The organism is Arthrobacter sp. Cr_A7, from assembly GCF_029222765.1.
Taxonomy (GTDB): Bacteria; Actinomycetota; Actinomycetes; order Actinomycetales; family Micrococcaceae; genus Arthrobacter.
This window is the reverse complement of the sequence record NZ_JARHXQ010000328.1, coordinates 1-48,969: the sequence shown is the minus strand read 5'-3', so window position 1 is coordinate 48,969 and position 48,969 is coordinate 1. Positions and strand designations below refer to the sequence as shown.

39 protein-coding genes and 4 tRNA genes are annotated in these 48,969 nt (G+C 65.4%); 32 read left to right on the top strand and 11 right to left on the bottom strand.

From position 1 onward, the window contains the following. From P2Q66_RS19910 to bcp, 5 genes are all read right to left on the bottom strand, one after another. Nucleotides 1–1,450, bottom strand: a 1,450-nt coding sequence (locus tag P2Q66_RS19910) for a malate:quinone oxidoreductase (protein ID WP_275730911.1), incomplete at its 3' end; no start/stop codon positions are given. 79 nt (nucleotides 1,451–1,529) lie between these two features. Continuing rightward, on the bottom strand, nucleotides 1,530–3,200 hold the full coding sequence (locus tag P2Q66_RS19905) for an ABC transporter substrate-binding protein (protein WP_275730909.1): 1,671 nt from the start codon (nucleotides 3,198–3,200) through the stop codon (nucleotides 1,530–1,532). A 154-nt stretch (nucleotides 3,201–3,354) separates the two neighbouring features. Beyond that, nucleotides 3,355–4,029 (bottom strand): fasciclin domain-containing protein, encoded by a 675-nt coding sequence (locus tag P2Q66_RS19900; protein WP_079597724.1) that lies wholly within the window; start codon nucleotides 4,027–4,029, stop codon nucleotides 3,355–3,357. 266 nt (nucleotides 4,030–4,295) lie between these two features. Beyond that, nucleotides 4,296–4,377 (bottom strand) — tRNA-Leu (locus tag P2Q66_RS19895). 97 nt (nucleotides 4,378–4,474) lie between these two features. Beyond that, the gene (gene bcp / locus P2Q66_RS19890) at nucleotides 4,475–4,948 is read right to left on the bottom strand and encodes a thioredoxin-dependent thiol peroxidase (protein ID WP_275730907.1); all 474 of its coding nucleotides are present in this window, start codon (nucleotides 4,946–4,948) and stop codon (nucleotides 4,475–4,477) included. Nucleotides 4,949–5,044: 96 nt separating this feature from the next. Between bcp and P2Q66_RS19885 the strand changes: the two genes are divergently transcribed. Next, on the top strand, nucleotides 5,045–5,500 hold the full coding sequence (locus P2Q66_RS19885) for a MarR family transcriptional regulator (RefSeq protein WP_079597727.1): 456 nt from the start codon (nucleotides 5,045–5,047) through the stop codon (nucleotides 5,498–5,500). Nucleotides 5,501–5,642: 142 nt separating this feature from the next. Here the strand turns inward: P2Q66_RS19885 and P2Q66_RS19880 are convergent. Both P2Q66_RS19880 and P2Q66_RS19875 read right to left on the bottom strand, forming a co-directional pair. Continuing rightward, a tRNA-Lys gene (locus tag P2Q66_RS19880) sits at nucleotides 5,643–5,718 on the bottom strand. A gap of 315 nt (nucleotides 5,719–6,033) precedes the next feature. Continuing rightward, nucleotides 6,034–7,131: a hypothetical protein gene (locus P2Q66_RS19875; RefSeq protein ID WP_275730905.1), complete on the bottom strand. Its 1,098-nt coding sequence runs from the start codon at nucleotides 7,129–7,131 to the stop codon at nucleotides 6,034–6,036. A gap of 322 nt (nucleotides 7,132–7,453) precedes the next feature. Between P2Q66_RS19875 and ilvD the strand changes: the two genes are divergently transcribed. The 12 genes from ilvD (at nucleotide 7,454) to P2Q66_RS19815 (ending at nucleotide 24,416) form a co-directional block, all read left to right on the top strand. Beyond that, nucleotides 7,454–9,172, top strand: a complete 1,719-nt coding sequence (gene ilvD / locus P2Q66_RS19870) for a dihydroxy-acid dehydratase (protein ID WP_079597730.1) — start codon at nucleotides 7,454–7,456, stop codon at nucleotides 9,170–9,172. Nucleotides 9,173–9,546: 374 nt separating this feature from the next. Continuing rightward, nucleotides 9,547–11,454 (top strand): acetolactate synthase large subunit, encoded by a 1,908-nt coding sequence (locus tag P2Q66_RS19865; protein WP_275730902.1) that lies wholly within the window; start codon nucleotides 9,547–9,549, stop codon nucleotides 11,452–11,454. A gap of 2 nt (nucleotides 11,455–11,456) precedes the next feature. After that, nucleotides 11,457–11,969 (top strand): acetolactate synthase small subunit, encoded by a 513-nt coding sequence (gene ilvN, locus P2Q66_RS19860; protein ID WP_079597732.1) that lies wholly within the window; start codon nucleotides 11,457–11,459, stop codon nucleotides 11,967–11,969. A gap of 82 nt (nucleotides 11,970–12,051) precedes the next feature. Beyond that, nucleotides 12,052–13,077 (top strand): ketol-acid reductoisomerase, encoded by a 1,026-nt coding sequence (gene ilvC / locus P2Q66_RS19855; RefSeq protein ID WP_079597733.1) that lies wholly within the window; start codon nucleotides 12,052–12,054, stop codon nucleotides 13,075–13,077. 126 nt (nucleotides 13,078–13,203) lie between these two features. Next, the gene (serA, locus tag P2Q66_RS19850) at nucleotides 13,204–14,793 is read left to right on the top strand and encodes a phosphoglycerate dehydrogenase (RefSeq protein ID WP_079597734.1); all 1,590 of its coding nucleotides are present in this window, start codon (nucleotides 13,204–13,206) and stop codon (nucleotides 14,791–14,793) included. A 215-nt stretch (nucleotides 14,794–15,008) separates the two neighbouring features. Further along, entirely contained in the window at nucleotides 15,009–17,804 is a 2,796-nt protein-coding gene (locus P2Q66_RS19845; protein ID WP_079597735.1) for an FtsX-like permease family protein, read from the top strand. Beyond that, nucleotides 17,801–18,556, top strand: coding sequence for an ATP-binding cassette domain-containing protein (locus tag P2Q66_RS19840; protein ID WP_079597736.1), 756 nt, complete (start codon nucleotides 17,801–17,803; stop codon nucleotides 18,554–18,556). The genes P2Q66_RS19845 and P2Q66_RS19840 overlap by 4 nt, the downstream gene beginning before the upstream one ends. Nucleotides 18,557–18,589: 33 nt before the next feature. Further along, entirely contained in the window at nucleotides 18,590–20,149 is a 1,560-nt protein-coding gene (metG, locus tag P2Q66_RS19835) for a methionine--tRNA ligase (RefSeq protein ID WP_275730900.1), read from the top strand. Nucleotides 20,150–20,411: 262 nt separating this feature from the next. Continuing rightward, nucleotides 20,412–21,251: a hypothetical protein gene (locus P2Q66_RS19830; protein WP_275730898.1), complete on the top strand. Its 840-nt coding sequence runs from the start codon at nucleotides 20,412–20,414 to the stop codon at nucleotides 21,249–21,251. A 117-nt stretch (nucleotides 21,252–21,368) separates the two neighbouring features. Next, a complete protein-coding gene (locus P2Q66_RS19825; RefSeq protein WP_345795652.1) occupies nucleotides 21,369–22,106 on the top strand; it encodes a class F sortase in 738 nt (245 codons plus the stop codon). 43 nt (nucleotides 22,107–22,149) lie between these two features. After that, on the top strand, nucleotides 22,150–23,202 hold the full coding sequence (locus P2Q66_RS19820) for a 3-isopropylmalate dehydrogenase (RefSeq protein ID WP_275730897.1): 1,053 nt from the start codon (nucleotides 22,150–22,152) through the stop codon (nucleotides 23,200–23,202). Between the two features lie 101 nt (nucleotides 23,203–23,303). After that, nucleotides 23,304–24,416 (top strand): branched-chain amino acid aminotransferase, encoded by a 1,113-nt coding sequence (locus P2Q66_RS19815; protein ID WP_115525577.1) that lies wholly within the window; start codon nucleotides 23,304–23,306, stop codon nucleotides 24,414–24,416. A 100-nt stretch (nucleotides 24,417–24,516) separates the two neighbouring features. Here P2Q66_RS19815 and P2Q66_RS19810 read toward each other — a convergent pair whose 3' ends face one another. Next, nucleotides 24,517–25,110, bottom strand: coding sequence for a hypothetical protein (locus P2Q66_RS19810; protein WP_115525576.1), 594 nt, complete (start codon nucleotides 25,108–25,110; stop codon nucleotides 24,517–24,519). 121 nt (nucleotides 25,111–25,231) lie between these two features. Between P2Q66_RS19810 and P2Q66_RS19805 the strand changes: the two genes are divergently transcribed. The 8 genes from P2Q66_RS19805 (at nucleotide 25,232) to P2Q66_RS19770 (ending at nucleotide 32,983) form a co-directional block, all read left to right on the top strand. After that, a complete protein-coding gene (locus tag P2Q66_RS19805; protein ID WP_275730896.1) occupies nucleotides 25,232–26,047 on the top strand; it encodes an MBL fold metallo-hydrolase in 816 nt (271 codons plus the stop codon). A gap of 5 nt (nucleotides 26,048–26,052) precedes the next feature. Beyond that, nucleotides 26,053–26,829, top strand: a complete 777-nt coding sequence (locus P2Q66_RS19800; protein ID WP_115525574.1) for a fumarylacetoacetate hydrolase family protein — start codon at nucleotides 26,053–26,055, stop codon at nucleotides 26,827–26,829. A 48-nt stretch (nucleotides 26,830–26,877) separates the two neighbouring features. After that, nucleotides 26,878–28,392, top strand: a complete 1,515-nt coding sequence (gene gltX / locus P2Q66_RS19795; protein ID WP_275730895.1) for a glutamate--tRNA ligase — start codon at nucleotides 26,878–26,880, stop codon at nucleotides 28,390–28,392. Beyond that, entirely contained in the window at nucleotides 28,392–29,129 is a 738-nt protein-coding gene (locus tag P2Q66_RS19790) for an HAD family hydrolase (protein WP_275730893.1), read from the top strand. Before gltX ends, P2Q66_RS19790 begins: the two co-directional genes overlap by 1 nt. 109 nt (nucleotides 29,130–29,238) lie before the next feature. After that, nucleotides 29,239–29,310 (top strand) — tRNA-Gln (locus P2Q66_RS19785). Between the two features lie 128 nt (nucleotides 29,311–29,438). Beyond that, a tRNA-Glu gene (locus P2Q66_RS19780) sits at nucleotides 29,439–29,514 on the top strand. An 86-nt stretch (nucleotides 29,515–29,600) separates the two neighbouring features. Then, nucleotides 29,601–31,370 carry a dynamin family protein gene (locus P2Q66_RS19775; protein ID WP_275730919.1) on the top strand — a complete coding sequence of 590 codons (1,770 nt, stop codon included), beginning with the start codon at nucleotides 29,601–29,603 and terminating at the stop codon, nucleotides 31,368–31,370. Next, nucleotides 31,367–32,983, top strand: a complete 1,617-nt coding sequence (locus tag P2Q66_RS19770; RefSeq protein WP_275730892.1) for a GTPase — start codon at nucleotides 31,367–31,369, stop codon at nucleotides 32,981–32,983. The genes P2Q66_RS19775 and P2Q66_RS19770 overlap by 4 nt, the downstream gene beginning before the upstream one ends. 27 nt (nucleotides 32,984–33,010) lie before the next feature. Here the strand turns inward: P2Q66_RS19770 and P2Q66_RS19765 are convergent, their stop codons facing one another. Then, nucleotides 33,011–33,556 carry a DUF1697 domain-containing protein gene (locus P2Q66_RS19765; protein ID WP_275730889.1) on the bottom strand — a complete coding sequence of 182 codons (546 nt, stop codon included), beginning with the start codon at nucleotides 33,554–33,556 and terminating at the stop codon, nucleotides 33,011–33,013. Nucleotides 33,557–33,593: 37 nt separating this feature from the next. Continuing rightward, nucleotides 33,594–34,313, bottom strand: a complete 720-nt coding sequence (locus P2Q66_RS19760; RefSeq protein ID WP_058266868.1) for an IclR family transcriptional regulator — start codon at nucleotides 34,311–34,313, stop codon at nucleotides 33,594–33,596. A 112-nt stretch (nucleotides 34,314–34,425) separates the two neighbouring features. Here P2Q66_RS19760 and leuC point away from each other — a divergent pair, with 112 nt between their 5' ends. The 6 genes from leuC (at nucleotide 34,426) to P2Q66_RS19730 (ending at nucleotide 40,942) form a co-directional block, all read left to right on the top strand. Then, nucleotides 34,426–35,880 carry a 3-isopropylmalate dehydratase large subunit gene (gene leuC / locus P2Q66_RS19755; RefSeq protein ID WP_079598976.1) on the top strand — a complete coding sequence of 485 codons (1,455 nt, stop codon included), beginning with the start codon at nucleotides 34,426–34,428 and terminating at the stop codon, nucleotides 35,878–35,880. An 8-nt stretch (nucleotides 35,881–35,888) separates the two neighbouring features. Next, nucleotides 35,889–36,500 (top strand): 3-isopropylmalate dehydratase small subunit, encoded by a 612-nt coding sequence (leuD, locus tag P2Q66_RS19750; protein ID WP_079598937.1) that lies wholly within the window; start codon nucleotides 35,889–35,891, stop codon nucleotides 36,498–36,500. A gap of 137 nt (nucleotides 36,501–36,637) precedes the next feature. Further along, entirely contained in the window at nucleotides 36,638–37,963 is a 1,326-nt protein-coding gene (gene murA / locus P2Q66_RS19745; RefSeq protein WP_079598938.1) for a UDP-N-acetylglucosamine 1-carboxyvinyltransferase, read from the top strand. 11 nt (nucleotides 37,964–37,974) lie between these two features. Next, nucleotides 37,975–38,754 (top strand): lysophospholipid acyltransferase family protein, encoded by a 780-nt coding sequence (locus P2Q66_RS19740; RefSeq protein ID WP_275730886.1) that lies wholly within the window; start codon nucleotides 37,975–37,977, stop codon nucleotides 38,752–38,754. An 11-nt stretch (nucleotides 38,755–38,765) separates the two neighbouring features. Continuing rightward, on the top strand, nucleotides 38,766–39,800 hold the full coding sequence (locus P2Q66_RS19735; protein WP_275730917.1) for an NAD(P)H-dependent glycerol-3-phosphate dehydrogenase: 1,035 nt from the start codon (nucleotides 38,766–38,768) through the stop codon (nucleotides 39,798–39,800). Nucleotides 39,801–39,802: 2 nt separating this feature from the next. Beyond that, nucleotides 39,803–40,942 (top strand): D-alanine--D-alanine ligase family protein, encoded by a 1,140-nt coding sequence (locus P2Q66_RS19730; protein WP_275730884.1) that lies wholly within the window; start codon nucleotides 39,803–39,805, stop codon nucleotides 40,940–40,942. A gap of 57 nt (nucleotides 40,943–40,999) precedes the next feature. Here P2Q66_RS19730 and P2Q66_RS19725 read toward each other — a convergent pair whose 3' ends face one another. Next, entirely contained in the window at nucleotides 41,000–41,467 is a 468-nt protein-coding gene (locus tag P2Q66_RS19725) for a DUF3515 domain-containing protein (RefSeq protein WP_275730915.1), read from the bottom strand. 340 nt (nucleotides 41,468–41,807) lie between these two features. On the opposite strand from P2Q66_RS19725, the gene P2Q66_RS19720 reads away from it, so the two are divergent. The 5 genes from P2Q66_RS19720 to P2Q66_RS19700 all read left to right on the top strand — a co-directional run bounded on the left by P2Q66_RS19720 (nucleotide 41,808) and on the right by P2Q66_RS19700 (nucleotide 48,917). Next, on the top strand, nucleotides 41,808–43,019 hold the full coding sequence (locus tag P2Q66_RS19720; protein WP_275730883.1) for a hypothetical protein: 1,212 nt from the start codon (nucleotides 41,808–41,810) through the stop codon (nucleotides 43,017–43,019). 191 nt (nucleotides 43,020–43,210) lie between these two features. Then, nucleotides 43,211–44,488, top strand: coding sequence for a hypothetical protein (locus P2Q66_RS19715; protein WP_275730881.1), 1,278 nt, complete (start codon nucleotides 43,211–43,213; stop codon nucleotides 44,486–44,488). Nucleotides 44,489–44,694: 206 nt separating this feature from the next. Continuing rightward, complete coding sequence (gene thiL, locus P2Q66_RS19710; RefSeq protein WP_275730913.1) at nucleotides 44,695–45,645, top strand: thiamine-phosphate kinase; 951 nt, start codon at nucleotides 44,695–44,697, stop codon at nucleotides 45,643–45,645. Nucleotides 45,646–45,667: 22 nt separating this feature from the next. Continuing rightward, entirely contained in the window at nucleotides 45,668–46,654 is a 987-nt protein-coding gene (locus tag P2Q66_RS19705) for a DAK2 domain-containing protein (protein WP_275730878.1), read from the top strand. Next, nucleotides 46,644–48,917 (top strand): ATP-dependent DNA helicase RecG, encoded by a 2,274-nt coding sequence (locus P2Q66_RS19700; protein WP_275730876.1) that lies wholly within the window; start codon nucleotides 46,644–46,646, stop codon nucleotides 48,915–48,917. The genes P2Q66_RS19705 and P2Q66_RS19700 overlap by 11 nt, the downstream gene beginning before the upstream one ends. The last annotated feature ends 52 nt before the right edge of the window (nucleotides 48,918–48,969 follow it).

Here is a 48,969-nt window from a genome sequence, read left to right as displayed (position 1 = left end):
CCAGCTCGACGGCGAGGTCCGGATTTTCATCCAGCTTCACCCCGTAGCCGGGCATCATGTCCTTCAGCTTCGACTGCCAGCCCTTGAAGTTCTTGGGGAACGTCTTCTGCAGCAGCTCGATCATGATGGGAACAGCTGTTGATGCTCCGGGGGAGGCGCCAAGGAGCGCACCGATGGAGCCGTCACGGCCGGCGATCACTTCAGTTCCGAACTGCAGGATGCCGCCCTTTTGCGGGTCTTTCTTGATGATCTGTACACGCTGGCCGGCGGTGATCAGTTCCCAGTCGCCGTCCTTGGCCTCCGGGTAGTACTCACGCAGCGCCTCGACCTTGTCCCCGTGGCGCTTCGCCACTTCCTTGATCAGGTACGCGGTGAGGTCCATGTTGTCCTTGGCCACGGCCAGCATGGGGATGATGTTGCCGGGGCGGATGGAGAGCGGCAGGTCCAGGTAGGAGCCGTTCTTCAGGAAGTTGGTGGAGAACCCGGCGTAGGGGCCGAACAGCAGCGACCGCTTGCCGTTGACGTACCGCGTGTCCAGGTGCGGGACGGACATGGGGGGAGCACCCACCGACGCCTGGCCGTAGACCTTGGCGCTGTGCTGGGCGGCGATGGTTTCGTCGGTGCAGCGGAAGAACTGGCCGGAAACGGGGAAGCCGCCATAGCCCTTGCTCTCCGGGATGCCGGAGGCCTGCAGCAGGTGGAGGGCCCCGCCGCCGGCGCCGACGAAGACGAACTTGGCGTGGATCTTGCCGTGTTCACCGGACTTCGGGTACTTCAGGGAGAGGTCCCAGCCGCCGCCGGACGCCCGGGAAATTCCGGTGACGTCATGGCCGTAATTGATTTCGACGCCGTTGTTCCCGAGGTAGGTGGTCAGCTCCCGGGTGAGTGCCCCGAAGTCGACGTCGGTCCCTTCGACGGCGCGCGTGGCGGCAATGCGCTGCTTCGGGTCGCGTCCCTTGACGATGAGCGGCGCCCACTTGGCGATCTGGCCGTGGTCCTCGGAGTACTCCATGCTCCGGAACAGGGTGTGGGGCTTCAGCGCCTCATACCGCGTCTTCAGGAACCGGGTGTGGTCCTCGCCGAGCACGAAGCTCATGTGCGGCACCGTGTTAATGAAGCCCTTGGGCGAGCCGATCAGGTTCCGGTCCACCAGGTGGGACCAGAACTGCCGGGAGAGCTGGAACTGCTCATTGATGAGCAGGGCTTTGGCAGGGTTCACTGAGCCGTCTTTGGCTGCAGGGGAATAGTTGAGTTCGCAGAGGGCAGCGTGGCCGGTTCCGGCGTTGTTCCAGGGGTCGGAGCTTTCCAGTCCGGGCTGGTCCAGCCGCTCGAACAGGGAAATGGTCCAGTTCGGCTCCAGCTGCTTGAGAAATGCCCCCAGCGTGGCGCTCATGATGCCGCCGCCAATCAGGACGACGTCGGCATGTGGGGTCTTGGAAATGAAGGTCACGATCAGTCTCCGATTGCAGCGGCTCTGGCTGTCACAGAATATCCCCGGGCAGCCGACATACTGAAATTGGACCAGTCCGTCAAGGCTTTAGTTGCACCTTCGTGAAAACTTCATTTAAGACCGGCGATGCGGGATAGCTCACCACGCGGTCGGACAGGGCCAGGGCCGAGATGGGAAAGGCGATGGGAACCGCCGGCACGGTGGCTGCGATCTGGGCGTTGATGGTGTGGTACTGCTCATCGCGTTCCTCGCCTTCCGGCAGGCCGCGTGCCCGGTTGATCTTGGAAAAGACCTGCGGGTCCTGGTAGCCGAACTCACCGTTTTTTTCACCGAAGAGGGGGCCCACGAAGTTGTCGGCGTCGGAATAGGATCCGTTCCAGCCAAGCAGGTGCAGCGCGTGGTCGCCGGGTGACTGGACCTTTTGGAGGTAGCCGTCCGACCAGTCCACGGGGACAGGCTGGATGTTGAACCCCACAGCCGTCAGTTGCCGGCTGATCTCGGCATAGACCTTCTCCGGAGTGGGCAGGTACGGCCGGGTGACGTTCAACGGATAGTAGAACTTCAGTTCCTCGCCCGCGTAGCCGCCTTCCTTGAGGTACTCCCTGGCCTTGGCCGGATCGTGGCCCAGTTCGGGGGCATCGTTGTTGAAGCCGCTGATCTTGGGAGGGACGAACTGGGTCGCCCTGGCGGTGTTGTCGATGAAGAACCTGCGGATCAGGGTGTCCTTATCGATGGCCATTTCGATTGCCTGCCGGACCTTCTGGTTCTGCAGCACCGGGATGTCCTGGTTGATGCCCACGTACATCACCGAGAACGGATCGCGCTGGACAATCTGCTTGCCGCGTTTGACCAGTTGGTCGAAGTTCCCCACCGTGACGGCGTCATACCCGTCGATCTTGCCGTCGAGCAGGGCCTGGAGCCTGGTCTGGGGGTGGTTGTATGCCATGAAGTTGATGGTGGCGATCTGGCCGCGGTCGCCCCAGTAGGTGTTGTTGGTCACCAGGGTGACGCTCTGCTCGTCCCATGACGCGAAGCTGAACGGGCCTGTGCCCACAGGGCGGGTGGCGAAGGCGGAGACTGGCCGCCCGCCGCGGCTTTGGTCAAGGACGTCCGCGGTGCCGGACGCCAGGGCCGCGGGAGACGCCATGGCGAAGGCCGGCAGCGTCAGGGCCTGAAGGAACGCCGTGAAGCGCTGGGTGAGGTCGATCCGCACAGTGTCTGCAGAGAGGGCGGTGCAGCTCTTGAAAATAGACAGGTCGGGCTCGTCCGAGTGGGCTTTGAACACTCCCTTGAAGGAACTGCCGGGTGCCTGCCGGCGCAGGTCTGCCGGGAAGGCGAACCAGCGGTTGAAGTTCGCGCAGACGGCGTCGGCGTTGAACGGCGTGCCGTCCTGGAAGGTGACGCCGGTGCGGAGCGTGAAAGTGTAGGAGCGGCCCTCGTTGGACTCGCTCCATTCAGTAGCAAGGAGGGGTGTCGGCTTGCCGGTGGTCTGGTCCACGCCCACCAGTCCTTCAAGGATCTGGCGGGTGATGCGCTGGGATTCCACGTCGCTGGAGAGGGCGGGGTCCAGTCCCAGGGGCTGTGCGGCGGTGCCGAAGTTGAAGGTGGCGGTGGGCTCGGCAGGGGTTGTGGCGCTGGGTGATTCCGACGACGGTGAGGGGGACGGTACTGCCGTGCACGAGGTTGCCCCCAACGCCAGGAGGACGGTGCCGGCCTTAAGGACCGCGCGCCGCGATGTACTGCTGGGCACTCGTTTATCACCTCTGGATCTTGCCGGCTCCGCCGCTTGCGGGCCGCGGGACCCAGTCTAGTTGACCGGGTCCCGGCTCCCGGGGAGGCCGGTCAGCACTGAAGCCGTACCCGCTTGTGCGGGCACGGCTTCAGAAGGCGTGGGTTGCCGGGGGCTACTTGGGCATCAGCACCGAGTCGATCAGGTAAACGGTGGCGTTCTTGGTCTGGACGCCGCCGCATATGACGCTGGCATCGTCAACCTTGAGTGCGTCGCCGCTGCCCGTAACCGTCACCGAACCACCCTGGACGGTTGCGTGCGTGCCGGCGATCTTGTCAGGAGTGATCTGGCCCGGAACAACGTGGTAGGTCAGGATCTTGCTCAGCAGGGCATCATCGGTCTTCAGTGTTTCGATGGTGGCTGCATCGATCTTGGCGAAGGCCTCATCCACCGGGGCGAAGACGGTGAACTCGCCGCCGTTGAGCGTGTCCACCAGGTCCACCTTGGGGTTCAGCTTGCCGGATACAGCGGCGGTGAGGGTGGTCAGGATCGGGTTGTTGGAGGCGGCAACTGCCACCGGGTCAAGGGCCATGCCCTCAACGGAACCGGCTCCCGTGGGGACCTGCTCGGCGTAGCCGGCGCAGCCGGGGCCCACCAGGTTGGCGGCCGGGTCCATGGCCGCGGCCGAGGAGCTGGCCGACGGGGACGGGGCCATGCTGGAAGGTGCGGGGGACTCGGCCGGTGCCGAGGAGCTTGACGAGCCGGCGGATCCGCCACACGCGGTCAGGCTCAGCAGAGCTGCAGCTGCAACGCCTGCGACGGTGAAAGTTGTGCGCTTGATTGTCTGCATGTGAGTTCTCCTTGGATTATGGCGTTATGCCTGCCGCGGACTGGTGTTCACGGCATTGTTCTTGTCTGGCTGGCGGGCACCTGCCCTTGGCTGGTGTCTCACTGGGTATTCGGCCGGTGCGCAGATACGGATGGGTGGAATCCAAGGAGTTTTTCGGAGGATTACGAATCCGGCCTTTTTCGGGGAACAGTTCCCGGGTTGCCCCGCAGGGCATAAACACAAAAAATCCCCCGGTGTGAACCGGGGGATTCTTGTATTTCTTTGGGTGCGCAAGGGGGGACTTGAACCCCCACGCCCGAAGGCACAGGAACCTAAATCCTGCGTGTCTGCCAATTTCACCACTCGCGCCAGGCGTCCTGCCGGCGTCACACAAAAGGTACGACGGCGGATGCCAGTCTTTATTGTAGCGTTGCCCCGGCTCGACCGGAGCAGGCAACGCTGCCGGTCAGGCGTCCAGCTTCAAGTCGCGGCGCAGCTTGGCGACATGGCCGGTAGCCCGGACGTTGTACTGGGCGAGCGCCACTTTGCCCTCCGGATCCACCACGATGGTTGACCGGATCAGGCCCTGGTAGATCTTGCCGTAGTTCTTCTTCTCACCCCAGGCGCCATAGGCGTCCGCTACAGCATGGTCCTGGTCCGAGAGCAGGGGAAAGCTCAGTTCCTCACTGGCAGCAAACTTGGCCAGCTTGTCGACGGGGTCCGGCGAGATTCCCAGGACGTCGTACCCCGCGGACTGCAGTGAAGCGAGGCTGTCACGGAAGTCGCAGGCTTCCTTGGTGCAGCCGGGAGTGGAAGCGGCCGGGTAGAAGTAGACGATTCTATGGCGGCCCGCACCGGGGGACAGGGAAACGTCCTTGCCGGTTGAATCCTTCAATGTGAAACCGGGCGCTTCATCACCGGTAACGAGTCTGTCGGCCAATGTTTTTCTCCTTGTTGCAGGCGGGTCACAACAGCCTAGTAAGGGGGAGGAACCAGTGCTAATCGGCACTTGGCTATACTTGCTGCTATGCCTGATATGGATCACTGGCCCACGGGGCGCCTCTTGTCCACTGCTGCGCGCCTCGTCGAACACTCCTGGAACGAAAAACTTGGTGCCATCGGCCTGACCCACGCCGGGGTCATTGCCATCGAGGTGCTGAACGCGCAGGGCCCCATGACCCAGGCCCAGCTTGCCCAATACGTGCGCGTGCAGGCCCAGACCATGGGCAAGACCCTCAGCCGGCTGGAGTCCCACGGGCATATCGCCCGCGTGCGCAGCACGTCGGACCGCAGGAGCCATGTGGTGTCCCTGACCGAACGGGGCAAGGAGGCGGTCGCTGCCGCTGTGGAGATGGAGCGTTCCGTCCTGGCTTCGGCGTCCATTGATCCCGAAGTCCTTCGCCAGGAGCTCCAGGCAGTGGTCAGGGAGCTCGCAAGCCAGTTCGCCACCACGCCCGGCAACGCCGCCGCGCTCGTGGAAAATTCACCCTGACTAGACTTCGCCGCCGGCCGGCCGGGGCGTGACCGCAGTATGCAAACTGTGGTCACGCCTTTTTTGTTGTGCCGTTAGTTGGGGACACAAACAAAACAGCCCCCGGCTTGCGTTTCCGCAAAGCCGGAGGCTGTTTTCCCAGTGGTGCACCCCCCGGGACTTGAACCCGGAACCCATTGATTAAGAGTCAATTGCTCTGCCAATTGAGCTAGAGGTGCATCTTTTTGTTTCAATCATTCGGGGCTTTTCTTTCCCCGTTGATCTCCGCAACGACATGAAACTCTACACGAACTTTTGGTGCATGTGAAATCGGCCGGCCGTGCGGGTGGATGATCATTCCGGCAGCGGCAAAATCCGCGCAAAATCAAGGGTGTGGTTGCCTGCGGGAAGCCGGAAACCTCCTTCGGGAGTCAAGATCCCGGCCCTGATCCGCCCCTGCGCACGTGTGAAATGGGCCACATGATTTACTGCTTCCTCCCCGCGTGGGGAGGAAGCAGGGTCGGTTCGTCCTTGAGGCCGGGCCGGACCTGCTCCTAGAGGCGCCTGCGCCGTGGGGCACGGAAGCCTGCCGCCTCCGCGTGGGCGGCCGACTCAAACCAGACATCAGCCCTGGCTTGTTCATAGTCCGGGTGCCCCTCCTCGTAATAGACCATGGCGCCGGCATCGGCCTTGACGCCGTAATCTGCCGGCCCGCTGCCATCGGCACGCGCGGCGGCAGAGCCTGCCCCGTACGGTTCGTCGGCCGCCAGGTGGCCGGCAGCCTCCGGCGAGCGACCATGCGGGGATGCCTCTTGTTCCGGCAGATGGTCTGCTCCGGTCTCCACGAGGGCAGAGGACTGGGTGCGGTCCTGCATTTCCGCTGCGGCGGCACCGGCCGGGATGTTGCCGCCGGAAACGCCCGCAGGCTCAGGCCGGTCTGCTGAACGTCCGACGGCGGAGGCTGCCGCGCCGTCGTCGTCCGCTTCTTCCACGGCAGCGGACTCGGCGCCGGGAAGCGTGGGGGCGTGCGGTTCGGTGTACTCGGCGTGATGGACCGGTGCTGCTTCCGGCTGCGTCCCCGTCTTCTCTGTGACCGACTGCATTGGCGGGGTTGGGTTGGTCCGGGCGGAGGGAGCGCCGCTGGCTTCGGACCACTGGGTTTCCCATTCGGCCTGGTCCTGGCGTCGGCGGTCGTCGCCGGGTCCCGCGGTCGCCGCACCAGCACCCGCATCCGCGGTCGCTGCGCCGGCTCCCGCAGTTGCCGCACCAGCACCCGCATCCGCGGGCGCTGCGCCGGCTCCAGCCGTGCCGGCGGGGGAGGCTGCGGAAGAACCTGAACCTGTGCGTTCAGGACGCGGTGCATCCACCGAAGCCGATGTTTCTGCCGACTCGTCCGCAGTGACGGGCGCAGCGGGCTCGGCCGGCCGGCCAAAGCCCGCGGCTGTGGGAATTCCCGTGGTGCCGGCGGCCTCGGCCGACGCCGCGGCGCTGCCGCCGGAAAGAGCACCATCAGTGCGGGTTCCCCCGTCGCTGCGGGCCACGTCCGCCTGGCCGGCGTCACCTCGGGCAGCGGGTGATTTCTTGGCGTTCAGCCTCCACCACACAACACCCACCAGTACAGCGAGCAGAATGATCAAGAAGACAGCTTCCATGGCAAGCCCTTCGGTCGGTCGGCAAGGTCCCTTGCCCCGACGCTACGTCGGGTCCACATCGCTGTCCAGCACTTTGACCGGCCCGGATGTTCCTCCGGGCGTCCCGCCGGCGGCAACATCCCGGGCAGCGAACCACGGCGGGATCCCGGGGCTGGAAAGCGGGCGTCCCGGTGACCTGCGCCACAGGAACGGGTCGGCCCGGCGGTGGGCATCTCATTATTCGAGATGACAGTCCACTATCTGATTGAAATAATCCTGATTTTGCGCTTAACCGGAGCTTCGCGGTCGTTGCTGCCGCGCGTGGAGCCATAGACTTTCCCCTATGAGTGACACCCAAATCGCAACCGAGAACAAGCCTGACATCAAACCCCGTAGCCGGGTCGTTACCGACGGAATCCACGCCGCACCGGCACGTGGCATGTTCCGGGCGGTCGGCATGGGGGATGACGACTTCGCAAAGCCCCAGGTGGGTGTCGCCAGCTCATGGAACGAAATCACCCCCTGCAACCTTTCGCTGAACCGGCTTGCGCAGGGCGCCAAGGAAGGCGTCCACGCCGGCGGCGGTTTCCCCATGCAGTTCGGCACCATCTCCGTCTCGGACGGTATCTCCATGGGCCATGAGGGCATGCACTTCTCACTGGTCTCCCGCGAAGTCATCGCAGACTCCGTGGAGACCGTCATGCAGGCCGAGCGCATCGACGGTTCGGTGCTGCTGGCAGGCTGTGACAAGTCCCTGCCCGGCATGCTCATGGCCGCCGCCCGCCTGGACCTGTCCAGCGTCTTCCTTTACGCCGGCTCCATCATGCCCGGCTGGGTCAAGCTTGAGGACGGCTCCGAAAAGGAAGTCACCCTCATTGACGCCTTCGAGGCCGTCGGCGCCTGCGCCGCAGGCAAGATGAGCATGGAAGACCTGACCCGCATCGAAAAGGCCATCTGCCCGGGTGAAGGCGCCTGCGGCGGCATGTACACGGCCAACACCATGGCCTGCATCGGCGAGGCTCTCGGCATGTCCCTGCCGGGCTCCGCCGCCCCGCCCTCGGCAGACCGCCGTCGTGATGAATTTGCCCGCAAGTCCGGCGAGGCCGTGGTTAACCTGCTCCGCCTGGGCATCACCGCCCGGGACATCATGACCAAGAAGGCGTTTGAAAACGCCATCGCCGTCACCATGGCCTTCGGCGGCTCCACCAACGCCGTCCTGCACCTGCTGGCCATTGCCCGCGAAGCAGAGGTGGAGCTGACCCTCGATGACTTCAACCGCATCGGCGACAAGATTCCGCACCTGGGCGACCTGAAGCCGTTCGGCCGCTACGTGATGACCGACGTGGACAAGATCGGCGGCGTGCCGGTGATCATGAAGGCACTGCTCGACGCCGGCCTGCTGCACGGTGACTGCCTCACCGTCACGGGCAAGACCGTGGCGGAGAACCTCGACGCCATCAACCCGCCGGACGTTGACGGCAAGATCCTGCGCGCGCTGGACAACCCGATCCACAAGACCGGCGGCATCACCATCCTGCACGGCACCATGGCCCCCGAAGGCGCAGTGGTGAAGAGCGCGGGCTTCGACGCCGACGTCTTCGAAGGCACCGCCCGCGTCTTCGAGCGCGAACAGGGTGCCCTGGACGCGCTGGACAACGGCCGGATCCACGCCGGCGATGTTGTGGTGATCCGCTACGAAGGACCCAAGGGCGGGCCAGGCATGCGTGAGATGCTTGCCATCACCGGCGCCATCAAGGGTGCGGGCCTCGGCAAGGACGTCCTGCTCCTCACCGACGGCCGGTTCTCCGGCGGCACCACGGGCCTCTGCATCGGCCACGTCGCGCCCGAAGCGGTGGACGGCGGCCCCATCGCGTTCGTCAAGGACGGCGACCGCATCCGCGTGGACATCGCAGCGCGCAGCTTCGACCTGCTGGTGGACGAGGCTGAACTCGAAGCCCGCAAGGTGGGCTGGGAGCCGCTGCCGGCCAGGTACACCAAGGGTGTGCTCGCCAAATACGCCAAGCTGGTGCACAGCGCCAGTACCGGTGCCTATTGCGGCTGATGCCTGAGTACCCCATGCCTCCGGCGGCGACACGACTGCCGGAGGCGGTAGGGCTTAATAAGGGCTGATCCCGGGGCCCCGGGCGGACGGCGCTTGCGCCGGAGGTTTGGGGGTAGGATCAGCACGTGGACAATGATGTCCACATGGTGAGATCGGGTAGCGGCTCGTTGACACGTATCTCGCCAGAGGGAAAACTGAACGCATGACTTTCGTTACCGCCGGCACCGTCGTCGTCCTTACCAAGCGCGTGGCACATTAGCCTCCTCCGGTAACGAACCGTCACGCGCAACCCCTCGAAGAGCCGCTCAGGCTGAGGGGTTTTTTTATTTCCCGCTGTTTCCATGAACCACAGATGATCCACAAGGAAGAGTCCGATGAGCAAAGGATCGCCCATCAGCCCCTCGCTGATGGCTACCAAGTCCACTGGAGCCACCAAGGCTCCGGAACGCGCCGACCGGGCGGCGGACCATGCCGCCGTCGTCGCCGACCTTGCTGCCGTCTCTCCTGTCCTTGGGCCGAACAACGTTGTACCCCCAACGGTGATGACCGGCTCGCAAGCTATTGTCCGCTCGCTCGAAGAACTCGGCGTCGACGATATTTTCGGTTTGCCTGGTGGCGCGATCCTGCCCACCTACGACCCCTTGATGGCCTCCACCATGAATCACGTGCTGGTCCGTCACGAACAGGGAGCCGGCCACGCCGCGCAAGGCTACGCCATGGTCACCGGACGGGTTGGCGTCTGCATCGCCACCTCGGGCCCGGGTGCCACCAACCTCGTTACCGCCATCATGGATGCCCACATGGACTCCGTGCCGCTGGTGGCCATCACCGGCCAGGTGTCCAGCGGGGTGATCGGCACCGATGCTTTCCAGGAAGCCGACATCGTGGGCATCACCATGCCCATCACCAAGCACTCCTTCCTGGTGACCGATCCCAACGACATTCCGCATGTCATGGCTGAAGCATTCCACCTGGCCTCCACCGGCCGTCCCGGTCCCGTCCTGGTGGACGTGGCCAAGGACGCCCAGGTGGGGCAGATGACCTTCTCCTGGCCGCCCAAAGTGGACCTGCCCGGCTACCGGCCCGTCACCCGCGGCCACAACAAGCAGGTCCGCGAGGCCGCGAAGCTCATCGCCGCGTCCACCAAGCCGGTCCTGTACGTCGGCGGCGGCGTGGTCAAGGCGCACGCCAGCGCCGAACTGCTGGCCCTCGCCGAAGCCACCGGTGCCCCCGTGGTGACCACCCTGATGGCGAAGGGCGTCTTCCCGGACTCGCACCCGCAGCACGTCGGCATGCCCGGCATGCACGGAAGCGTCTCCGCCGTTACCGCGCTGCAGCAGGCCGACCTCCTGATCACCCTCGGCGCCCGCTTCGATGACCGCGTGACGGGTGTGCTCAAGACCTTCGCGCCGATGGCCAAGGTCATCCACGCCGACATCGACCCCGCGGAAATCTCCAAGAACCGCACCGCCGACGTTCCCATCGTAGGATCGGTCAAGGAAATCATTCCGGAACTGACCGAGGCCGTCCGCACGCAGTTCGACGCATCCGGCACACCGGACCTCACCACCTGGTGGGCCTTCCTGAACAACCTCAAGGAAACCTATCCGCTGGGCTGGACCGAACCCGACGACGGGCTCAGCGCCCCGCAGCGGGTCATCGAACGCATCGGCGCCCTCACCGGCCCCGAGGGCGTGTACGTGGCAGGCGTGGGCCAGCACCAGATGTGGGCAGCGCAGTTCATCAAGTACGAGCGCCCGCACGCCTGGCTGAACTCCGGCGGCGCCGGGACCATGGGCTACGCCGTTCCGGCGGCCATGGGCGCCAAGGTGGGCGAACCGGACCGCGTGGTATGGGCCATCGACGGCGACGGCTGCTTCCAGATGACCAACCAGGAACTGGCCACCTGCGCCATCAACAACATTCCCATCAAGGTTGCCGTCATCAACAACTCCTCGCTGGGCATGGTGCGCCAGTGGCAGACCCTGTTCTACGAGGGCCGCTACTCCAACACCGACCTCAACACCGGCCACGACACCGTCCGCATCCCGGACTTCGTCAAGCTGGGGGAGGCCTACGGCTGCGCCTCGTTCCGCTGCGAACGCGACGAGGACATCGATGCCACCATACAGAAGGCCCTGGAGATCAACGACCGCCCCGTGGTCATCGACTTCGTGGTGAGCCCCAACTCCATGGTGTGGCCGATGGTGCCCGCCGGCGTGAGCAACGACCAGATCCAGGTTGCCCGCAACATGACCCCGGAATGGGAAGAAGAGGACTGACCATGAGCCGCCACACACTGTCCGTCCTGGTTGAAGACAAACCCGGCGTCCTGACCCGCGTTGCGAGCCTCTTCGCCCGCCGCGCCTTCAACATCAACTCCCTGGCCGTCGGCCCCACCGAAGTCCCCGGCATCTCCCGGATGACCGTGGTGGTCGACGCCGACGGCGACCTGATCGAACAGGTCACCAAGCAGCTCAACAAACTGATCAACGTCATCAAGATCGTTGAGCTCACCCCTGAATCTTCCGTACAACGCGACCACATCCTGGTTAAAGTACGTGCGGATGCCGCAACACGCCTGCAGGTGACCCAGGCTGCAGACCTGTTCCGCGCCTCAGTGGTCGACGTCTCCACCGATTCCGTCGTCATTGAAGCAACCGGCCATCCCGAAAAGCTCACGGCACTGCTCTCAGTGCTGGAGCCCTTCGGCATCCGCGAAATCGTGCAGTCCGGCACCCTGGCCGTTGGACGGGGATCCCGCTCCATGAGTGACCGGGCGCTGCGCTCCGCCTAGGCGAATGCCCTGGCGGACCACCGCCCGTAACCGCACCACCACACAACACCTATCTACACACCACTCAAGAGGAGTTACGCAAGTGACTGAAATGTTCTACGACGACGACGCCGACCTGTCGATTATCCAGGGCCGCAAGGTTGCCATCGTTGGCTACGGCTCACAGGGCCACGCCCACGCCCTCAACCTGCGCGATTCCGGCGTCGAGGTTGTCATCGCCCTCAAGGAGGGTTCGACGTCGACCGCCAAGGCCGAGGACGCAGGCTTCACGGTCAAGAACGTTGCCGATGCCGCCGAATGGGCCGACGTCATCATGATCCTGGCACCGGACCAGCACCAGCGCTCGATCTTCAACGACTCCATCAAGGACAAGCTGACCCCCGGCAAGGCACTGGCTTTCGCCCACGGCTTCAACATCCGCTTCGGCTACATCCAGGCACCGGAAGGCGTTGACGTCATCCTGGTGGCCCCGAAGGCTCCGGGCCACACCGTGCGCCGCGAATTCGAGGCCGGCCGCGGCATCCCCGACATCATCGCCGTCGAGCAGGATGCCTCCGGCGCCGCCTGGGACCTCGCCAAGTCCTACGCCAAGGCCATCGGCGGCACCCGCGCCGGCGTCATCAAGACCACCTTCACGGAAGAGACCGAAACCGACCTCTTCGGCGAGCAGTCTGTCCTCTGCGGCGGTGTGTCCCAGCTGGTCCAGTACGGCTTCGAGACCCTGACCGAAGCCGGCTACCAGCCGCAGATCGCCTACTTCGAGGTGCTGCACGAGCTCAAGCTCATCGTCGACCTCATGTGGGAAGGCGGCATCGCCAAGCAGCGCTGGAGCGTTTCCGACACCGCAGAGTACGGCGACTACGTCTCCGGCCCCCGCGTCATCACCCCCGAGGTGAAGGAAAACATGAAGGCCGTCCTGGCCGACATCCAGTCCGGTGCCTTCGCCAAGCGGTTCATCGAGGACCAGGACAACGGCGGCGTCGAGTTCAAGGAACTGCGTGCCAAGGCTGAGCAGCACCCCATCGAGGGTGTTGGCCGCGAGCTGCGCTCCCTGTTCTCCTGGCAGCAGCAGGACGTGGACTACGTTGAAGGCTCCGCAGCCCGCTAAGGCTGCCGGTTCCTTCCCCCCATAACGGGCAACGTGAGGCCGGGTTCACACTTAACAATGTGAGCCCGGCCTTTCCGTCGGCCTAGACTTGTTCCATCCCCAGGACTGCAACGCAGAGGATCAGCCGTGTCAAAACCCGTAGTACTGCTCGCCGAAGAACTTTCCCCCGCCACCGTCGAGGCCCTTGGCCCGGACTTTGAAATCCGCCAGACCGACGGCGCCGACCGTTCCCAGCTGCTCTCGGCGATCAGCGACGTTGACGCCATCCTGGTCCGCTCCGCGACCCAGGTCGATGCCGAGGCCATCGCGGCCGCCAAGAACCTCAAGGTCATCGCCCGCGCCGGCGTCGGACTGGACAACGTGGACATCAAGGCCGCCACCCAGGCCGGCGTCATGGTGGTTAACGCCCCCACGTCGAACATCGTCTCCGCCGCCGAACTCACCGTGGGCCACATCCTCAGCCTCGCCCGCCACATTCCGCAGGCCAGCGCCGCCCTCAAGGACGGCGAGTGGAAGCGCTCGAAGTACACCGGCATTGAACTGTTCGAGAAGAAGATCGGCATCATCGGCCTCGGCCGGATCGGCGCCCTGGTGGCAGCACGGCTCAAAGGCTTTGACACCAAGATCCTTGCGTACGATCCCTACATCACCTCCGCCCGCGCAGCGCAGCTCGGCGTGCAGCTGGTCACCCTGGACGAGCTCCTGGCCCAGTCCGACTTCATCACCATCCACATGCCCAAGACTCCGGAAACGGTGGGCATGCTCGGCGCCGATGCCTTCAAGAAGATGAAGAACACCGCCTACGTGGTCAACGTCGCCCGCGGCGGCCTCGTGGACGAAGAGGCTCTCTTCACGGCCCTGCAGGACGGCGAAATCGCCGGCGCCGGCGTCGACGTCTTCGCCAAGGAGCCCAGCACCGACCTGCCGTTCTTCAAGCTGGACAACGTTGTGGTGACCCCGCACCTCGGTGCCTCCACCGACGAAGCCCAGGAAAAGGCCGGCGTCTCCGTGGCCAAGTCCGTCCGCCTCGCCCTCGCCGGCGAACTGGTTCCGGATGCCGTCAACGTGGCCGGTGGCGTTATCGCCCCCGACGTCCGCCCGGGCATCCCGCTGATCGAAAAGCTGGGCCGCATCTTCACCGCGCTGACCCACGATTCCCTGACCCAGTTCGACGTGGAGGTAGCCGGCGAAATCTCGTCCCTCGACGTCAAGGTCCTGGAGCTGGCTGCGCTGAAGGGCATCTTCGCCGACGTTGTGACCGAGCAGGTCTCCTACGTCAACGCCCCGGTCATCGCCGAACAGCGCGGCATCAACGTCCGCCTGATCACCACCCCCGAAACCGAGTCCTACCGGAACGTCCTGACCCTACGCGGCGCCCTCAGCGACGGCAGCCAGATCTCCGTGGCCGGCACCCTGACCGGCCCCAAGCAGATCCAGAAACTGGTGGGCATCAACGGCTTCGAAGTTGAAATCCCCATCAGTGAGCACCTGGTAGTAGTGGCCTACACCGACCGCCCCGGCGTCATTGGCACCATCGGCCACATCCTGGGCATGAACAACATCAACATCGCCGGCATGCAGGTGGCCCGCCACGACCAGGGCGGCCAGGTTCTGGCCCTGCTGACCATCGACAGCTCCGTGCCGCAGCAGGTCCTCGACGCCATCAAGGCCGGCATCGGTGCCGAGATGGTCCGGGAAGTGGACCTGGAGGACTAGCCCAGGATCCGGGAAACGCCGTACCAGCGGCATCCCCTCGGCGCGCCCCGGCGGGGCCACGTATGATTGGCCGGTCTGCTTACAATGGCTGGGTCCTGATTCAGGACCGGGCCGGCAGACCGGCCAATACCTTTTGCACATCCGTCCGTTAATCGCCCATGTCCGGCCCGGCCGGACACGAATGTGCGCACGCAATCCAGGTTTCAGGGAGTTCAATGAACGCCGTCCAGAGGTTCATCAGAAGCAAAGTGCTGCTGTTGACCGCGGCCATCTTGATCGCAGCCATGTGCTTGTCGGTCCTCGTCCAAAGCCAGTCACAGGCTGCACTCAACAGGACCGTGGATGAAAATTCCCGGGGACTCTACGACGTCCTGGTCCAGGCGAAAGCGCCCTCCGGTGCGCTGCTGCAGCCCGAAATCGCCAACGGCACCGGTGGCATCAGCTTTGAACAACTGGACTCGATACGGAAGCTGTCCGGCACGTCGGTTGCCGCCCCCATCAGCCTGGTCTCCCGCGTCACGCAGAACCTTGAGTCCCCGCGCCTGGACGCCATGGACTACCTCGGCTACAACGCCGGGCTGGCCGGAACCGCCACGGCGGACCAGGCGGCCGGCGCCACGGCTCCGGACAAGTGGCCCGCGGCCGAGTCCGTGCTGAGCGACGAAACCAAGAAGTACCGCCTCACCGCCAGCGCCGTGAGCTCCGACGGCGTCTCCGAACAAACACTCTTCAAATCCACTGCCGAGGGAAGCCTTGGCAAAGCAAAGCTGGTTGAGGAAAAGGCCGCCGGCGGCAACAGCATCCGGATTGCCGCGCCCGAAGGCGAAACGGGCATCAAGTTCCCCGCACCGGCCGGCGGCTCCGAGCACAACCTCTTCAACTTGTCCGTGTCCCTGCCGCTGGCCCCCGAGGTAACGGAATCCGTGGTGGCCGTGGACCCCGCCGCCGAGCGCGCCCTGCTGGGATCCTCCGGTGACTTCCTTGCCCCGCTGGAGAAGGCCCCGCCTGCCGACGCCCGCGACGCCGGAGCCATCGGACGCTACTTCGAAGGCCTCTTCACCAACGGCATCGGCCTCGACCAGCTCGAAGAAGGACCGGATTTCCTGGGCGTCAAGCTCAAGTACTGGGCACCCCTGATGACCCAGTACCAGCAGGCAAAGCGGACCGGCCAGCTGACCGCCGACTCCCAGGCCATTCCGCTGATTGTCCGCTCGGGCACCTCCCTGGACCTAAAGTACAACGTCAAGATCGAAGAGATCGACGACGCCGGCAAGGTGGTCAAGGACGTCGGAACCGTCTCCCGTTCCCTGGACAAGGATTACCTGCCGTTCGTCTCCAAGGACCCCTTCGTCCTGTCCTGGCCCGGCTCCACGGACCACTCCTCCCTCCTGGGCAGCACCGGCAACTTCAACCAGGGCCTTTACACCCCTGCCACCTGGAGCACCGATTTTGCCGCCGCCCCCAAATACACCGACGGCGAGGCCGCAGCCAACGGCGCCGTGGAAAAGACCGCGGTTCCCGGCGAATGGGTAACCATCAACCGGTTGCCTGAAAAGAGCGCCAACGGCACACCCGTGGACCAGACCCAGCGCGAACCCGTGGATGAGCGTTCCTACCGGGAGAACCTGGCCACAGGGGAGCAGGTGGCAGCTCCGCTGGCCATGGTCTACGGAACCTTTGATCCCGCCGCTGTGGCGGAGGCCGCCGGCGACGTCAACAAGCTGCCACTTGGCGGCTACGACCCCACCCCTTTCACCCTGGTCAAGGATGCCGAAGGCAAGGACGTGCCCGCCACCGAGCTGGAGCCCTCCCTGAGCGCCACCGGCCTTGCCAGCCAGTCTGCCGGTGCCATCACCGACTACTACGGTCTGGCTGCCGCCCGCGGCTACACGGACAACGCCGACGTCATCGACGCCATCCGTGTCCGTGCCAAGGCGCCGGGCAGCTGGAAGGAAGCCCAGCCCGAGGTGGAAGAGCTCGCCAACGAAATCCGCGCCATGGGCCTCGAAGCCACCATCGTGGCCGGCTCCGCGCGTGAGGACGCCAGCATCTTCGTCCCCGGATATTCCAAGGACGACGCCGGCAAGGAATCTGCCCTGGGCACCGTCCAGCAGTCCTGGGTCCGGCAGAATGCGGCGGAGGCGGTCACCGGATCGCTGTCGGGAACCAACATCACCCTGCTCTTCCTGACCCTGTGCGGTGCCGCCCTGCTGACCGGCGCGTCAACAGTGAGCTACATCCGCAAGCGGCGAAGTGAAGCCGGCACCCTCCGGGCCATGGGTTGGACGCAGCGGCGGATCCGCAGCTGGGTGCTGGAGGAATTCGGCGTGGGAGCCGTGCTGCTGGCAGTGGCCGGCATCGTGCTCAGCCTGCTCAGCTGGAGCCTGGCCACGGCCCTGGTGTGCGTCGCCGTCCTGGTGCTCTACGCAGGCGCTGCCCTCTTCGCAGCCCAGCAGCTCCGCCACCGCGACGTCATCGACCAGGAGCCGCAGCACGACGAGCGGCTAATTCCTGTGGACTCGCCGCTGACCTTCGCCAACCGGCAGCTGGGCACCAACAAGTTCAACACGCTGTCCCTGGCCGTCGCCGTCGGCGTGTTCGGTGCCGCTGTGGGCGGGCTGATCGCCCTGCTGATCGACATCCCCCGCGCGGCCGGCGCCAGCGCCCTGAGCGGGCTGGCCGCCGCCAGCGTCGCGCTGCCGAGCATCCTCCTGGCACTCGCCGGGGTTGTGGTGGGCCTGGTGCTGACACTGGTCACCGGCCGGTTTGAGCTCAACGCCAAGCGCCAGTACCTGGGCATCCTTGAGGCGATGGGATGGAACCCGGACATGCTCCGCCAGGTCCGGCTCTTCGAAAACGCGCTGGTAGGAACCGTGGCCCTGCCCCTGGGCGTGCTGGGCGCCCTGGGTATCGGCCTCCTGCTGGCACCCTATGCCGCATTGTGGGCAGGCGTCGCCGGCCTCGTGGCTGTACTTTGCTGGATACCGATTGCAACGAAAGTGGTCCAATGACAAACCCGACCAATGTCCAGCGGAGCCGCCGGGGCGGCTCCGGCGAGGTTCCCCTGCAGACCCGCGCCAACACCATCGTCAAGGAGGCCGACCACGCCACCCCGCTGGAGCTGAGCGACATCACCATCCGCTACGGCGGCGGCAAGGGCGGTGCTGAAGCCGTCAGCGTTGTGGAAGGCTTCGACCTCACCCTGCACGCCGGCGAGATGCACTGCGTCGCCGGCCGAAGCGGCTCCGGCAAGACCAGCATCCTGACCGTCGGCGCGGGACTCACGCTGCCGACGTCGGGACGTGTCTTCTGGGAAGGCGACTCCCTGGAAAGCATGGGCGACGACGAAATAGCCGACCGCCGTCGTGCGCTGATCGGATACGTGGACCAGGGCGGCGCCCTGATCGACGGTATGAGCGCCCTCGAAAACGTGCTCCTGCCGGCCGTTCCCGACGGCGAAGTGGACCAGCGGCGGGACATGGCCAAGGACCTGCTGGACCTGGTGGGCCTGGGCCGCCGGATGCGGCACCGCCCCGCCCAGCTGTCCGGCGGCGAACGCCAGCGCGTGGCCATCGCCCGGGCCCTGATCCTGGGCACCAGGGTCCTGGTGGTGGACGAGCCCACCGCCAGCCTTGACCGCGCATCCGCCAACCGCATTATCAGTATCCTGAAAGACACCACGTCCGATGGAATCGCCGTCCTGGTGGCGTCGCACGACCACGAACTGGTCCGGCTCAGCGATTCCCTGACTGAACTGATCTAGCCCGCCCCTCCGCACCGAAGGTACCGTCCGCACGTGACTGCTTCAAAGAAAACGCCGTTCTACATCACCACGGCCATCACCTACCCCAACGGCGTGCCGCACATCGGCCACGCCTACGAGTACATCGCCACCGATGCCATGGCCCGCTTCAAACGGCTGGACGGCTTTGACGTGATGTTCCTGACCGGCACGGACGAGCACGGCATGAAGATCGCGCAGACGGCCGAGAAGGAGGGCATCACGCCCAAGGAGCTGGTGGACCGCAACGCAGAGGTGTACAAAGCGGCGCATTCCGCCCTGGGCATCACGTACGACCGCTTCATCCGCACCACGGACGAGGACCACTACGCCGCGTCGCAGGCCATCTGGAAAAAGATGGAAGCCAAGGGTGACATCTACCTGTCGAAGTATGAGGGCTGGTACTCCGTCCGGGACGAGGCGTTCTACGGTGAGGATGACACCGTGGTCAAGGACGACGGCGTGCGCTACTCGAAAGAGACCGACACCGAGGTGACCTGGACGGCAGAGGAGAGCTACTTCTTCCGGCTCTCCGCCTACCAGGACCGGCTCCTGGCCCTCTACGAGGCGCAGCCGGAGTTCGGCGCGCCCCAGTCCCGGTTCAACGAGGTGATCAGCTTCGTCCGCCGCGGGCTGGAGGACCTGTCCATCAGCCGCACCACGTTCGACTGGGGCGTGCCCGTTCCCGGCAACGACAAACACGTCATGTACGTGTGGGTGGACGCGCTCACGAACTACCTCACGGGCGTTGGCTACCCGGACGTCGATTCGGAGAAGTTCCGTAAGTACTGGCCGGCCGACGTCCACGTCATCGGCAAGGACATCTCCCGGTTCCACGCCATCTACTGGCCTGCGTTCCTGATGAGTGCCGGCCTGGAATTGCCCAAGCGGGTCATGATCCACGGCTTCCTGCACAACAACGGCGTCAAAATGTCCAAGTCCCTCGGCAACGTGGTGGCTCCCGCGGATTTCGTGGCGCAGTACGGCCTGGACCAGGTGCGCTTCTTCTTCCTCCGGGAGGTTCCCTTCGGCGCAGACGGAAGCTACAACCACGAAGCCATCGTGGGCCGGATGAACTCCGACCTCGCCAACAACTTCGGCAACCTCGCGCAGCGTTCGCTGTCCATGGTGGCGAAGAACTGCGGCGGCGCGGTTCCCGCCCCGGGTGCGTTTACCGCCGCGGATAGCGCCATCCTGGAACAGGCGGGCGGCCTCCTCGAAACTGCCCGGGCTGCCTTCGAGAAACAGGAATTCAGCCGGGCCCTGGAAGCCATCTGGACTGTCCTGGGCGATACCAATGCCTACTTTGCCGAGCAGGCGCCCTGGGTGCTGCGGAAGACCGACGTTGAACGCATGAACACCGTGCTGTACGTCACGCTTGAGGTACTCCGGATCGTGTCCATCCTGGCCCAGCCGGTGATGCCCACCGCCACGGCCGCGCTCCTGGACAGCCTGGGCCAGCCCGAAGGGGAAGCCCGCCAGTTTGCCGCCATCGGTACCCCGATTGTTGCCGGAACTGCACTGCCTGCCCCGGCGCCGGTTTTCCCGAAGTACGAGGAGCCTGCAGAAGCCTAAGCAGTATGCCCGGCTCCGGACCGTCCGGGCAGGTATCTATCCGGTCGCGGAGTAGTCCGGCGGTTCGAACACAGGTATTTCCTACTCGGGACTCTCCGCCCCGCCTTCCATAGCCTGAACGGGTTAGCAAACTGACAGTTCGCATCTGGGAGAACCGTCGCCCCGATGCTGTCTGTTTGCGTTGTGACCCGTCAGGTTGGGGCGGTCGTGTTCTCCCGTACGTCTTGCAGTTTGAAGCAGACTATGGACGGAGACGGAAAAAATGCAACGGATCCTAGCCGCACTCGGGGTCACAGGCCTCGCCCTTCTAGGCGCGTCAGCCACGGCCGTGGCCTCGCCACCGGAATCATCCGGCGGTGACGGGAAGATCACCATCTGTCACGCGACGGGCTCAGACACGAACCCCTACGTGTCAGTCACCATGAGCCTCAACGCACTCAAAGCCCACCTGGGCCACCAGCACAATGAGGACATCATTCCGGCCAACAGCATGCTGCCTGCAGGCCAGAACCTCCACAAGGTGGACTGGTGGAATGCCGGCTGCGCCAAGCCGGGCGGAACCCCGCATGAGGGCAACGACAAGAAAATCACCATCTGCCACGCGACGGGATCGGCGTCAAATCCCTACGTGGTCATCACCATCGCCCTGCAGGGCCTCAACGGCCACGCCGGTGACCACCACCAGCACACCGAGGACATCATCCCGCCGAACCATGGGAAGGTAATCCCCGCGGGGCAGAACTGGACTGACGACGGGAAAGCCACGTACAACAACGGGTGCGTTCCCACGAAAGCACCGCCCGTAGTTCCACCTGTTGTTCCGCCGGTGGTTCCACCTGCCGTAGTGCCGCCGGAGGTCGTACCTCCGGCCGGTGCCGTGGTTCCGGCCCCGGCCCCCGCCCCGGCAGGCGCTGTCGTCGGGGGCGGCGCAGTGACCGCGGTCAACGAGGGTTTCAACGTTCAGACCGCGGTGTCTGAGCCGGATCCGGGAATGGCTCCCTGGCTCGGAGGCGCGGCCGTCCTGCTGCTCGCCGGAGGTGCCATTGCAGCCCGGAAAACCCTGGCAGCTGGCGGCAGCCGCCATGGCGAAGCCCGCAGTTAGCACGCCGGCCGGTGCGCTGGCGGCAAGTGGCTGAATGATGCGCGCGGCGCCGTGCCCCGCAAGTGGCACGGCGCCGTGTGCCTTTAACGCCTTTGATCGAATTGACCGAAGCCCGCGGTGACCGTGAACGAACCCGGACCATCCACTGCACATCAAAAAGAAAGTCCTGCCGCCCCGAAACGGACCCGATGGGACGCACCGCGCCTTCGCTTTATCGCCGCCCTGGGCCTGCTCACCGCGCTGGGCTGCCTGATGTTCCTGTTGCTGCCCGCACTGTTGGGTATGGGAGGCGGCAGCGTCCAGTCTGGCGGCAGCCCGCCCGTGGCTTCCGCACCGCCGTCGTCGACGAATTACGGTACTGCCCCGGCAGCGCCGCTGACTCCCGACCTGCCGCCGGCCACTCCCGCCTGGCCGCCCGCGGCGCCTCCGCAACGGCTGGTTTACCCGTCTGCGGACATTGACGTGGTGGTTCATCCTCTCGATCCGAGCGCCGACGACAAGGAGCGCCAGACCATCATTCCGCCTCCCACCATGGACGGATACTGGCTAACGCCGTACGGGGCACCGGGAGCCGGGTCAACCAATACCACCTACGTGGTGGGCCACAGCTGGCAGGACCGTGAGGCGCCCTTCAACCGGCTCAGCAGCCGGGCGTCTGCCGGTGACCTCCTCACCGTAGCCACCGGTACCGGCAAGCTCAGCTACCGCGTTGATTCGGTCACCACGTACGAAAAATCAGGCCTGAAGGACAGCGCCATTCGGGACGTTGCTCCCAACAGGCTGGTTCTTATTTCCTGCTACACGGATGACCTCTGGGGAACCAACGTCGTCATTATGGCATCGCCCGTATATTGAGACAGCTTGACCAGCATATGGATGACTTGGCTACCCTGAAACCATGAGCGCATCCTCCATTGATCTGGCAGTTATTCCCGGCGACGGCATTGGCCCCGAAGTCATCGCCGAGGCAGTCAAAGTACTGGAAAAGGCTGTGGCCGCTGAGGGCGTTGAGCTCAAGCAGACGCACTACAAGCTCGGCGCCGAGCACTGGCTGGCCACGGGGGAGACGCTGCCCGACGAGGTCCTGGCCGACCTCCGGACCCGGGACGCCATCCTTTTCGGCGCAGTGGGCGCCGCCCCCGGCGACACGCGCATTCCCTCCGGCATCATTGAACGCGAGATGCTCCTGAAGCTCCGCTTCAGCCTGGACCACTACGTCAATTTGCGGCCGTCCCGGCTCTACGGAACAGTGGGCAGCCCGCTGGCCAACCCCGGCACCATCGACTTCATCGTGGTGCGCGAAGGAACCGAGGGCCCCTACGTGGGCAACGGCGGCACCCTGCGCGCCGGCACCCCGCACGAAGTTGCCACCGAAGTGTCCCTCAACACCGCACACGGCGTGGAGCGCGTGGTCCGCGATGCCTTCCGCCGCGCCAGCGCCCGGGAACGCAAGCGCGTTACCCTGGTCCACAAGCACAACGTCCTGGTCTACGCCGGGCATCTCTGGAAGCGCACCGTCGAGGCCGTTGCCCAGGAGTTCCCCGAGGTGACGCACGACTACCTCCACGTGGATGCTGCCACCATCTTTATGGTCACGGACCCGTCCCGCTTCGACGTGATTGTCACCGACAACCTCTTCGGTGACATCCTCACCGACCTCGCCGCGGCCATCACCGGCGGCATCGGGCTGGCAGCGTCCGGCAACATCAACATGGACCGCACAGCGCCGTCCATGTTCGAACCCGTCCATGGCTCCGCCCCGGACATCGCCGGGCAGGGCAAAGCAGACCCCACTGCGGCAATCCTCTCGGCGGCCCTCCTGCTCGACCACCTTGGCTACGCCGGTGCTGCCCGGAAGATCGAAGCCGCGGTGGTTGCCGACGTCGAAAAGCGCGACGGCAGCCCCCGCAGCACCAGCGCCGTGGGCGATGCCATCGCCGCCGGACTCTAGCGCGCCGAGGCCTCCTGCATCGGGCGTAAGCTTGTCTCGAATCACCAAATGCCGCCCTGCCGTTCAGCGCTGAACCCGGGGCGGCCGATCGTGGAGGAACCATGACCCAGACTGCCCATGGCGTCGAATTCAGCCAGCAGCTTTCGGCCAACCCGAAGTCTGCTGAAGAGCGTGCAGCCATCCTGGCGAACCCGGGATTCGGCAACCACTTCACCGACCACACCGCCATCGTCGATTACAGCGTGGACGCGGACGGCAACGGCGGCTGGCACAATCCGCGCGTGGAGGCCTATGGACCCATCACCCTGGATCCGTCGGCTGCGGTGCTGCACTACGGGCAGGAGATTTTCGAGGGGCTCAAGGCCTACCGCCACGCCGACGGCTCCATCTGGAGCTTCCGTCCGGAAGCCAACGCCGCACGCCTGAACAAGTCAGCCCGGCGGCTGGCCCTGCCGGAACTGCCGGCAGAGTACTTCCTCGGAGCCATCCGCGAACTGGTGGCCGCTGACAAGGAATGGGTTCCCGCCGGCGACGGCGAAGCACTCTACCTCCGGCCCTTCATGATCGCCACGGAGGCCTTCCTGGGCGTCCGTGCAGCCCGTGAAGTGTCCTTTCGCGTGATCGCCTCGCCCGCCGGGAACTACTTTGGCGGCGAACTCAAGCCTGTCTCCATCTGGATCTCACGTGAATTTGCCCGTGCGGGCCGGGGCGGCACGGGCGACGCCAAGTGCGGGGGCAACTACGCAGCCTCGCTCATTGCCCAGCAAGAGGCTGAAGCCAACGGCTGCAAGCAGGTTCTGTTCCTGGACCACTTCAATGACGATGCTGTTGAAGAACTGGGCGGCATGAACGTGTTCTTCGTGATGAAGGACGGCTCGCTCGTCACGCCCGCCCTCACCGGCACCATCCTGGAAGGCATTACCCGGATGTCGGTCATCCAGGTGGCAAAGGACATGGGCCGTGAGGTTACCGAACGCAAGATCACCCTGGATGAGTGGCGCGACGGCGTCGCTTCCGGCGATATTGCCGAGGTCTTCGCGTGCGGCACCGCGGCCGTCATCACCCCCATCGGCGTCTTGAAGGACGCTACCGAGTTCATTGGCTCCGAGGACGCTACGGCGGGGGAGACCACCATGGCCATCCGCCAGCAGCTGCTGGGCATCCAGACCGGGGCGGTCCCGGACACCCACGGCTGGCTGACCCGCCTGGCATAGCCGGCGCTCAAGCCCCACAACAACGACGGCGCCTGCCGGGCTTCTGCCCGGCGGGCGCCGTTCGTTGTGTACGTACCACGGCGGGAGTCAGCCGTCCAGGTCAGCGGCGGGCGGCCTTCCTGGCGGCGTTCTTCAAGGCCTTGCGGGAAACAGGCTTCAGGGCCTTCCGTGCAGCTTCTTCTTCCAGCGCCCGGTTGCGGCGGGCGTCGATCATGTCGTTCCACAGCGTCGTCGCAAAGACGCCGCCGTCCTGGGCGTACACGTCGTAGGGGTAGCCGGTAAAAATGGGCGGCGTGGTAGTGCCGCCAGGCAAATCCTTGCCTGCTGCCTTGGCGACGGCGTCCGCGACAGCCCAGGTCCGGGTCAGGTGGCGCGTGAGGTTCTCCTGGACAAACATGTTTGCGTCACTGGCCGCGGCGGCGCGCTTCAGGAGATCCTCCAGGTCGTCGGCCAGAACACGCGCTGCCGCTTCCTCCGCGGGTACCGAATCCGCAGGCAGGTCCCTGGCCGCTTTTTCCACCGCCTCACTCCAATCGGCGGTTTCGCGGAACTTCCGCCACGTGGGAAACCAGACGATGCCACCCGTTGCATGGTTGTGGATGTGCAGGAGCCCGCTGTTCTTCTCCGTCGCGGCATGGTCGTGGCCGGCGGAATCGGCTGCGGCGAGGAGGTCTGCAAGTGTTGTGGTGCTCATGGTGTGTGGTTCCGGCTTCCTGGGAGAGAGCGAGGGGATTCACTGGTGGTCAACCGGGGCACCCGGCTGTTCTATTCCGGACGCGGGGCGGCGGTGGTCCGGCGCCGGATGCAAAGATGTGATGGTGACTTCAGCTTCCGGCCCCATCCTGCAGCGCAGCTCTGCCCTGACGCGGTACATCCTGGCCCCAAACCCCGGGCCCATGAGCCTCGAGGGAACCAACTCCTACGTGATGCGGGCCGCCGGGTATCCCGGCGCCGTCGTGGTGGACCCCGGCCCGCTGGACGAGGCCCACCTCCAGGCACTTGCCGATGCCGGCCCGGTGGAACTGATCCTCATCACCCACCGCCACGCTGACCATACTGCCGGATCGGCCCGCCTGCATGAACTGACCGGCGCCCCGGTCCGTGCCGCCGATCCCGTGCATTGCCACGGCGGCGGAGAACCCCTGCACGGCGGGGTGGTCCACGCCGCCGGGCTGGAGATTAACGTGCTGCCCACTCCCGGCCATACGTCGGATTCGCTGTCCTTCCATCTTCCCGACGACGGCCCCCACGGTTCCGTGCTGACCGGCGACACCATCCTGGGCAGGGGCACCACCATGCTGGACTTCCCGGACGGCACACTGGGGGACTACCTCACCGCGCTGGACAGGCTTGAGGCGTTGGGTCCGGCCACCGTCCTCCCGGCGCACGGACCCGTGCTGCCCTCCGTGGAGTCCATTGCGCGGGATTACCGCCTGCACCGGCAGGAGCGGCTCGGCCAGATCCGCGCGGCGCTGGCACAACTCGGCCGGGACGCCACCGTGGGTGAGGTGGCTGACGTCGTCTATTCCGACGTCGGCCCTTCCGTCCGGCGGGCAGCCGAAATGTCCGTTGCCGCACAGCTGCACTACCTGCGCGCTGAAGGAAGTGGCCAGGCCGGGACGGTAGGGTAGGGACCATGCGTATTGCCAGGTTTGTTGTCGATTCTGATCCCCTGTACGGCGTTGTGGAAGGCGAAACGGGCAGTGAGGAAATCACTGTCATCCACGGAGACCCCTTCTTCAACGGCGTGGAGCGCACGTCCGTCCGGCACAAGCTGGAGGACGTCCGGTTGCTGGCGCCCATCATCCCGCGCAGCAAGGTCATCGGCGTGGGCCGCAACTTCGTGGAGCACGCCCATGAGCTTGGCAATGAAGTGCCCGCCCAGCCGCTCCTCTTCCTGAAGCCCAACACCGCCGTCGTTGGCCCCAACGATCCCGTTGTCCTGCCGGAATTCTCCGAGGAAGTCTCGTTCGAGGCGGAACTGTGCGTGGTGATCGGCCGGATCTGCAAGGACGTCCCGGAAGACCGGGTGGACGACGTCATTTTCGGGTACACCTGCGGCAACGACCTAACTGCCCGGGACGTGCAGAAGAGCGACCTGCAGTGGACGCGGGCCAAGGGCTTTGACACCTCCGCACCACTGGGACCATGGATCGAGACGGAGCTGGACACCGAGGATCTCCAGATCCAGGGCCGGCTCAACGGCGAACTGCGCCAAGACGGCAGCACCAGCCAGATGATCCGCGGCGTCCGCGAACTCGTGTCCGTGGTCTCCCAGGCCTTCACGCTGCTCCCCGGTGATGTCATTATGACCGGCACCCCGGCGGGCGTCGGCCTGGTCAATGCCGGTGACCGTTTCGAAGTGGAGATCGAAGGAATCGGACGGCTGTCCAACCCGATAGTCCGCCGCTGACCCAGGCCGCCCTGGCGCCTGGTGCCAGGCGGTAAAGTTGAAGCCACTATGACTACTGCTTCTGCGTCGCCTGCTGCCTCCATCCCGTCCGTCACCGCGGATACGCCCGTCCGAGTCCGCTTTTGCCCTTCGCCCACCGGAACCCCGCACGTCGGGCTGATCCGTACGGCGCTGTTCAACTGGGCCTACGCCCGGCACACCAAGGGCACCATGGTGTTCCGGATCGAGGACACCGACTCTGCCCGGGACAGCGAGGAAAGCTACCACCAGTTGCTGGACGCGCTGAAGTGGCTGGGCATCGACTGGGACGAGGGCGTGGAGGTGGGCGGCCCGCACGAGCCGTACCGGCAGTCGCAGCGCAGCGACATCTACCAGGACGTCATCAAGCGGCTCCGTGACGGCGGGTTCATCTACGAGTCCTTCTCCACGCCGGAGGAGATCGAAGCCCGCCACCGCGCCGCCGGGCGGGACCCGAAGCTCGGCTATGACGGTTTCGACCGGACCCTGACGGACGAGCAGATTTCGGAGTTCAAGGCCCAGGGCCGTGAGGCCGTACTGCGCCTCCGGATGCCCGACGAGGACATCACCTTCAACGACCTGGTCCGCGGCGGGATCACCTTCCGTGCCGGTTCCGTGCCGGACTTCGCGGTGGTGCGCGCCAACGGCGCCCCGCTGTACACGCTGGTCAACCCGGTGGACGACGCGCTGATGGGCATCACCCATGTCCTGCGCGGTGAGGACCTGCTCAGCTCCACCCCGCGGCAGATTGCCCTGTACCGGGCCCTTCACGCAGTGGGTGTTGCGCAGTACATGCCGGAGTTCGGCCACCTGCCCTACGTGATGGGCCAGGGCAACAAGAAGCTTTCCAAGCGCGATCCTGAATCCAGCCTGTTCCTGCACCGCGAACGCGGCTTCATCCCCGAGGGATTGCTCAACTACCTCTCCCTGCTGGGCTGGTCGCTCAGCGCCGACGAGGATATCTTCACCGTGGACCAGCTCGTGGAGAACTTCGACATCCACGACGTCCTGGGCAACCCGGCGCGCTTCGACCTGAAGAAGGCAGAGGCCATCAACGGAACCCACGTAAGGATGCTTTCACCCGAGGTGTTCCGGGAACGGCTGGCACCTTACCTGCGCGCCGCGGACCTGGTGGGCGAAATCCTCACTGACCGTGAAGAGGAGATCCTCACCGAAGCCGCGCCGCTCATCCAGGAGCGCATCACGCTGCTGGGCGAGGCACCGGAAATGCTGGCCTTCCTGTTCAAGGCCGACGACGCCATCGACATCGCGGACGACGCCCGCAAGGGACTGCCGGAAAACCTGGCCGAAGTCCTTGACGCGGCCATCACGGCGCTGGAGCCCGTTGACGAGTGGATCCCGGACAACATCCAGACGGCACTGAAGCAGGCGCTCGTGGAAGACCTCGGCATCAAGCCGCGCCTCGCCTTCGGCCCTGTCCGCACAGCGGTTTCGGGGCGGCGGATCTCGCCGCCGCTGTTTGAATCCATGGTCATCCTGGGCAAGGCATCCTCCCTGCGCCGGCTCCGGACCTTCCGCGGCTGATGACTGCTCCCAGCAAGGCACGCAGCGGTGTCCTGGAAACGCCTTTCGGACCCGTCCGGGGCGTCCTTTTCGACATCGACGACACCCTGGTGGACCTCGAATATTCGATGACGACTGCCTTGCGGGAAGTCAGCGAACACCTCCTGCCCGGCCTGGACCAGGCCGGGTGGGAGCGGTTTGGCCGCATCTTCACCCACGAAACCACGCACTACTACGACCAATACCTGGCCGGTGACCTGACGTTCAACGAGCAGCGCCTCCTCCGCGGCCGGGCCGCATTGGGGCACTTTGGCGTGGACCTGGGCGAGGGTGAGGAATCGCACCGGTGGCTCAGCGCCTACATGGAGAAGCAGCCCTCCTACGTCAAACCCTTCCCGGACGTGCTGCCGCTGCTCGATGTCCTGGACCGCACGGGTATTCCCTACGGCGCGGTCAGCAACAATGTCCACGATTACCAGCGGGCCAAACTCGACAGCGCCGGGCTGGAGCGCGTCTCTCGGCTGGTGGGCACGGACACCCTCGGGGTGGCCAAACCCAACCCGGCCATTTACCTCGAAGGCGTCCGGCTGCTGGGCACCCCTGCCGCCGAAACCCTCTACGTCGGCGATAACCGGCTGCTTGATGCGGAAGGCTCGACGGCGGCCGGCTTGCTTGGCGTCTGGCTGAACCGGACGGGGGAGCCGGGGCAGGGGTTCGACGGCGGCATGGTTGCCTCGCTGGACCAGCTGGTCAGCTAAGTCACACAGTTCCGATTTGTGCGAGCCGGAAGTCTCGGGTAAAGTAATTTCTCGTGCTGAGGGGCACGGAGCGGGGCAAAAGCCCTGAAAACCGGCCCGAAAGTATCATTGGGATATGGTGTAATTGGCAACACTACGGTTTCTGGTACCGTCATTCTAGGTTCGAGTCCTGGTATCCCAGCTCTGGTTTGAGCGCCGTTCCGGCCTCAAAACGGAACGGTTTCAAGCGGTCCGCCGATTTGAAACCACAGCGCAGTGTGTGAAACAATCACTGAGCTTGACCAGCGGAAACGCTGGCAGGAAGTACACGGCCCCATCGTATAGCGGCCTAGTACGCCGCCCTCTCACGGCGGTAACGCGGGTTCGAATCCCGCTGGGGTCACCAACGGAAATGGTCCCGGGCAACAGCCCGGGGCCATTTTTCATTTCCCGGCGCGCGGAGCTTTGAGCTGGCATGATGTTGCTGTGACCATGTCCAACGAGCCCCACGATCACACGCAGCCGGAGCCGCGGACCGCCGAAGCGCTGGTGCTGCTGGAGGATGTGCGCAACGGGCTTGCGGACGTCGCCCTGCCGCTGGCACTTCCGGGAGCGGAGCAGGCCCGCCTCGGGGCTGCGAATGCGGTGACCCAGCTCGATGACTACATCCTTCCGCGCTACCGCAGCCTGGATGCTCCACTCCTCGCCGTTGTCGGAGGTTCCACCGGCGCGGGCAAATCGACCCTCGTCAACGCGCTCGTCGGCCACCCGGTAACCCGCGCGGGAGCGATCCGCCCCACCACCCGGCAGCCCATCCTGCTGCACAACCCGGCTGAGGCGCCCTGGTTCGAGGGGCACCGAGTCCTGCCCGGCCTCAACCGGATCCGCGGCGCCCTCGCCGTGGCCCACGTTCCTTCCGCTATGGACGTGATCACGTCCGACGCAGCCCCGATGTCGTCGCTGGTACTGCTTGCCGACCCGTCGGTACCTGCCGGGATCGCCCTCCTCGACGCCCCCGACGTCGATTCCATTTCTGACGACAACAGGAAGCTGGCAGGGCAACTCCTGGCGGCCGCGGATCTCTGGATCTTCGTCACAACCGCCAACCGCTATGCCGACGCCGTCCCCTGGAAGCTGCTCCTGGACGCCGCCACCCGGGACATCATGGTGGCGGTGGTGCTGGACCGGGTCCCGCCGGGTGCGGAGGCGGAGGTCAGCGAGGACCTCCGTGCACTTTTGGACAAGGAAGGGCTGGGGAGCGCACCGATGTTCGTCATCCCCGAGACCCCATTGGACTCCAGGGGCATGCTGCCGGAAGGAGCAGTCCGTCAGCTGAAAACCTGGCTGGACGAGCTGGCGGCCGATGCCGCGGGCCGGTCCGAGGTTGCCCGCCGGACCCTGAACGGGTCGGTCCGTGCCCTCTCCGGCCGGGTTGCCGCAATCGCCCAGGCGGCCCGCGAACAGGAGCGCGCTGCCGGGAGCCTGGAAGCCGACGCCGTGGCAGCCTACCGGCGTGCAGCGGAGCGCATCCTGGACGCCACCCGGGACGGGGCACTCCTGCGCGGCGAAGTCCTGGCACGCTGGCAGGACTTCGTCGGCACCGGCGAATTCTTCCGGACCCTGGAACAGAACGTTGGACGGTTCCGGGACCGGCTGGGAGCCTTCTTCCGGGGCGAACCGGCGCCCGCCGTGCAGGTCGAGGCCGCCATCGAGACCGGTCTGCAGGCAGTGATTGTTGATGAAGCAGCCAATGCTGCCGAGGAGACTGACCAGCGCTGGCGCTCCCATCCGGCGGGACGGCAACTGCTGGGCACTGACGATCTTTCCGGCACCTCGGCGGGCTTCGCCGACCGCACTGCCGAGGAAATCCGTGCCTGGCAGGAGGCACTGATGGAACTCATCCGCACGGAGGGCCAGGGCAAGCGCACCCAGGCCCGCTGGTTGTCCTTCGGGATCAACGGACTGGGAGCGGCTCTAATGATTGTGGTGTTTTCGATGACCGCGGGACTGACCGGCCTGGAGATTGGCGTAGCCGGCGGGACCGCCGTCGTGGGCCAGCGGCTGCTGGAAGCGGTCTTCGGCGAGGATGCGGTCCGGCGCATGGCCGAAAAAGCCCGGGAGGACCTCGCAGCCCGCTGCCAGCGCCTGCTGGACGGGGAGCAGCAGAAGTTCCTGCTCCGGCTGCCTGCTGCCGGCGGAGCTGCCGAAGATGCTTTGCTGGCCCAGTCCGACGCCCTGGCCCGGCTGGCGGGCACCGCGTGAGCCGGCACAGCGACGCACGGGAGTCAACACGGCTGGACGGCCGGCTTCAGGCGCTCGACGACGCCCGGCAGCTGGGCGAAGGCGTCCTTCCGGATGAAACCTTGCAGGAAGTGCTCCGTGTCCTGGAACGGGCCAGTTCCCGCCGTTCACTGTCCGGGGACCACACTGTGGTGGGCTTCTTCGGGGCGACCGGCAGCGGCAAATCGTCCCTGTTCAACGCGGTCAGCGGCGCGGAAATCGCGACGGCGGCCGCCCGCCGCCCCACAACATCGGAACCTTTGGCCGGGGTTTGGGGAGCGGAGGGCAGCGAGCCGCTGCTGGACTGGCTGGAGGTTCGCAACAGGCACCACGCTGCAGCGGTTGACGGCTTCGCCGATGAGGAAACCGGGCTGATCCTGCTGGACCTTCCGGACTTCGACTCCACCCGGCAAACGAATCGCGAGACAGTGCAGCGGATGGTGGGCCTGGTGGACGTCCTGGTATGGGTCCTGGATCCACAAAAGTACGCCGACGCAGCCGTCCATCACGGCTTCCTTGCCCCGCTTGCCTCCCACGGCGCCGTCACGCTCGTGGTTCTGAACCAGGTGGACCGGCTGCCCGAGCGGGACGTGCAGCCCGTGCTCGACTCCCTGCGCGGCATCCTGGCCCGCGACGGCCTCGCGGAGGTCCGGGTCCTCGCGTCCTCGGCCACGACGGGTGCCGGCGTTGCCGCCCTCCGCGCTGCCATCCGCAGCGTAGCCATGCAGCGCAAGGCACAGTCACAGCGGCTGGCTGCCGACATCGCCAAGGCAGCACAGGAGCTGCTGGCCGTGTCGGGGGAGGGGGAAGCGGCCGGCGTCCGCCCCGCATCAAAAAAACGGCTTGCCGATGAACTGGCAGTGGCGGCGAACGTGCCGGTGGTGGTGAGAGCGGTAGGCCAGTCCTACCGGCTGGAATCCGTGCGCCGGACCGGTTGGCCCGTCACCCGTTGGTTATCCAGGTTCCGGCCGGACCCGCTTCGCCGGCTCAACCTTCGCAGCAGCGCACCAGCAGAACTGAACCGGACATCACTGCCGCCGGCCGGCGCACCGGAGCGGGCCCGCACTGATGCGGCCGTCCGGGAATTTGCCGATGCAGCCAGTGCCGGCGCTCCCGGCCCCTGGCGCGCCGCCATCCGCGGCGCGGCCCGTGAGGGCAGGGAACGACTTCCCGATGCCCTGGACCAGGCCATTGCCGGAACGGACCTGGGTGCCAACCGCACATCCTGGTGGTGGGGCGTGTTCAACGTGGTGCAATGGCTGGCGCTGCTGACTGTCGTGGGCGGGCTCGGCTGGCTTGGCGTCCTGGCGGCGCTGGGCTATTTCCAGATGCCCGTACCGGAGGTGCCCCGAGTGGAAGGGTGGCCGGTCCCGACCCTGATGATCGCCTTGGGAGTGGTGCTGGGGATCTTCCTGGCCATCACCGGGCGCTTCATCGCCGCCGCTGCAGCCCGCGCCCGGGCAGGCAAAGCACGGAAACGGCTCAACGCTGCCGTCGCTTCCGTGGCACAGGAGTTCGTGGCGGAACCGGTGGACGTGGAGGTGAGCAGGCTCGGCGCCTTCAACGCCGCGCTGAAGAAGGCCGGGTCCGGGTAGCGCCCGGCTTCTGTGCTGTACGGGCTCCTACGCTGTATTAAGGGCGGCAGCGGCGTCCCGGACCTTGACCAGGGTCCGCAGGTTGCGGGTGGTGGTGGCTGCCTTGAACCTGGTCTTGGCAGTGATCTTGCTGAAGGGGCTGTCCAGCGTTCCGCCTGCCGGTGCCAGCCAGGCCAGGGCCTCGGGTCCCAGCCGCTTTTGCTCAGCGCCGTCGAGGGCCGCCCCCGCTGTCTCCAGTTCGTCCAGGACCGCGGTGTCCGAGGACAGGGTGATGTAGGTGTGCGTGGACCTGTCATCATCGGGGTAAGGGCATTCTTCCACCAGTTCGGCCACCCTGCCCGCGTCAAGGACCACCACCCAGGCTTCATAGCCGAAAGCGGCGCGCAGGCACTTTTCACATTCCCGCTTGACGGCGGCGGCACCGAGGCTGCTGGTCAGCACCACGTTTCCGCTGGCCAGAAGGGTCAGGGCGTCCGGAAAACCGCAGGCATTCAGGGCTTCCCTGAGGTCGGCCATTTTGATGTTGATGCCGCCCACATTGATGCCGCGGAGAAACACTGCGTAGCTGCCCATGGCCACAGCCTAGCGCCCGGGCTCCAGGAGGATGCCGTCAGTCGTTGTTCTTGCGCAGGGCTTCGGTGAGGATCCGCCCGGCGTTGCACACAACCTCGGCGTGGAGGCGGCCCGGCTGGCGGGTGAGCCGCTCGATCGGGCCCGAAATCGACACCGCGGCGATCACCCGGCCGGACGGGCCCCGCACCGGTGCCGAGACGGAGGCGACCCCCGGCTCGCGTTCTCCGAGGCTCTGGCCCCAGCCCCGCCGTCGTACGCCTGCCAGGACGGTGGGCGTAAAGCGTGCGGCCTGCAGGCCCTCGAGCAGGCGGTCGTGGTCTTCCCATGCGAGCAGGACCTGAGCCGCGGAGCCTGCCTTCATGGACAGCTGCGTGCCGACCGGAATGGTGTCCCGCAACCCGATGGGACGCTCGGCAGACGCGACGCAGACGCGCCAGTCGCCCTGGCGGCGGAAGATCTGCGCGCTCTCGCCCGTGGCATCGCGCAACTGCATGAGTACGGGACCTGCGGAGGCAATCAGGCGGTCCTCGCCGGCGGCCGATGCCAGCTCCACCAGCCTGCTGCCGAGGACGAACCGCCCCTGGATATCGCGGCTGACCAGCCGGTGGTGGACGAGGGCCAGGGCCAGGCGGTGGACGGTGGGCCGGGCCAGGCCGGTTGCCGCCACCAGCTGTGCCAGCGTGGTGGGGCCGGCCTCCAGTGCATCAAGCACCTGGGCCGCTTTATCAATGACACCGACTCCACTAGAATTGTCCATGTAATGATATTGCCGTCTCATTATCTGAGATGCAAATCTTTCGGCTGGCGCAGTATGGAGCCATGCTGATTCAGTTGAACCAATCAGCCAACAGCAGTGAAGGGAGATGGCCATGGCAAAGACATTGGCCGAGAAAGTCTGGGACGCACACGTGGTGCGCAAAGGCGACGGCGAAGGAGCCAACGCTCAGCCCGACCTTCTCTTCATCGACCTTCACCTGGTGCACGAGGTCACGTCCCCGCAGGCATTCGAAGGCCTGCGCCTGGCCGGGCGCAAGCTCCGCCGCCCGGACCTGACCATCGCCACGGAGGACCACAACACTCCGACCCTGGACATCGACAAGCCCATCGCCGACCTGACCAGCCGCACCCAGATCCAGACCCTGCGCAACAACTGCGCCGAGTTCGGCGTCCGGCTGCACAGCCTGGGCGACGCCGAACAGGGCATCGTGCACGTGGTGGGCCCCCAGCTGGGGCTCACGCAGCCGGGAATGACCGTGGTCTGTGGCGACTCCCACACCTCCACCCATGGCGCCTTCGGCGCGCTGGCCATGGGCATCGGCACCTCCGAGGTGGAGCACGTCATGGCCACCCAGACGCTCTCCCTGAAGCCGTTCAAGACCATGGCCATCAACGTGGAAGGGACCCTGCGTCCCGGCGTCACCGCGAAGGACATCATCCTGGCCGTCATCGCCAAGATCGGCACCGGCGGGGGCCAGGGCTACGTGCTCGAATACCGCGGCTCGGCGATCCGTGCTTTGTCCATGGATGCCCGGATGACTATCTGCAACATGTCGATCGAAGCCGGCGCCCGTGCCGGCCTCGTCGCGCCGGACCAGACGACGTACGACTACATGTACGGGCGCCCGCACGCGCCGCAGGGCGCGGAGTGGGACGCCGCCGTCGAGTACTGGAACACCCTGCGCACCGACGACGACGCAACCTTCGACGTCGAAGTGGACCTGGACGCCGACACCCTGGAGCCGTTTGTCACCTGGGGCACCAACCCCGGCCAGGGCGTCTCCCTGTCCCAGTCCGTCCCGTCCCCGGAAGACTTCGGCGACGAGAACGCCAAGGCCGCCGCGGAGCGCGCCCTGCAGTACATGGGGCTGGAGGCCGGCACCCCCATGAAGGACATCCGCGTTGACACGGTCTTCCTGGGTTCCTGCACCAACTCCCGAATGGAGGACCTCCGTGCCGCGGCGGACATCGTCCGCGGCCGCCAAAAGGACCCGAACATCCGCATGCTGGTGGTGCCCGGTTCGGCACGCGTGCGGCTCGAAGCCGAAGCCGAGGGCCTGGACAAGGTCTTCAAGGATTTCGGCGCCGAATGGCGCTTTGCCGGCTGCTCCATGTGCCTGGGCATGAACCCGGACCAGCTGGACGTGGGGGAGCGCTGCGCCTCCACCTCCAACCGCAACTTCGAAGGGCGCCAGGGCAAGGGCGGCCGCACCCACCTGGTTTCCCCGGTGGTGGCGGCAGCCACAGCCGTCCGCGGCACGCTCAGCTCGCCGTCGGACCTCGAACCCGCTCCCGAACCCGCAGCCATCCGCACCGACGCAGCCTAGGACACATCATGGAAAAGTTCACCAAGCACACCGGCATCGGCGTCCCGCTGCGCCAGAGCAACGTTGACACGGACCAGATCATCCCCGCGGTCTACCTCAAGCGCATTACCCGCACCGGTTTCGAGGACGCGCTGTTCTCCGCCTGGCGCAAGGACCCCTCCTTCATCCTGAACCAGGCGCCCTACACCACCGGCTCCGTCCTGGTGGCGGGACCGGACTTCGGCACCGGTTCCTCCCGGGAACACGCTGTCTGGGCGCTGAAGGACTACGGTTTCAAAGCCGTCCTTTCATCACGCTTTGCCGATATCTTCCGCGGCAACTCCGGAAAGCAGGGACTGCTGGCAGCGCAGGTTGCGCAGGATGACATCGAACTGATCTGGAAAGAGCTGGAAAACGCTCCCGGAACCGAAGTGACGGTGGACCTGGAGTCGAAAACGGTGGTGTGCGGCACCATCGTCGCACCGTTCGAGATCGACGACTACACCCGGTGGCGCCTGCTGGAAGGCCTGGATGACATTGGGCTCACCCTGCAGCATGAGGCGGACATCACGGCCTACGAAGCCACCCGCCCTGCCTTTAAGCCCAAGACCCTGCCCGCGCGGCTTTCCCAGCCGCACTGACGCGGGAATCTGTAGTACGCGGGCCCGCCACGCCCTGCCGGTGGGCCCGCGTATTTCGGTTCGGTAACGCGACCTCCTATGCTTGGTTGGAGCCTTTGCAAGGATTTGGGGGCGAGTAATCGTGAGGAAACCGGTATATGAGTAGTGTTCTGACAATCCGCGGCGGAGTCCCGCTTACAGGCCGCGTCAGCGTCCGCGGGGCCAAAAATCTGGTCCCCAAGGCGATGGTGGCGGCGTTGCTGGGCAACGAACCGTCGGTGTTGCGGAACGTTCCGGAGATCAAGGACGTGGAGGTAGTCACCTCCCTCCTGCAGCTGCACGGCGTCACCGTGGAGAAGGACCCGGTAAACGGCGACCTCACCCTTGACCCCAAGGCTGCCAAGACGGCACCAAGTACGGCCATCGATGCGCACGCCGGCGACTCCCGGATCCCCATCCTGCTCTGCGGACCGCTGATCCACGCGATCGGCGAGGCGTTCATCCCCGACCTGGGCGGCTGCAAGATCGGCGACCGCCCCATTGACTACCACCTGGACGTCCTGCGCCAGTTCGGTGCCGTCGTGGAGAAGCGTCCCGGCGGAATCCACATTTCAGCACCCAAGGGTCTGCACGGAGCCAAGATCTCGCTGCCCTACCCGTCCGTGGGGGCCACCGAGCAGGTGCTGCTGAGCGCCACCCGCGCCGAGGGCATCACCGAGCTGTCCGGCGCGGCCACCGAGCCCGAGATCATCGACCTCATTGCCGTGCTGCAGAAGATGGGCGCCATCATCAGCGTCCAGACGGACCGCACCATCAGGATCGAAGGCGTCCGCGACCTTGGCGGCTACAACCACCGGGCCCTTTCGGACCGCAACGAATCAGCGTCCTGGGCGTCCGCTGCCCTGGTCACCCGTGGAGACATCTTCGTCGAAGGCGCCTCGCAGCGGGACATGATGACCTTCCTGAACACCTACCGCAAGGTGGGCGGCGGAATGGACATCGGCGAGGACGGCATCCGCTTCTACCACCGGGGCGGCAAGCTCAACCCGCTGGTCCTGGAAACAGACGTGCACCCCGGTTTCATGACGGACTGGCAGCAGCCGCTCGTCGTGGCGCTTACGCAGGCCGAGGGAGTCTCCATCGTCCACGAAACGGTGTACGAAAACCGCTTCGGCTTCACCGACGCCCTCATCCGGATGGGTGCCAGCATCCAGGTCCACCGCGAGTGCCTCGGCAGCGTTCCCTGCAGGTTCGGGCAGCGCAACTTCCTGCATTCGGCAGTCATCTCCGGGCCCACCCAGCTCAAGGGAACCGACATCGACGTCCCTGACCTCCGCGGCGGCTTCAGCCACCTGATTGCCGCACTGGCGGCCACCGGTACTTCGCGGGTAACGGGCATCGACATCATCAACCGCGGTTACGAGCGTTTCACCGAAAAGCTCGCCGGCCTGGGTGCTGACTTCGACATCACCACCACGAAGTAACGGGACGGACTGTGAAGGAATCTGCCAAGAGCAGGGCCACATTCGTGTTCATCGCCGGCGTCGTCCGCCCGCTGTTGAACCTCATGATGGGCAAGAAATGGGAGGGCATCGAGAAGCTTCCCGCCGGCGGCTTCATCGCCGCGCCCAACCACTGCACAGAGATAGACCCCCTCGTGGTGGGGCACATGCTCTACAACCAGAAGCGCGCGCCGCACTTCCTGGCCAAGGCAGCGCTCTTCAACGTGCCGGGCCTCGGCTGGCTCCTGCGGGCCACCAAGCAGGTGCCGGTGGAACGTTCGACGGCGGGAGCGAACCGCTCGCTGCAGGTCGCCCAGGAAATTGTCGCCGAAGGCGGGGCGATCATCATCTACCCCGAGGGCACGCTGACACGCGATCCGGACCTGTGGCCCATGAAGGGGCATACGGGTGCCGCCAGGCTGGCCCTCGAAGGTGGAATCCCGGTGGTTCCCATCGCCCACTGGGGCGCACACGAGGTATTTCCCCGCTATGGTAAGCGGTTCCATATTTTTCCTCGCAAGCAGTCCAGGGTTGTGGTCGGTGATCCCGTGGACCTCAGCGCCTTCTCCGGGCAGCCGCTGGACAAGGCCACGCTGTCGGCCGCCACGGACGCGATCATGGACGCCATCACCGGACTCCTGGCGGGGATCCGGGGCGAGGAGCCACCGGCAGAGCGCTGGGACCCGACCCGCCAGCAGCAGGCAAAGCACGGACGTTTCGTGGAGCGCGAGCAGCAGAAGCAGCAGCCCGGCAATGGGGCGGATGCTCAGTGACCTCCGGGAACATGACGGGCTCCGCCCGTTCCGTCGCCGTGCTCGGCGCGGGGTCCTGGGGTACCACGTTCGCGAAAATCCTCGGGGACGCCGCCATCGCGGCGGACACCACGCGCGCCATCCGGATTTGGGGGCGGCGCGATGAAGTGGTGGAGCAGATCAACAGCATCCACCGCAATCTTCAGTACCTGAAAGACATCGAGCTTCCGGCGAGTATCACAGCCTCCTCGGACGTCCGGAAGGTGCTCCAGGGAGCGGATCTGGTGGTCCTTGCAGTGCCGGCCCAGTCCCTGCGGCCCCAACTGCGCGAATGGAAGGACATGATCGCCCCGGGCGCCATCGTCGTGTCCCTGATGAAGGGACTGGAACTCGGCACTGACGCCCGCATGAGCGAGGTCATCAGCGAGGAACTCGCCCTCCCGGCTGAACGCATCGCCGTCGTCTCCGGCCCCAACCTCGCGATGGAAATCGCGCGGGAGGAGCCCACCGCATCGGTGGTGGCATGCGCCGATTCCGCGGTGGCCGGCTGGCTGGCCAGGACGTGCACGGCGCCGTATTTCCGGCCGTACACCACCTCAGACGTGGTGGGCGTCGAAATCGGTGGCATCGTCAAGAACGTCATCGCACTGGCCGTCGGCATCTGCGAGGGCAAGCAGATGGGCGACAACACCAAGGCTTCCGTCATCACGCGCGGACTGGCCGAAACCTCGCGCCTTGCACTGGCGCTGGGCGGGAACGCGAAAACCATGGCTGGCCTCGCCGGCCTCGGCGACCTCGTGGCCACGTGCTCTTCACCGCTGTCGCGGAACCACACCGCAGGGCGGCTGCTGGGAGAAGGCCTTACGCTGGAGGAAGTGGGCCAGAAAATGACCCAGACTGCCGAAGGCATCAAGTCCGGACAGGCTGTGCATGAGCTGGCAGGCAAGCTGGGCGTCGATATGCCCATCACGGCCGCCGTCGTGGCGGTGCTGGCCGGCAAGCTGTCCGTTGACCAACTGGGGCCCCTCCTGCTGTCCCGGGAACTGAAACCTGAAGGCGATTACTGACGATGTCCCCTGACAACCTGACTGCAGGAGTGCCGGCAAAGCCCCGGGTGGCCGTACTTTTCGGAGGCCGCTCCAGTGAACACGCCGTGAGCTGCGTAACGGCCGCCGGAGTGCTCGGCGCCATCAACAAAGACAAGTACGACGTGATTCCCATCGGGATTGCCAAGTCCGGACAGTGGGTCCTCGCCTCCACCGACACCGCCCAGTGGTCCCTGGCTGCGTCATCCCTCCCGGAGGTGGCGCCGTCTTCGGACACGGTGACCCTGGCCGAGATCGGCGGCGAACACCAGCTGATCGTGGCTTCGCCGAATGAAGTCCCCCGGGAACTGGGCGCCGTGGACGTGGTCTTCCCGCTGCTGCACGGACCCTTCGGGGAGGACGGCACCATCCAGGGGCTCCTGGAGCTTTCCGACACCCGCTACGTGGGTGCCGGTGTCCTGGCTTCCGCGGTGGGCATGGACAAGCACTTCATGAAGGTGGTCTTTGAGGCGGCCGGGCTGCAGGTCGGTCCCTATATCGCGGTGACTGACCGGCAGTGGCGCAAGGATCCGGAAGCCGTCCGCAAGCAGGTGGACCTGCTCGGGTTCCCCGTTTTCGTCAAGCCGGCACGGGCCGGATCGTCCATGGGAATTTCGAAGGTTGACGCCCTCGACCAACTGGATGCCGCCATCGAGGAAGCACGGCGGCACGACCTCAAGCTGGTCATCGAAGCCGGAATCGCCGGCCGTGAAATCGAGTGCGCCGTGCTGGAAGGCAGAGGCACCGACGCCCCCAGGACATCGATGCCGGGGGAGATCTCAGTGGCCGGTGGCAGCCACGAGTTCTACGACTTCAACGCAAAGTACGTGGAGGACGATGCTGCAGCGCTGAGCTGCCCCGCGGATATCCCGGAGGAAGCCATCGCCAGGGTCCGCGAGCTGGCGGCCGCCGCGTTTGACGCCGTCGGGGCCGAGGGCCTGAGCCGCGTCGACTTCTTCTATACGCCCGACGGGGAACTCATCATCAACGAGATCAACACCATGCCCGGCTTTACGCCCAAGAGCATGTATCCGCAGATGTGGGCAGCGTCCGGGCTGGGCTACGCCGACCTGATCGATGAACTCATCCACCTCGCCCTGAACCGGAAGACCGGACTGCGCTAAACACGGGCCTCTCGACGGTTGAGCCCGGCGTAAAGACCACGGCGGCCCGGGCTGCGCCTACTGGCTCTGCGGCAGGTCCTGGAGTTCTTCCTGGCCCACGCAGTTCCGGATGGCCGGCACCTTCCCGGCCGCCGTTGCGAGGTCCGCCAGCACAGTGGCGGAGCTGATTTTGTCCGGGTCCATCAGGATCTCGGTAGCAGGTTCACGGCCGTAGGTGGTCAGGGTCCACACCGGGTCGCCTTCCTTGATGACCCAGTCGATGCCATTGACCGTCACGCAGCGGTCGGTGGTGGGGCCGGGAACGTTGACCCCGCAGCGAAGGATGACCAGGGACGGGTCCCCCCAGGCCGCGGTGGCCTGGCTGTTCGTCTTCCGCAGGCGGGCGTCCCCGATCGCGTCCGGCAGTGCCACCATCATGGGTGCGCAGGCGGGATCCGCTGCATCCTTGGCAGCGGTGACATCCACCGCAGGAGAACACCCTGCCAACGAAGAGATGATGAACGCCGCTGCGAGAGCCGTTCGCATTTTTGTCACGCGGCCAGGATGTGGCTTGGACAGGAAGATGGGCATGACAACAATCATCTCCGGCCAGAGAGCCGCACGCCAATCTTCGCGGGTGGTCGGCTGCGGCCTGCTCTGTACGAAACTAAGACGAACGATGCCGGCGCTGGACCGGACAACCTGCCGGTCGACAGGGCGATAAGCTGAAGAAACAATGACAAGAATAATTGACTCCGCCCCTCCGGCTGTGGAGGCTTCCCCACCGGTGAGGACCCGCATACTGAAGGCAGCCAGTCTGCTAGGCGCCGCTTGTGTCCTGACAATGATCGCGTGGGGCCGGCTACCGACCCTGACCCGGGAGACCGTGTGGGCCGAGGACGGCGGAGTGTTCCTCCGGGACGTTTTGCGCGCTGGACACCTCCAAAGCATTTTCCTGCCTTATGACGGCTACTTGCACGTCCTGCCCAGGCTCCTGGCCAGCATCTCCCACGCCCTTGTTCCGTTGGAGGGCTACGCCATTGCCATGTCGCTGCTGAGTTGTGCTGTAGTGGCAGGGATATCAATTGGTGTTTTCCACCTGGCCCGCGTACTGACCGAATCAGTGTCAGTCCGCCTCATGATCGCCGTAATTCCGATCCTGTTGCCGATTGGTCCGAACGAAGTCCTGGGAAATGCAGCCAATCTGCACTGGTACCTGCTGTGGCTGGCGCCCTGGCTCCTGCTGAAGAAGCCAGCCAACCCGGCGGCCAGTGCCGTGCTTTTCGTGCTTTCCTTCCTGACTGCAGCTAGCGAAATTATCAGCGGCATGTTCTTGCCCCTCGCTGTTTGGGTTGCCTGGAAGCGGCGGAGCTACGCAGCACCCGCGGGACTGCTGCTCGGCCTGATTCTCCAAGTCATGACAACCCTCGTCAGCCCGAGGTTCAATGGGGCAGCACCTCCCACGGACGCAGTCGACAAATTGTCAGTCCTTATGGGATACGTGCTGCTGCCCATCGGATCGATCTGGCATCCGGACAGCAGGACCTTGGCATCTGGAATTGTGAACTTCGGTTCGTGGGTCCTTGTTATCCCGACTTTGCTGTTTATCGGGCTGCTGGCGTTTGTACTGGCAAAAGGCACCACAGTTCTGAAATTCGGGGCGGTGGTTGCCATTGCAGCTTCCGGATTGTGTTGGGCGGCATCAGTAGTTTTGAGCGGAAATACCATGTTCAACTACGCCGCTTATGCGGAATCGGATTGGGCCAACAGCTTTACGTACATACGCTATGCGGCTGCCCCTGGGATGTTCCTTCTCCTGCTGGTTCCACTGGCCATCGCCACTGCCGTGCAGAATGGGCACATCAGTCGCGGCAACGTCCCCTTCTTTGCGGGGATTTTCGTCATATTTCTCCTCATCAGCTACTTTCCCACTGCCACAACCCGTCAAACGGGCCCTGCCTGGGCACCGGGAGTAGACGCAGCCCGCACGGCCTGCAGCAACGACAGAGCTTTGGCCTCTGCAGCGGTGGTAGTCGCACCTGCTGCCTGGAAGTTCGCGCAGGTCGACATTACCTGCCCGGAACTGCGGGGTAAGTGAAAGGCATAACGGCAAAGCTCATGGGCCGGCTCCTGTCTTCAGCTTCGCCCGACGAGTGCGTGGCCCGTGTCGGTTTCTTCTCCTTATAAGCTGGTTCCATCATGAATAACACTGCTGTTGCTGCGCCATGCCACCGGCTGGATCCAGAGAAAAAGGCCAAACGGTCCTACCGTGTACGCAGTCTGAGGTCCGTGAGCGTGGCGGCGGCGGTGATAGGGCTAACCTTTTTGACGTGGTTCCGCCTTCCTGAAGTAACCCGCGGGACTCTGTGGGCCGAGGACGCGGCTACCTTTCTGGCAGAAAGAATATCCCTCGGGCCGTGGCACAGCATTGTTGAGCCGTATGACGGTTATCTTCATACTATTCCGCGGATCGTATCCGGTATCGCCTACACCATTGGCCCTATCGAGGCGTATGCGATGCTTGTTACTTTCCTCAGTTGCATGACGGTTGCGGCCATAGCAACAGGCACGTACTTTTTGTCCGGGCAGCTTTTCCAGCACAAAAGCTATCGCCTGATGGTGGCGCTCATCCCGGTCCTCATACCTGTTGGGCCGCTTGAAGTTTTGGGAAACGCGGCAAACCTCCATTGGTATCTGCTCTGGCTTTGCCCATGGCTGCTGATTTTTGAGCCCCGCACGTGGCCCGTGCGTGCCGTCCTTTTTGTTGCCACGCTGGCAGCTGCCACGACTGAAATTATCGTAGGAATCTTCCTGCCATTGGCGATCTGGGAGATCGTCAGAAGGAAGAATTATGCCGCGCCGGCCGCGCTCATTCTTGGCATCGGCCTGCAGTTTCTGGCCACGGTCGCAAACCCGCGTTACTCCGAAGCTCCCCGTCTCGATTCGATGGACCCTTTGTCAGTCATCTACGGGTTCCTCCTGCAGCCGGTTGGATCCATCTGGGAGACGGATGCGGACACAATGGCACTCAATGTTGTGACATTCGGTGGGTTTGCTGTGGCGATTCCCATCATCGTCATTTTCGGACTGCTCGCGTACATCTTGACGTACGGTCGGGCACAGTGGAAGGTGACTGCCTTGTATGCCCTCGCAGCCGCTGCATCCTGCTGGGCTGCCGCAACGGTACTCAATCCGTCACCGGAACTCGATTTCGCCAACTTTTCCAAAGATGATTGGCTGTCAAAATTCACGTTTTTCCGCTACGCGGCCGCACCCTCCATGTTCTTGCTCGCACTGGTTCCCATAGCCTGCGCAGTGGCGGAAGACAAAGGGGTAATCGGTCCTAACAAGACCAGGTACCTCGCGCCTGTCCTGCTGGCGGTCTTTCTCTCCAACAGCTACCTGCAGGCTACGCCTGTCCGGCAAACCGGCCCCGAGTGGATGACAGGTGTCCAGACCGCTACCGTCCAGTGCGCCGCGGACCCGTCGCTGACTGAGGCGGTTATCCCCGTTACGCCGGCAAACTGGCAGGTAGCTGTTCCTTGCAGGCTCCTACCGGGCAAGTAGCTAAGCCGACTCGGGGCCTCAATGTCGGTGCCGCGCTGTAGCGTAGTGCCGTGCCAGAAAAGCCGATAAGCAGCAGTGAACAGACCCGCACTGACGGGACATCCGCAGGCCAGGCGGGCCCGGACGGGTCCGGACCGGGACAGCAGCCGGCCGTGGCTGACCTCTCCGAAGCCGAACTGCTGGCCCGGATCTTTCCCCGGCTTTCCATGGCAGGGGCCCACTCCGCAGCCACCCTCCTTGGCCCAGGGGACGACGCCGCCGTGGTGGCTGCTCCTGACGGAAAGACTGTCATCAGCATTGACACCCAGGTTGAAGACCAGGACTTCCGCCTTCGCTGGTCCAATGGCTACCGCACCACCGGCTTTGACGTGGGGTGGAAAGCGGCAGCGCAAAACCTCAGCGACATCAACGCCATGGGGGCAACAGCAACGTCCATGGTGGTCAGCCTCACCTTGCCGCCGGACACCCCCGTCAGCTGGGTTGAAGGCGTGGCGGACGGCCTTACCGCGGGCATCAAGGAGCTTGGGGCGGACAGCTGCTCCGTGGCGGGCGGCGACCTGGGCCGCGGGCGTGAAATCTCTGTCACCGTGGCCGTGGTGGGCACCCTTCATGGGGGAGAGGCGGTCCTCCGCTCCGGCGCGCGCCCGGGTGACATCCTGGCGCTGGCAGGCACTGCCGGGTATGCGGCCGCAGGCCTGGCCCTTCTTGAATCCCCCGTGAACGTGGAGCTCCTCACCCCGGAGCAGCGCGTCTTCCTTGACCTCCAGTGCCGGCCGCGGCCACCGCTCGCCGCAGGGCCGGCCGCCAGGGAAGCCGGAGCGACAGCCATGCTGGACGTTTCGGACGGACTGCTGCGCGATGGCCGGCGCATGGCGGTTGCCAGCAACGTCGGCATCGACCTCGACCCTGGACATTTGGCCCGCCTGGCAGCGGTTTTGCGTCCGGCAGCGGAGCTGTTGGGCATGGACGCAGCGGGATGGGTGCTGGGCGGCGGCGAGGACCACGGACTCCTCGCCACATTCCCGCCGGGCTTCCAGCTGCCGGCGGGATTCACTGCGATAGGCTCGGTACAAGCACTGGGAATCGATGAAGGCCCGGGCGTCATGATTGCGGGCCGGTCCGCGGACACCGGGGGATGGGATCACTTTGCACACTAAGGTTGCCGCCAACGCGCAAGCGATGAAGAGGTGGTTGGGCAAGGCTGAGACGGCCCTGGGCAACCACAGCGACCGCCTGAATGCCATCAATATCTTCCCGGTGGCGGATGGGGACACAGGAAGCAACCTCTACCTGACGGTACGTGCCGCGGCCCGGGCCCTTGCCACCAGCGGAGACCAGCCGGTCCAGATGGACGTCGGCGCCGTGCTGGCCACAGCCGGCCAGGCCGCCCTCGAAGAGGCAAGGGGAAACTCCGGCACGCTGTTCTCTGTGTTCCTGTGCGCCGCTGCCGAACCGCTCGCGGGCCATACCCGGCTGACGTCCACGCTGTTGGCGGCCGCCCTGAACCGGGCCCAGATCCGTGCCTGGTCCGCCCTCAGCGACCCCGTTCCAGGCACCATGCTTTCCGTGATGGAAGCTGCGGCACGCGCAGCAGCGGCCGTGGATGCCGGGCAAAACGGAGATGACAGCAACCACGCCCTGGGCCTTGTGCTGGACGCCGCCGTCGAAGCGGCACTCACGGCCGTCATCCACACCGAGGACCAGCTTGACGCACTCACCAGCGCGCATGTGGTGGACGCCGGCGGAGTGGGCATGCTCCTGATCCTTGACTGCCTGCGCTCCGCGGTACTGGGCGAGGAACTGCAGAGCGAACTCCTTGACGGCCTCCACGGTTATGACGTCGCCGATCCGCACATCCACACGGACATGCCGGACGACGACGGTGTGGAGGTCATGTGCACCATCAGCCTTTCACCCCTGAATGCCGCCACACTCCGGCAACGGCTGGACGAGATCGGCGAGTCGGTCATCATGAGCCAGGTGGGGAGCGGCATGGATGCCGACGGGAACTACCGGTGGCGGGTGCACGTCCACGTCCCCGACCCCGACCCCGCGGTCGCTATCATCAGATCCCTGGGGGAACCCTCCCAGATCAGCATCAGCGAACTCGCGCTGCCGCGTGATCCGGACACGGACGCAGTGAACTCCAGTGGGCATGAACGCTGAGCTGGACCTGGGCCTGGAACGCCGCATCGGAAAACGTTCCGCCGCCGTCATCGAGAAGCACCTGGGCATCACCACGGTGGAAGAACTGCTGAACTACTTTCCCCGCCGGTACCTGACCCGCGGTGAATTGACGCCGATCAGCGAAATCCCGCGCGATGAGGAGGTCACCCTGATCGCCCGGGTCCTGTCCAGCAGCACCCGCACCATGCGGGCGCGCCGCGGCAGCATCACCGACGTCGTGGTTTCGGACGACGACGGCAAGGCAGGCCTCAGGGTGGTAGGCGGGACGGATTACCGGGGCAAGGTCCCCGGGACGCTCAAGATCAGCTTTTTCAACGGATACCGGGCCAAGGCCGAACTGCTGCAGGGACGCCGTGCACTGTTCTCCGGCAAGGTCACCAGCTTCAACGGTGTCCTGGGCCTCACGAACCCCGATTTCCATGTCCTGGACGAGGACCCGTTCAGCGACGGCGGCCAGGATCCGGAGAAGCTGGCGGCCATGCCTATTCCGGTGTACCCCGCCACCGCAAAACTTCCCAGCTGGAAGATCCAGAAGGTCATTACAACACTGCTTGAGACCGTGGACCTCGCTTCGCTTCCGGACCCGGTGCCGCCCAAGGTTGCCGAGCGGGAGAAGTTCCTGTCCCTGGCCCAGGCCTACCGGCTCATCCATGCGCCGGAGACTGCCGCAGACTGGAAGAGGGCCCGGGAACGGCTCCGGTACCACGAAGCCCTGGTCCTGCAGTCCGCGCTCGCCCGGCGCCGGGCCCAACTCGCCTCGGAAGAAGCCACCGCCCGCCGGCCGGTGGCAGACGGGGTCCGGGCCGCTTTCGACAGAAGCCTTCCCTTCACGCTCACAGACGGGCAGGCCGCCGTCGGGAAGACGCTCGCCGCGGAACTGGCCCAGGATACCCCCATGAACCGGCTGCTGCAGGGGGAGGTGGGCTCGGGCAAGACGGTGGTGGCTCTGCGGGCCATGCTGCAGGTGGTTGACGCGGGGGGCCAGGCGGCGCTCCTGGCACCCACGGAAGTCCTCGCCGCCCAGCATTATGACTCGATTCGCCGCACCCTCGGACCGCTCTCCCGGGACGGCCTGCTCGGCGGGCTTGCCGGACCGGACGGCGCATCCGTCCAGGTCACCCTCCTGACCGGGTCCATGCCCATCGCGGCGCGCAAGCAGGCCATGCTGGACGCGGCGTCCGGGACGGCAGGGATTGTGATCGGCACCCACGCCCTGCTCAGCGACAATGTGTCGTTCTACGATCTCGGACTGATCGTGGTGGACGAGCAGCACCGGTTCGGCGTGGAGCAGCGCGATGCCCTTCGTGCCAAGGCCCGAAAGCCCCCGCACCTGCTGGTCATGACTGCCACGCCCATTCCCCGCACTGTTGCCATGACCGTCTTCGGTGACCTGGAGACATCCACCCTCGACGAGCTTCCGAAGGGCAGGGCTCCCATCACCACGCATCTGGTGGGCCTCTCCGAGAACCCGGCCTGGGCAGGGCGCATCTGGGCCCGCGCCCGCGAGGAGATTGACGCCGGTCACCAGGTGTACGTCGTCTGCCCCAAAATCGGCACGGACGACGACGGCGATTTCAGCCCGGGCGAAGCCGAACCGCCCGGCCTTGAGTCGGACGACGCGTCACGCGAACTCGCATCGGTGGCTGCCGTCGTCGAGCACCTTTCGACCGAACCGTCCCTCGCCGGCGTCCCGCTGGCTCCGCTCCACGGGCGCCAGGATCCTGAGGTCAAGTCCGCCACCATGGCAGGGTTCGTCGGCAACAGCGTCAAACTGCTGGTGTCCACCACGGTGATCGAGGTGGGTGTCGACGTGCATAACGCAACGCTTATGGTGATCCTGGATGCCGACCGGTTTGGCATCTCCCAGCTGCACCAGCTCCGGGGGCGCGTGGGCCGCGGCGGCCTGCCCGGAACATGCCTGCTGGTTACGGCCCTGGAGCCCGCTCATCCCAGCCGGCGAAGGCTGGAGGCAGTGGCTGCGACCACGGACGGGTTCATCCTTTCGCAGGAGGACCTGAAGCTGCGCCGTGAGGGTGACATCCTGGGTGCCTCCCAGTCCGGCGGGCGTTCCACCCTGAAACTGCTGCGTGTTCTGGAACACGAGGACGTCATCACCCGGGCTCGGGAGGACGCGCAGGACATCGTGGGGAAGGATCCCTTCCTGTCCAGCCACCCGGAACTCGCGGATGCCATTAATAAGTACCTCAACCCCGAGAAGGAGGCGTTCCTTGAGCGCGGTTAAGCAGGAGGCCGCAGTGCGCGGCAGTGGATTCAGGTGGAGCACATGACCAGGA

Bases quoted from the DNA above. Each gene is read 5' to 3' on its own strand.
- P2Q66_RS19805 (WP_275730896.1), top strand. From the start codon at position 25,232: ATGGTGACTTCAGCTTCCGGCCCCATCCTGCAGCGCAGCTCTGCCCTG.
- P2Q66_RS19845 (WP_079597735.1), top strand. From the start codon at position 15,009: ATGAACGCCGTCCAGAGGTTCATCAGAAGCAAAGTGCTGCTGTTGACC.
- ilvN (WP_079597732.1), top strand. From the start codon at position 11,457: ATGAGCCGCCACACACTGTCCGTCCTGGTTGAAGACAAACCCGGCGTC.
- thiL (WP_275730913.1), top strand. From the start codon at position 44,695: ATGGCAGGGGCCCACTCCGCAGCCACCCTCCTTGGCCCAGGGGACGAC.
- gltX (WP_275730895.1), top strand. From the start codon at position 26,878: ATGACTACTGCTTCTGCGTCGCCTGCTGCCTCCATCCCGTCCGTCACC.
- P2Q66_RS19700 (WP_275730876.1), top strand. From the start codon at position 46,644: ATGAACGCTGAGCTGGACCTGGGCCTGGAACGCCGCATCGGAAAACGT.
- ilvD (WP_079597730.1), top strand. From the start codon at position 7,454: ATGAGTGACACCCAAATCGCAACCGAGAACAAGCCTGACATCAAACCC.
- P2Q66_RS19900 (WP_079597724.1), bottom strand. From the start codon at position 4,029: ATGCAGACAATCAAGCGCACAACTTTCACCGTCGCAGGCGTTGCAGCT.
- P2Q66_RS19730 (WP_275730884.1), top strand. From the start codon at position 39,803: ATGTCCCCTGACAACCTGACTGCAGGAGTGCCGGCAAAGCCCCGGGTG.
- leuC (WP_079598976.1), top strand. From the start codon at position 34,426: ATGGCAAAGACATTGGCCGAGAAAGTCTGGGACGCACACGTGGTGCGC.
- P2Q66_RS19875 (WP_275730905.1), bottom strand. From the start codon at position 7,131: ATGGAAGCTGTCTTCTTGATCATTCTGCTCGCTGTACTGGTGGGTGTT.
- P2Q66_RS19725 (WP_275730915.1), bottom strand. From the start codon at position 41,467: ATGCGAACGGCTCTCGCAGCGGCGTTCATCATCTCTTCGTTGGCAGGG.
- P2Q66_RS19790 (WP_275730893.1), top strand. From the start codon at position 28,392: ATGACTGCTCCCAGCAAGGCACGCAGCGGTGTCCTGGAAACGCCTTTC.
- P2Q66_RS19815 (WP_115525577.1), top strand. From the start codon at position 23,304: ATGACCCAGACTGCCCATGGCGTCGAATTCAGCCAGCAGCTTTCGGCC.
- leuD (WP_079598937.1), top strand. From the start codon at position 35,889: ATGGAAAAGTTCACCAAGCACACCGGCATCGGCGTCCCGCTGCGCCAG.
- murA (WP_079598938.1), top strand. From the start codon at position 36,638: ATGAGTAGTGTTCTGACAATCCGCGGCGGAGTCCCGCTTACAGGCCGC.
- P2Q66_RS19820 (WP_275730897.1), top strand. From the start codon at position 22,150: ATGAGCGCATCCTCCATTGATCTGGCAGTTATTCCCGGCGACGGCATT.
- P2Q66_RS19810 (WP_115525576.1), bottom strand. From the start codon at position 25,110: ATGAGCACCACAACACTTGCAGACCTCCTCGCCGCAGCCGATTCCGCC.
- P2Q66_RS19865 (WP_275730902.1), top strand. From the start codon at position 9,547: ATGAGCAAAGGATCGCCCATCAGCCCCTCGCTGATGGCTACCAAGTCC.
- P2Q66_RS19765 (WP_275730889.1), bottom strand. From the start codon at position 33,556: ATGGGCAGCTACGCAGTGTTTCTCCGCGGCATCAATGTGGGCGGCATC.
- P2Q66_RS19830 (WP_275730898.1), top strand. From the start codon at position 20,412: ATGCAACGGATCCTAGCCGCACTCGGGGTCACAGGCCTCGCCCTTCTA.
- P2Q66_RS19735 (WP_275730917.1), top strand. From the start codon at position 38,766: ATGACGGGCTCCGCCCGTTCCGTCGCCGTGCTCGGCGCGGGGTCCTGG.
- P2Q66_RS19760 (WP_058266868.1), bottom strand. From the start codon at position 34,313: ATGGACAATTCTAGTGGAGTCGGTGTCATTGATAAAGCGGCCCAGGTG.
- P2Q66_RS19800 (WP_115525574.1), top strand. From the start codon at position 26,053: ATGCGTATTGCCAGGTTTGTTGTCGATTCTGATCCCCTGTACGGCGTT.
- P2Q66_RS19705 (WP_275730878.1), top strand. From the start codon at position 45,668: ATGAAGAGGTGGTTGGGCAAGGCTGAGACGGCCCTGGGCAACCACAGC.
- P2Q66_RS19840 (WP_079597736.1), top strand. From the start codon at position 17,801: ATGACAAACCCGACCAATGTCCAGCGGAGCCGCCGGGGCGGCTCCGGC.
- P2Q66_RS19775 (WP_275730919.1), top strand. From the start codon at position 29,601: ATGTCCAACGAGCCCCACGATCACACGCAGCCGGAGCCGCGGACCGCC.
- P2Q66_RS19885 (WP_079597727.1), top strand. From the start codon at position 5,045: ATGGATCACTGGCCCACGGGGCGCCTCTTGTCCACTGCTGCGCGCCTC.